This is a genomic window from Corynebacterium sp. ES2730-CONJ, from assembly GCF_024834055.1.
GTDB lineage: Bacteria > Actinomycetota > Actinomycetes > Mycobacteriales > Mycobacteriaceae > Corynebacterium.
Window position 1 is genome coordinate 288,358 of record NZ_JANUXZ010000002.1, and the last position, 57,671, is coordinate 346,028.

The 57,671-nt window shown below is 53.7% G+C and carries 43 protein-coding genes and 5 tRNA genes (2 of these 48 only partly in view); 11 read left to right on the top strand and 37 right to left on the bottom strand.

All coding sequences use genetic code 11. From position 1 onward, the window contains the following. On the bottom strand, positions 1 to 245 hold the beginning of the coding sequence (locus tag NXS13_RS03550; RefSeq protein ID WP_259077484.1) for an ABC transporter ATP-binding protein. 847 nt of this gene lie to the left of the window's left edge; the window shows 245 of its 1,092 coding nt (coding positions 1-245); the start codon lies at positions 243 to 245; its stop codon lies beyond the left edge, outside the window. A gap of 276 nt (positions 246 to 521) precedes the next feature. Here NXS13_RS03550 and NXS13_RS03555 point away from each other — a divergent pair, with 276 nt between their 5' ends. From NXS13_RS03555 to NXS13_RS03565, 3 genes are all read left to right on the top strand, one after another. Further along, a complete protein-coding gene (locus NXS13_RS03555; RefSeq protein ID WP_259289372.1) occupies positions 522 to 1,778 on the top strand; it encodes an ammonium transporter in 1,257 nt (418 codons plus the stop codon). A gap of 168 nt (positions 1,779 to 1,946) precedes the next feature. Then, positions 1,947 to 3,701, top strand: a complete 1,755-nt coding sequence (locus NXS13_RS03560; RefSeq protein ID WP_259289373.1) for a ribonucleoside triphosphate reductase — start codon at positions 1,947 to 1,949, stop codon at positions 3,699 to 3,701. Then, on the top strand, positions 3,667 to 4,320 hold the full coding sequence (locus NXS13_RS03565; protein ID WP_259289374.1) for an anaerobic ribonucleoside-triphosphate reductase activating protein: 654 nt from the start codon (positions 3,667 to 3,669) through the stop codon (positions 4,318 to 4,320). The genes NXS13_RS03560 and NXS13_RS03565 overlap by 35 nt, the downstream gene beginning before the upstream one ends. Positions 4,321 to 4,397: 77 nt before the next feature. Here the strand turns inward: NXS13_RS03565 and NXS13_RS03570 are convergent, their stop codons facing one another. The 13 genes from NXS13_RS03570 to NXS13_RS03630 all read right to left on the bottom strand — a co-directional run bounded on the left by NXS13_RS03570 (position 4,398) and on the right by NXS13_RS03630 (position 29,562). Then, the gene (locus tag NXS13_RS03570; RefSeq protein WP_259157973.1) at positions 4,398 to 8,405 is read right to left on the bottom strand and encodes a DNA-directed RNA polymerase subunit beta'; all 4,008 of its coding nucleotides are present in this window, start codon (positions 8,403 to 8,405) and stop codon (positions 4,398 to 4,400) included. Between the two features lie 113 nt (positions 8,406 to 8,518). Beyond that, entirely contained in the window at positions 8,519 to 12,013 is a 3,495-nt protein-coding gene (locus NXS13_RS03575; RefSeq protein WP_259158171.1) for a DNA-directed RNA polymerase subunit beta, read from the bottom strand. 276 nt (positions 12,014 to 12,289) lie between these two features. Then, positions 12,290 to 13,216: a DUF3068 domain-containing protein gene (locus tag NXS13_RS03580; protein ID WP_259289375.1), complete on the bottom strand. Its 927-nt coding sequence runs from the start codon at positions 13,214 to 13,216 to the stop codon at positions 12,290 to 12,292. A gap of 110 nt (positions 13,217 to 13,326) precedes the next feature. Continuing rightward, complete coding sequence (locus NXS13_RS03585) at positions 13,327 to 17,385, bottom strand: SpaA isopeptide-forming pilin-related protein (RefSeq protein ID WP_259289376.1); 4,059 nt, start codon at positions 17,383 to 17,385, stop codon at positions 13,327 to 13,329. 3 nt (positions 17,386 to 17,388) lie between these two features. Further along, positions 17,389 to 18,699 carry a SpaH/EbpB family LPXTG-anchored major pilin gene (locus NXS13_RS03590; RefSeq protein WP_259077515.1) on the bottom strand — a complete coding sequence of 437 codons (1,311 nt, stop codon included), beginning with the start codon at positions 18,697 to 18,699 and terminating at the stop codon, positions 17,389 to 17,391. A gap of 9 nt (positions 18,700 to 18,708) precedes the next feature. Beyond that, positions 18,709 to 19,629 (bottom strand): class C sortase, encoded by a 921-nt coding sequence (locus NXS13_RS03595; protein WP_259289377.1) that lies wholly within the window; start codon positions 19,627 to 19,629, stop codon positions 18,709 to 18,711. 129 nt (positions 19,630 to 19,758) lie between these two features. Beyond that, the gene (locus NXS13_RS03600; protein WP_259289378.1) at positions 19,759 to 21,267 is read right to left on the bottom strand and encodes a SpaH/EbpB family LPXTG-anchored major pilin; all 1,509 of its coding nucleotides are present in this window, start codon (positions 21,265 to 21,267) and stop codon (positions 19,759 to 19,761) included. Positions 21,268 to 21,693: 426 nt separating this feature from the next. Further along, positions 21,694 to 22,080 (bottom strand): 50S ribosomal protein L7/L12, encoded by a 387-nt coding sequence (rplL, locus tag NXS13_RS03605; RefSeq protein ID WP_259157964.1) that lies wholly within the window; start codon positions 22,078 to 22,080, stop codon positions 21,694 to 21,696. A 100-nt stretch (positions 22,081 to 22,180) separates the two neighbouring features. After that, a complete protein-coding gene (gene rplJ / locus NXS13_RS03610; protein ID WP_259077522.1) occupies positions 22,181 to 22,696 on the bottom strand; it encodes a 50S ribosomal protein L10 in 516 nt (171 codons plus the stop codon). A 759-nt stretch (positions 22,697 to 23,455) separates the two neighbouring features. Then, positions 23,456 to 25,984: a VWA domain-containing protein gene (locus NXS13_RS03615; protein WP_259289379.1), complete on the bottom strand. Its 2,529-nt coding sequence runs from the start codon at positions 25,982 to 25,984 to the stop codon at positions 23,456 to 23,458. Positions 25,985 to 26,109: 125 nt separating this feature from the next. Further along, positions 26,110 to 26,910: an LPXTG cell wall anchor domain-containing protein gene (locus NXS13_RS03620; protein ID WP_259289380.1), complete on the bottom strand. Its 801-nt coding sequence runs from the start codon at positions 26,908 to 26,910 to the stop codon at positions 26,110 to 26,112. Further along, positions 26,910 to 27,836 carry a class C sortase gene (locus tag NXS13_RS03625; protein ID WP_259289381.1) on the bottom strand — a complete coding sequence of 309 codons (927 nt, stop codon included), beginning with the start codon at positions 27,834 to 27,836 and terminating at the stop codon, positions 26,910 to 26,912. The genes NXS13_RS03620 and NXS13_RS03625 overlap by 1 nt, the downstream gene beginning before the upstream one ends. A gap of 175 nt (positions 27,837 to 28,011) precedes the next feature. After that, positions 28,012 to 29,562, bottom strand: a complete 1,551-nt coding sequence (locus NXS13_RS03630; protein WP_259077527.1) for a SpaH/EbpB family LPXTG-anchored major pilin — start codon at positions 29,560 to 29,562, stop codon at positions 28,012 to 28,014. Between the two features lie 994 nt (positions 29,563 to 30,556). On the opposite strand from NXS13_RS03630, the gene NXS13_RS03635 reads away from it, so the two are divergent. Then, positions 30,557 to 31,474, top strand: a complete 918-nt coding sequence (locus tag NXS13_RS03635; RefSeq protein WP_396124903.1) for a class C sortase — start codon at positions 30,557 to 30,559, stop codon at positions 31,472 to 31,474. Between the two features lie 427 nt (positions 31,475 to 31,901). Here NXS13_RS03635 and rplA read toward each other — a convergent pair whose 3' ends face one another. The 10 genes from rplA to NXS13_RS03685 form a co-directional block, all read right to left on the bottom strand. Beyond that, a complete protein-coding gene (rplA, locus tag NXS13_RS03640; RefSeq protein ID WP_259077530.1) occupies positions 31,902 to 32,606 on the bottom strand; it encodes a 50S ribosomal protein L1 in 705 nt (234 codons plus the stop codon). Between the two features lie 172 nt (positions 32,607 to 32,778). Then, positions 32,779 to 33,213 (bottom strand): 50S ribosomal protein L11, encoded by a 435-nt coding sequence (gene rplK / locus NXS13_RS03645; protein ID WP_259077532.1) that lies wholly within the window; start codon positions 33,211 to 33,213, stop codon positions 32,779 to 32,781. 398 nt (positions 33,214 to 33,611) lie between these two features. After that, positions 33,612 to 34,418, bottom strand: coding sequence for a transcription termination/antitermination protein NusG (gene nusG, locus NXS13_RS03650; protein ID WP_259077538.1), 807 nt, complete (start codon positions 34,416 to 34,418; stop codon positions 33,612 to 33,614). Positions 34,419 to 34,658: 240 nt separating this feature from the next. Continuing rightward, on the bottom strand, positions 34,659 to 34,994 hold the full coding sequence (gene secE, locus NXS13_RS03655; RefSeq protein ID WP_259077539.1) for a preprotein translocase subunit SecE: 336 nt from the start codon (positions 34,992 to 34,994) through the stop codon (positions 34,659 to 34,661). 210 nt (positions 34,995 to 35,204) lie between these two features. After that, positions 35,205 to 35,277: transfer RNA gene (locus tag NXS13_RS03660), tRNA-Thr, on the bottom strand. 173 nt (positions 35,278 to 35,450) lie between these two features. After that, positions 35,451 to 35,523 (bottom strand) — tRNA-Trp (locus NXS13_RS03665). Between the two features lie 58 nt (positions 35,524 to 35,581). Then, positions 35,582 to 35,653, bottom strand: a tRNA-Met gene (locus NXS13_RS03670). A 34-nt stretch (positions 35,654 to 35,687) separates the two neighbouring features. Then, a tRNA-Thr gene (locus NXS13_RS03675) sits at positions 35,688 to 35,760 on the bottom strand. A gap of 175 nt (positions 35,761 to 35,935) precedes the next feature. Further along, positions 35,936 to 36,017, bottom strand: a tRNA-Tyr gene (locus NXS13_RS03680). Positions 36,018 to 36,128: 111 nt separating this feature from the next. Then, complete coding sequence (locus NXS13_RS03685; RefSeq protein ID WP_259077540.1) at positions 36,129 to 37,160, bottom strand: polyprenyl synthetase family protein; 1,032 nt, start codon at positions 37,158 to 37,160, stop codon at positions 36,129 to 36,131. A gap of 180 nt (positions 37,161 to 37,340) precedes the next feature. Between NXS13_RS03685 and NXS13_RS03690 the strand changes: the two genes are divergently transcribed. After that, a complete protein-coding gene (locus tag NXS13_RS03690) occupies positions 37,341 to 38,600 on the top strand; it encodes a geranylgeranyl reductase family protein (protein ID WP_259289382.1) in 1,260 nt (419 codons plus the stop codon). A gap of 84 nt (positions 38,601 to 38,684) precedes the next feature. Here NXS13_RS03690 and NXS13_RS03695 read toward each other — a convergent pair whose 3' ends face one another. Genes NXS13_RS03695 through menD form a run of 3 tightly spaced genes read right to left on the bottom strand, consistent with a single transcriptional unit; the run spans position 38,685 to position 41,535 of the window. Then, positions 38,685 to 39,368 carry a demethylmenaquinone methyltransferase gene (locus tag NXS13_RS03695; RefSeq protein ID WP_396125068.1) on the bottom strand — a complete coding sequence of 228 codons (684 nt, stop codon included), beginning with the start codon at positions 39,366 to 39,368 and terminating at the stop codon, positions 38,685 to 38,687. A gap of 59 nt (positions 39,369 to 39,427) precedes the next feature. Continuing rightward, positions 39,428 to 39,892, bottom strand: coding sequence for a DUF3592 domain-containing protein (locus NXS13_RS03700; protein ID WP_396125064.1), 465 nt, complete (start codon positions 39,890 to 39,892; stop codon positions 39,428 to 39,430). An 11-nt stretch (positions 39,893 to 39,903) separates the two neighbouring features. Continuing rightward, complete coding sequence (menD, locus tag NXS13_RS03705; RefSeq protein WP_259289414.1) at positions 39,904 to 41,535, bottom strand: 2-succinyl-5-enolpyruvyl-6-hydroxy-3-cyclohexene-1-carboxylic-acid synthase; 1,632 nt, start codon at positions 41,533 to 41,535, stop codon at positions 39,904 to 39,906. Positions 41,536 to 41,710: 175 nt separating this feature from the next. Between menD and NXS13_RS03710 the strand changes: the two genes are divergently transcribed. After that, positions 41,711 to 43,660: an MMPL family transporter gene (locus NXS13_RS03710; RefSeq protein WP_259289384.1), complete on the top strand. Its 1,950-nt coding sequence runs from the start codon at positions 41,711 to 41,713 to the stop codon at positions 43,658 to 43,660. On the opposite strand, the gene NXS13_RS03715 is transcribed toward NXS13_RS03710, so the two are convergent. Then, positions 43,626 to 44,648, bottom strand: a complete 1,023-nt coding sequence (locus NXS13_RS03715) for an o-succinylbenzoate synthase (protein WP_259157957.1) — start codon at positions 44,646 to 44,648, stop codon at positions 43,626 to 43,628. The genes NXS13_RS03710 and NXS13_RS03715 overlap by 35 nt on opposite strands. 412 nt (positions 44,649 to 45,060) lie before the next feature. On the opposite strand from NXS13_RS03715, the gene NXS13_RS03720 reads away from it, so the two are divergent. From NXS13_RS03720 to NXS13_RS03730, 3 genes are read left to right on the top strand one after another with little or no spacing between them, the layout of a single operon-like run. Next, complete coding sequence (locus NXS13_RS03720; protein ID WP_259077548.1) at positions 45,061 to 46,008, top strand: 1,4-dihydroxy-2-naphthoyl-CoA synthase; 948 nt, start codon at positions 45,061 to 45,063, stop codon at positions 46,006 to 46,008. A gap of 13 nt (positions 46,009 to 46,021) precedes the next feature. Further along, a complete protein-coding gene (gene menE, locus NXS13_RS03725; RefSeq protein ID WP_259289385.1) occupies positions 46,022 to 47,164 on the top strand; it encodes an o-succinylbenzoate--CoA ligase in 1,143 nt (380 codons plus the stop codon). 42 nt (positions 47,165 to 47,206) lie between these two features. Then, entirely contained in the window at positions 47,207 to 48,094 is an 888-nt protein-coding gene (locus NXS13_RS03730; RefSeq protein ID WP_259289386.1) for a 1,4-dihydroxy-2-naphthoate polyprenyltransferase, read from the top strand. A gap of 5 nt (positions 48,095 to 48,099) precedes the next feature. Here NXS13_RS03730 and NXS13_RS03735 read toward each other — a convergent pair whose 3' ends face one another. Continuing rightward, positions 48,100 to 48,399 carry a DUF4229 domain-containing protein gene (locus NXS13_RS03735; RefSeq protein WP_259077557.1) on the bottom strand — a complete coding sequence of 100 codons (300 nt, stop codon included), beginning with the start codon at positions 48,397 to 48,399 and terminating at the stop codon, positions 48,100 to 48,102. 101 nt (positions 48,400 to 48,500) lie between these two features. On the opposite strand from NXS13_RS03735, the gene NXS13_RS03740 reads away from it, so the two are divergent. Together NXS13_RS03740 and NXS13_RS03745 are read left to right on the top strand one after the other, a co-directional pair. Continuing rightward, positions 48,501 to 48,773, top strand: coding sequence for a hypothetical protein (locus NXS13_RS03740; RefSeq protein WP_259077560.1), 273 nt, complete (start codon positions 48,501 to 48,503; stop codon positions 48,771 to 48,773). 40 nt (positions 48,774 to 48,813) lie between these two features. Continuing rightward, the gene (locus NXS13_RS03745; RefSeq protein ID WP_259077565.1) at positions 48,814 to 49,143 is read left to right on the top strand and encodes a metalloregulator ArsR/SmtB family transcription factor; all 330 of its coding nucleotides are present in this window, start codon (positions 48,814 to 48,816) and stop codon (positions 49,141 to 49,143) included. Here the strand turns inward: NXS13_RS03745 and ccsB are convergent. The 8 genes from ccsB to hemE all read right to left on the bottom strand — a co-directional run. Further along, positions 49,140 to 50,063, bottom strand: coding sequence for a c-type cytochrome biogenesis protein CcsB (gene ccsB, locus NXS13_RS03750; RefSeq protein ID WP_259157956.1), 924 nt, complete (start codon positions 50,061 to 50,063; stop codon positions 49,140 to 49,142). The two genes, NXS13_RS03745 and ccsB, sit on opposite strands and share 4 nt — an antisense overlap. Positions 50,064 to 50,133: 70 nt before the next feature. After that, complete coding sequence (locus tag NXS13_RS03755; RefSeq protein ID WP_259077571.1) at positions 50,134 to 51,717, bottom strand: cytochrome c biogenesis protein ResB; 1,584 nt, start codon at positions 51,715 to 51,717, stop codon at positions 50,134 to 50,136. A gap of 31 nt (positions 51,718 to 51,748) precedes the next feature. Continuing rightward, complete coding sequence (locus NXS13_RS03760; RefSeq protein WP_259289387.1) at positions 51,749 to 52,558, bottom strand: cytochrome c biogenesis CcdA family protein; 810 nt, start codon at positions 52,556 to 52,558, stop codon at positions 51,749 to 51,751. Then, positions 52,558 to 53,163 carry a TlpA disulfide reductase family protein gene (locus NXS13_RS03765; RefSeq protein WP_259157954.1) on the bottom strand — a complete coding sequence of 202 codons (606 nt, stop codon included), beginning with the start codon at positions 53,161 to 53,163 and terminating at the stop codon, positions 52,558 to 52,560. Before NXS13_RS03765 ends, NXS13_RS03760 begins: the two co-directional genes overlap by 1 nt. Next, a complete protein-coding gene (locus tag NXS13_RS03770; protein ID WP_259077576.1) occupies positions 53,153 to 53,761 on the bottom strand; it encodes a histidine phosphatase family protein in 609 nt (202 codons plus the stop codon). Before NXS13_RS03770 ends, NXS13_RS03765 begins: the two co-directional genes overlap by 11 nt. Before the next feature lie 34 nt (positions 53,762 to 53,795). Then, positions 53,796 to 55,103 (bottom strand): glutamate-1-semialdehyde 2,1-aminomutase, encoded by a 1,308-nt coding sequence (gene hemL, locus NXS13_RS03775; protein WP_259077577.1) that lies wholly within the window; start codon positions 55,101 to 55,103, stop codon positions 53,796 to 53,798. Positions 55,104 to 55,191: 88 nt separating this feature from the next. Beyond that, complete coding sequence (locus NXS13_RS03780; protein ID WP_259289388.1) at positions 55,192 to 56,631, bottom strand: protoporphyrinogen oxidase; 1,440 nt, start codon at positions 56,629 to 56,631, stop codon at positions 55,192 to 55,194. A gap of 297 nt (positions 56,632 to 56,928) precedes the next feature. Continuing rightward, positions 56,929 to 57,671, bottom strand: the 3' portion of a protein-coding gene (gene hemE, locus NXS13_RS03785) for a uroporphyrinogen decarboxylase (RefSeq protein ID WP_259289389.1). Its footprint extends 319 nt past the window's final position; the window shows 743 of its 1,062 coding nt (coding positions 320-1,062); its start codon lies off the right edge, out of view — the gene reads right to left on this strand; the stop codon is at positions 56,929 to 56,931.

Consider the following 57,671-nt stretch of genomic DNA (forward strand, 5'->3'; position numbering starts at 1 on the left):
ACCATGGCGATATCGCGCTCTTTGGGGGCGGCGGTGGTCACGTCGCGGTCGCCAATGAGGATGCGGCCGTCGGTGACATCTTCGAGGCCGGCAAGCATGCGCAGGGTGGTGGATTTACCGCAACCGGAGGGGCCGACGAGGACGAGGAATTCGCCGTCGGCGATTTCGAGGTCGAATTTATTAACGGTTGGCGCTTTCGCGCCTGGATAGACCAGGGTGGCCTTATCGAAGGTTACTGATGCCATGGGTGGCGTCCTTTCATCGGCAGGTACGTGCCGAACGATCCGAGTGAAAAAAGCTTCCAGCTACGCCGCTCATGCCTGCTTATCAGGCCGGCGCGCTATAGTCCAATCTATCTATTTAACCCACGCCACTCAAATATTGGGAGAGTTATCTTCGTCTCCTGCAGATCTGCTGATACCTGTGTGGGTTTTGACTTATCCCCGCTAGTTTTCTATAGTTCTATAGATAAAATTCTATTGACCTATAGAATTTCTCCACTAGCTGATCAAGGACCCCTTATGGATTCAACAGCAACAGGGGCATGGCTTTTGGTCTCCTCCTCCCTCGTCCTCCTTATGACCCCCGCCCTCGCCCTCTTCTACGGCGGCATGTCCCGCGGCAAAGCGGTCCTTAATATGCTGATGATGTGCTTCGCAGCTCTTGCCATCGTGCCCATCATTCACGTCCTCTACGGCTTCAGCATGGCCTACGGCGAAATCTCCATCCTCGGGTTTGTGGCCAATCCCTTCCACCCCGTGGATTATCTCAGCAGCGTTCATACCCCCACAGCCGAGGGCTACCCCATCATTTTTGATGTCATCTTCCAGCTCACCTTCGCCGTCATTGCCTGCGCAATTATCGCCGGCTCTATCGCCGAGCGCACCCGTTTTCCCGCCTGGCTTGCCTTCATCCCCCTCTGGGTCACAGCGGTCTACTATCCTCTCGCCCATATGGTCTGGGGTCACGGATTTTTGAGCCACTCCACCCACAGTCTCTCCGCATTCCTTTTTGGCACCCACAACGGTGAGGCGATCATCCAGCCCATCGACTTCGCTGGAGGCACGGTCGTCCATATCTCCGCTGGCACCGCAGCGCTCGTCTTGGCCTTACTCATTGGCCCGAGACGCAGCTTCACCAAGCTCACTCACCGCCCCCATAACCTCCCCATGGTCATGTTAGGTACCGGTCTTTTGTGGTTCGGGTGGTGTGGATTTAATGCCGGCTCCGCGCTATCTGCCTCAGGACTGGCCGCCCTCGCATGGCTTAATACCACCGTGGCCGCAGCCGCTGGAGGCCTCGGCTGGCTTGCGATCGAGCGCTTCCGCGACGGTTATGCCACCACCTTAGGCATGGCATCGGGCCTTGTTGCGGGACTCGTCGCCATTACTCCCGCGGCAGGCGCCTTAACCCCTCTGACCTCAATCTTCTTAGGTCTGAGCGCGGGAGTGTTGTCCTCGAGCGTGATCCGCATGAAATACCGTTTGCGTATCGACGATTCCCTCGATGTTGTCGCAGTCCACCTCGTTGCTGGCCTCTGGGGCACGATAGCCGTGGGATTCTTAAGCGCCGATCGCTCCATTGAGCTGGTGATTATTCAGATTCTTGTGGCACTTTTCGCCATGGTTTACGCAGGCGTATGGACACTCATTATTGGTTTGGGCATCAAGCACACCATTGGCTTACGCCTGGACCCGGAGACCGAACACAGTGGCGCGGATACGGTCCACGGAGAATCCGCTTACGATGATGGAGGCGCGAGATTCGCCCATTATTAAGATAATTACATAAATGTAATTAATCCCACTAATCCTATATCTAGGGGGCACACTCCTCGTGAAACCCCGAAAGCCAAGGGGTCAAACCACAATATGTAGGGATTGCAAAGCGACACGCTCCCATATATGGTGGCGTAGCGGGTCGGCAGTGGGCTACATTCTGAAACCATGCTCACTGAATACCTCAACCGCACCGACTGGCGCGTCAACGCCAACGCCAACCAGGACTACTCCCTCGGCGGCATGATCCTCAATACCGCCGGCAAAACTGTAGCCAATTATTGGCTCGACGATATCTTCTCCCCCGCCGCTGCCACCGCGCACCGCGAAGGCGCCATTCATATCCACGATCTCGATATGCTCTCTGGTTACTGCGCTGGATGGTCACTGCGCAACCTGCTAGCTGAGGGTTTTGGTGGGGTTACCGGTGCTATTGCTTCGCGCCCTCCTAAGCACCTATCCGCAGCGCTCGGCCAAGTGGTGAATTTCCTTGGTACCTTGCAAAATGAATGGGCTGGCGCCCAAGCCTTCTCATCTTTTGATACCTATATGGCTCCGTATATCCGCCGCGATAACCTCAGCTATGACCAGGTTGAACAGCTCATGCAGGAATTCATCTTCAACCTCAACGTCCCCTCCCGCTGGGGCACCCAAACTCCATTTACTAATCTCACCTTCGACCTCACCTGCCCTCATGACCTCAAGGATCAGGTGCCCTTTATCGGCGGCGAGCCGTGTGAGTTCACCTATGGTGATCTCGACGCCGAGCGCGATATGATCAACCGTGCTTTTATTGCGGTGATGACCGAAGGCGACGCTGACGGGCGGCCTTTTACCTTCCCCATACCCACCTATAATATTGCGGAAGATTTCGACTGGGAAGCACCGCTGACCAAGGAATTATTCACCATGACGGCCCGGTATGGGCTGCCCTATTTCCAAAATTTCATCAATTCCGATCTCAACCCCGGCGATATTCGCTCCATGTGCTGCCGCCTCCAACTGGATCTGCGCGAGCTTCTCAAACGCGGCAACGGTCTCTTCGGTTCCGCCGAACTCACCGGCTCCATCGGCGTGGTTACCCTCAACTGCGCCCGCTTGGGATATCTCTTTAAAGGACAGCGCCACGAGCTCTTTGATGCCCTCGATGCCCTCATTGATCTCAGCGTAGACACCCTGGAAAAGCGTCGCGCATTTGTCGCCAAGATGCTAGATGCTGGGCTTTACCCCTATACCAAGCGCTGGCTGCCCAGCTTGGATAATCACTTCACCACCATTGGCGTGAACGGGCTCAATGAGCTGGTGCGCAATTATAGTGACGATATCCTCGATATCACCGACCCTGAGGGCAAGCAGTTCGTCATCGAGATCTTAGACCATATCAACGGCCGGCTTACCCAAGCCCAGGAAGACACTGGCCACCTCTATAATCTCGAGGCCACCCCTGCTGAGGGTGCCACCTACCGACTAGCCAAGGAAGATATCAAGCGCTATCCCGATATCCTCCACGCCGGCAGCGCCGAGGAGCCTTATTACACCAATTCCTCGCAGCTACCAGTGGCACATACTCCTGACCCCTTCATCGCCCTCGAGCACCAAGATGAGCTCCAAACGCGGTATACCGGTGGTACAGTTTTGCACCTGTATATGGGGGCCGCGATGAGCGACGGCGAGGCCTGCGCCAAGATGGTCAGGCGCGCACTGGAGAACTACCGACTCCCCTATATCACGGTCACCCCAACCTTTAGTATCTGCCCGGATCACGGCTATATCTCGGGCGAGCACCCACACTGCCCGCGGTGTGAGAAGGACACCGAGATGTGGACGCGCGTTATGGGTTATTTCCGCCCCATGGCCAGCTTCAATATTGGTAAGAAGGGCGAGTTCCATGAGCGCCAGTACTTTAACGAAGCCCTCGTCTAAAAGCCTTCCGGTGGCGGGAATTATCCCGTTTTCCGCCACCGATTGGCCCGGAAATATCACGCTCACCGTGTTCACCCAAGGGTGTCCACTACGCTGCGTCTACTGCCATAACCCTAATCTGCAGCCGCTGACACGTGGCGCACTAAGTTTCGATACCGCCCTCGACCAGGCAGCCACTCGCCGCGCCTTACTCGACGGTATCGTGATTTCCGGCGGAGAGCCCACCTTATCCTCAGGCCTGGGCCCAGCCATCGCGAAAGCCCACCAGGAGGGTTTTGCCGTGGGGCTGCATACCTGTGGCTACTCCCCCGCCGCTATTAGGCGCCTTCTGCAATCCCCGGATTCCACTCCAGATTGGGTGGGATTGGATATTAAAGCGCTGCCCGATGATATGGAATATGTCATCCAACGCCCCGCCCATATTGGCAATCGATGCTGGGAGAGTATGCACTTATTCGACGAGGCCGGCGTGGATATGCAGGTACGCACCACCATCTTCGCCGATAGCCCACTCGAGCACCACCTTAGTACCCTCGCAGAAAAGGTCGAGGGTTATGGCCACGAGTTGGTGATCCAGCATGCTCGCGCCGCCGACGGCTCACCGTTTGTTCTTCACTAAGAATCTTTCGCCTACAGCGCAAAAAAGCACTGCTCCCTCCTTACAGAGAAAGCAGTGCTTTTTTAGCGGTAAATTACCTACATATCGAAGGCTTCATCGAGGGGCACCGATGCTCCGGTGAAATCACCGTAGGAGTCGTCACCGTAGATCGAATCACCATAGGTAGGAATCGAGTACGCCGCATTGCGGGCAGCCTCAGTGGGCTTGACCGCAATATTGCGGTAGCGCGAAATACCCGTACCAGCAGGGATCAGCTTACCGATGATCACGTTCTCCTTGAGACCAATGAGCTTATCGGAACGCTTATTAATAGCGGCGTCCGTGAGCACACGGGTGGTCTCCTGGAAGGACGCAGCCGATAGCCACGACTCGGTAGCCAAGGAAGCCTTGGTAATACCCATGATCTCGCTGCGCAGCTCAGCTGGTTGGCCACCAACGGCCAATGCCTCAGCATTTGCGGCCTTAGCCTCAGCCAAATCAACCAAGGTACCTGGCAGGAATTCGGTGGAACCGGATTCAATGACGGTACCGCGACGCAGCATCTGGCGGATAATGATCTCGATATGCTTATCGTGGATCGCCACACCCTGAGCGCGGTAAACGGCCTGGACCTCGTCGACGAGGTGCTGTTCCACTCCGCGGCGGCCGAGGATCTCGAGCACATCGTGCGGATCGGCGGGGCCGCGCAGCAGGCGGTCGCCCACCTCAACGTGGTCGCCGTCGACAAGCGTGCGCTCGAGGAATGCACCTGGGTTGGAGCTCATAGGAGCCTTGGTATTAGCAAGACCCTGACGCTTCGAGAGCTTCTCGTAGACGATGTCATCGGAGCCATCATCAGGAGTGATGGTAAGCGTATAGAAATTACCCTCATCCTCGAGATGAATGGTGCCAGCAGCAGCGGCAATCGGTGCCCGGTTCTTTGGCACACGAGCCTCAAAGAGCTCCTGTACACGAGGCAGACCACCGGTAATATCGCCGCCGACGCCACCTTGGTGGAAGGTACGCATGGTCAGCTGGGTACCAGGCTCACCAATGGACTGGGCAGCCACAATACCAACGGCCTCGCCGATATCCACCTGCTTGCCAGATGCCATGGAGATGCCGTAGCACTTAGCGCATACACCTGTTGCCGTCTGGCAGGTGAGCACGGAGCGTACCTTAATCTCTTCGACACCAGCGAGCACCAGCTTGGATACCAGCGCATCGCTTAAGTACTCGCCAGCCTCAGCGAGAACCTCATCGTCCTTCTTCACCGCAGTTGCTAACGCGCGGCCCAGGACGGAGGTCTCTACCAAGCTATGGGCGCCATAACCAATAACGGTGCCCTCGGCGTCCTTTTGAGCCACGGCAACAGGAACCTTGATACCCAGGCGGGTCTCGCAGTCGTCCTCGCGCACAATAACATCCTGTGCAACGTCGACCAGACGACGGGTGAGGTAGCCGGAGTCAGCGGTACGCAAAGCGGTATCGGCAAGACCCTTACGAGAACCGTGGGAGTTGTTGAAGTACTCCAGCACGGACAGGCCTTCACGGAAGGAGGTCTTAATCGGGCGGGTGATATATTCACCGCGCGAGTTCACAACCATGCCCTTCATGCCGGCCAGCGTCCAAATCTGACGCATATTACCAGCAGCACCCGACTTCACGATCATTGGAATCGGGTTGTCATCAGGATAGAGATCCTCGACAGCCTTACCGATCTCATCGGTGGCATTCTTCCACAGCTCCACCAACCGGTCATAGCGCTCGCGCTCCGTCAGAGCACCTTGCTCCCAGTACTTGCGCTCGATCTTATGGGCTTCGGCCTCGTATTTATCGAGACGCTCATCCTTATCGTCGAGCACGAGCACGTCAGCCATGGAGATGGTGACACCGGAACGGGTAGCCCAGTAGAAGCCAGCATCCTTCATCTTGTCCATGGTTTGAGCCACGGTGATCATGGGGTACTTAGCGGCGAGATCATTAATCACATCACCGAGCATGATCTTGTCAGTGCCGCCACCCTTACGAACCATCACACCTTCAAGGTAGGGATAGTTCCAGGGCAAAAGCTCATTGAAGTAGATACGGCCCAAGGTGGTATCGGCGAGCCAGGTTTGGCCCTTCTCCCACCCGTCGGCGAACTGCTCTGCTTCAATATCTGCTGGCGGACGCAGGTGAGAGATGCGGACCTTAATCTTGGCCTGCATACCCAATTCCTTGCGGTCATAGGCCATAATGGCCTCGGCCACGCTCGAGTACACGCCCGTTGCCGGACCTTCGGCGGTTGCTGGCTTATAGGCGCCCTGGCCACCGAATTCTTCCTCCGTCTTGTCCATGGTGAGGTAGTAGAGACCTGTGACCATATCCAGACGTGGCATAGCCAGAGGCTTACCGGATGCTGGGGACAAAATATTATTAGAGGCGAGCATGAGCACGCGGGCTTCAGCCTGTGCCTCTGCCGATAGCGGCAGGTGCACAGCCATCTGGTCACCATCGAAGTCAGCGTTAAAAGCTTCACAGGCAAGAGGGTGGAGCTGAATAGCTTTACCCTCAATGAGCTTGGGCTCGAAAGCCTGAATACCCAATCGGTGCAGCGTCGGTGCGCGGTTGAGCATCACAGGGTGCTGCGCAATGGCTTCTTCCAGCACATCCCACACCTCTGGACGCTGGCGTTCCACCATGCGCTTGGCTGATTTAATATTCTGCGCATAATCGTGCTCCACCAGGCGCTTCATCACAAAAGGCTTGAAGAGCTCGAGAGCCATCAGCTTCGGCAGACCACACTCGTGCAGCTTCAACTGCGGACCAACAATAATCACGGAACGACCGGAGTAATCCACGCGCTTACCCAGCAAGTTCTGGCGGAAGCGACCTTGCTTACCCTTGAGCAGATCAGAAAGCGATTTCAGCGGACGGGTACCAGGACCAGTCACTGGGCGACCGCGACGACCATTGTCAAAGAGCGCATCCACGGACTCCTGCAACATACGCTTCTCGTTATTCACGATGATCTCAGGCGCACCCAGATCGATCATGCGCTTGAGGCGATTATTGCGGTTGATCACGCGGCGGTAGAGATCATTGAGATCGCTGGTAGCAAAGCGACCACCGTCGAGCTGCACCATGGGGCGCAACTCTGGGGGGATCACCGGAATGCAGTCGAGCACCATGCCCGCAGGATCATTGCCGGAGCGCTGGAAAGCCGCCACGACCTTCAAACGCTTGAGCGCGCGCATCTTCTTTTGGCCCTTGCCATTATTGATAATTTCGCGCAGCTTCTCGGCCTCGGCATCGAGGTCGAAATTGCGGATCAGGGTTTGGATTGCCTCTGCACCCATACCGCCGGTGAAATAATCCTCGTAGCGATCAACAAGCTCTTCGTAGATCTTGTCATCGATAATCATTTGCTTCGGGGCGAGCTTGACAAAGGTTTGCCAGATCTCGTCCAGGAAATCGATATCGCGCTGTGCTCGCTCGCGGATATGCTGCATTTCCTTTTCCGCCGCGTTTTGCACTTTCCGACGCGCATCTGCCTTAGCGCCAGCGGCCTCTAGTTCTGCGAGGTCCTCCTCGAGCTTCTGGGCGCGCTCGGAGATCTCCGACTCGGCTTCTGCCTCACGGTCTTTCTTCTCCAGCAGCATTTCAGCTTCCAGAGTGGACTGATCCGAATGGCGAGCCTCATCATCAACGCTGGTGATGATATTGGCGGCGAAGTAGATAATGCGCTCGAGATCCTTAGGTGCAAGATCTAGCAGGTAACCCAACCTAGAGGGCACACCCTTGAAATACCAAATGTGGGTGACGGGAGCAGCGAGCTCAATATGGCCCATGCGCTCACGGCGTACCTTGGATTTGGTCACTTCAACGCCGCAGCGTTCACAGATAATGCCCTTGTAGCGCACTCGCTTATATTTACCGCAGGCACATTCCCAGTCCCTGGTGGGGCCGAAGATGCGCTCGCAGAACAGGCCGTCCTTCTCGGGCTTGAGGGTACGGTAGTTGATGGTTTCGGGCTTCTTGACCTCACCTTTTGACCAGCGACGAATATCGTCGGCGGTGGCTAGGCCGATGCGGAGCTCCTCGAAGAAGTTGACGTCGTACACGTAACTCCCTTTCTTAAAAAGTTTTTTTCTTGTGGTGGTGATTCGGTCCGCCCGCCACCCCTACACATGCACACCTTTTTTGGTGCATCTTAGTGGTGGCAGACCTAGCATTCTTAGGCGCTATCGGCGTCGGAACGCTCATCGCGAGAGAGGTTAATGCCCATCGAGGCACCCGCCTGATCGAAGTCATCCTCATCGGAGCCGGACAGTTCCATCGGAGTGCCGTCGGCGGAGAGGACTTCAACGTTGAGGCAGAGTGACTGCAATTCCTTGAGCAGCACCTTGAAGGATTCGGGGATACCCGGATCTGGGATATTCTCGCCCTTCACAATGGCTTCGTAGACCTTCACACGACCCACCACGTCATCAGACTTGATGGTCAAGAGCTCTTGCAGGGTATAGGCGGCGCCATAGGCCTGCATCGCCCACACTTCCATCTCACCAAAGCGCTGGCCACCGAACTGAGCCTTACCGCCCAGTGGCTGCTGCGTAATCATGGAGTAAGGACCAGTAGAGCGAGCGTGGATCTTCTCGTCCACCAGGTGGTGGAGCTTGAGGATATACATATAGCCCACGGCCACGGGGTACGGGAATGGTTCACCAGAACGACCATCAAAGAGGGTGGCCTTGCCCTCGCCATTAACCATGACATCGCCGTCGCGGTTGGGGCGAGAATTGCGCAGCAGACCAGCGATTTCCTCATTGGTGGCACCGTCGAATACTGGTGTTGCCGTCAGCGTACCGGGCTCTACATCGTAGAGATCTTCCGGCAGGCTCTCCATAAGCTGGGCGTTTTCCAACACCTCCGGATCAATCGACCAACCAGCAGCAGCCAGCCAGCCGAGGTGAACTTCGAGCACCTGGCCAATATTCATACGACGCGGCACACCGTGGGTATTGAGGATAATATCCACTGGGGTTCCATCAGGGAGGAAAGGCATATCCTCCTGCGGCAGGATCTTACCCACCACGCCCTTATTGCCGTGGCGGCCGGCGAGCTTATCACCGTCTTGAATCTTGCGCTTTTGGGCAACATAAACGCGAATCATCTCGTTGACGCCTGGCGAGAGATCGTCATCATCCTCGCGGGAGAAGCGACGCACGCCGATAACCTTACCGGTCTCACCGTGTGGCACCTTCATGGAGGTATCACGAACCTCACGGGCCTTCTCGCCGAAGATGGCACGCAACAGGCGCTCTTCCGGAGTCAGCTCGGTCTCACCCTTCGGGGTGACCTTACCCACTAAGATATCGCCGTCGCGAACATCGGCACCGATGCGCACAATGCCGCGCTCGTCGAGATCCTTGAGCACGTCCTCGGAGACATTCGGGATCTCGCGGGTGATTTCCTCAGGCCCAAGCTTGGTATCGCGAGCATCGATCTCGTGCTCCTCGATATGGATAGAGGTAAGAATATCCTCCTCCACTAAGCGCTGGTTGAGAATAATAGCGTCCTCGTAGTTGTGGCCTTCCCATGGCATAAATGCCACCAGCAAGTTCCGACCCAAGGCCATCTCACCGTTATGGGTACCAGGACCATCAGCGAGAACCTGGCCCTTTTCTACACGGTCTCCGATATCAACGAGCGGCTTCTGGTTATAGGACGTTCCCTGGTTGGTGCGCTCGAATTTGCGCAGCAGGTAGGTCTCGCGCGTGCCATCATCTGACATCACGGTGATGAAGTCAGCGCTCATATTCTCCACATAGCCGGTGGCCTTATTGATCACCAGATCGCCGGCATCATAGGCGGCGCGCAGCTCCATACCGGTACCAACATACGGCGCCTCAGAGCGCACGAGTGGCACAGCCTGGCGCTGCATATTCGCGCCCATCAGAGCACGGTTAGCATCGTCGTGCTCAAGGAATGGAATCATGGCGGTAGCCACTGAGACCATCTGGCGTGGGGAGACGTCCATATAGTCAATATCCTTGCCGGATACCACCTGGATATCGCCCTTCTTCAGGCGAACCGTCACGCGCTCTTCGGTAATGACACCATTCTCGTCATATTCGGTATTAGCCTGAGCCACCACGTAGCGATCTTCTTCATCCGCAGTGAGATAATCCACGTGATCGGTGACAACTCCGTCAACGACCTTACGATATGGAGTCTCGATGAAGCCGAAGGCATTCACGCGGGCGTAGGAAGCCAAGGAGCCGATCAGACCAATATTCGGGCCTTCGGGGGTCTCGATGGGGCACATACGGCCATAGTGAGAGGCGTGGACGTCACGGACTTCAATGCCGGCGCGCTCACGCGAAAGACCACCTGGTCCCAGCGCCGAGAGACGGCGCTTGTGGGTGAGCCCTGAGAGAGAGTTATTCAGATCCATAAACTGCGAGAGCTGCGAGGTTCCGAAGAATTCGCGGATCGCGGCAGATACCGGGCGCACGTTAATCAGGGAGGTCGGGGTGATTGACTCCGCATCCTGGGTGGTCATGCGCTCACGAACCACGCGCTCCATGCGGGACAGACCCACACGCACCTGGTTTTGAATGAGCTCACCGACGGTACGCAGGCGACGGTTACCGAAATGGTCAATATCATCGGTTTCTACCGGGATGACCTCACCCGTGGGGCTGGTCATCGAGGTTTCACCGGCATGCAGGCGCACGAGGTACTCAATTGCGGTCGCGATATCCTGCTCGGTGAGGGTCATCAAACCCTCGTTGTCGCCGCCTAAGCCCAGCTTGCGGTTGACCTTATAGCGGCCCACCTTTGCGAGGTCATAGCGCTTGGCGCGGAAGAACGAATTATCAAGCAGCGACTGCGCGAGATCACGCGTAGGCTGCTCACCGGGGCGCTGCTTGCGGTAAATCTCCAGCAATGCCTCATCAGTATTGGAGACACCATCAGATTCCAGCGTGGACATCATCACTTCAGAGAAGCCAAAGCGCTCTTGGATCTGCTCGGTGGTCCAGCCTAGTGCCTTCAGAAGGACGGTGACGGGCTGACGACGCTTGCGATCAATACGCACACCGACCGTGTCGCGCTTATCCACATCGAATTCTAGCCATGCACCGCGAGAAGGGATCACCTTCACTGAGTGCAGCGAACGCTCGGTGGATTTATCGATGGTTTGATCGAAATAAACACCAGGGGAACGCACCAACTGTGAGACCACGACACGCTCAGTGCCGTTGACGATGAAGGTACCTTTTTCGGTCATCATCGGGAAGTCACAGATGAAGACGGTCTGGGATTTAATCTCGCCGGTTTCGTTGTTAATAAACTCGGCGGTGACATAGAGCGGCGCCGAGTAGTTAATATCTTTATCTTTGGATTCGTCAATAGTATTCTTCATCTCTTCAAAGCGTGGTGAAGAGAGGGAGAGAGACATATTGCCGGAATAATCTTGAATCGGGCTCAGCTCTGCGAGGATATCCTCCAGGCCAGAGGTCACTGGGACCCCTTCGCCTAATTCAGCTTGACGTCGTTCGCGCCAATCAGACGCGCCGATCAGCCAAGAGAACGATTCCAGTTGGATATCAAGAAGACCAGGGACTTCAATAGGTTCATTAATTTTCGCGAACGATTTACGTTCGGGAGCCCCTGGTATAGTTGAGTTGAGTGGGCGGGGGCTTGCCAAGATGGGTCCTTCCAGCACCTCACGCGGATGGCGGCCCCGCAATATTGGCCACCACAAACCGCTAGTATTTGAGCAATTTCGGTAATGCCATAAGAAACCTGCTGGTGCTAACACCGAAAGACCTCAACTATCCAGCTTTTTCAAAAAGCCGACCAGCTAAGGTCTGTAAAAAAGGAACAAGTGTCCTAGGGCAAAGGTCAAGTATAGAGCACCGAGGACACCATGTAAAGCCCATGAACAGAGTTTATGGGCAACAAAACCACACTGTAGAGAATTCCTAGCGCTAAAAGCAACTTAGCCGCGCCCGCGGCGGAAAGACCCAATACCACCGGCAATAATCGAGAGGGCACCGAGAGCTGCAAGAATATAGCTAAAAGTCCTCCAAAAATCGCGGCGGGAAATCTCCGACGCAGCCGCGCGAAGGTCCTCTCGATTCTGCTCAGTCATGCGCCCATTAAAATCAAGAAGAATCCCTGCTTGCTCACCATCTGCGTAGCGGTATATATCGGTGATCTGCTCCTCGAGATCAACCACAACCCCGCTCTCGCGATCAACATAGAATACCCGCTCGGCTGCGTGCTCGAGATAAGCCGGCTGACCATCAATCTCTAAGGTGGTGAGCAAACCAGAGCGCTCCGCATTGACCTTCTCCGGGTCAATGATCTGGCGGTAGGCCATCATGGTGCGCCCATCCTCCTCTACCTCAGACTCATAGACGGCAGGGTAGCTAGTAGCCAGAGTCTCATCAAAGACCATATAGCTTGTTTTCTCAGCTGCTGTAGGGAATTTCCACCACACACCGTCAGTATCGGTATCTCGAGGGATTCCCGCTAATTGATCAATCACACGGATAGGGCTCAGAATCTCACCCGTTATACGGTCGAAGGTATAGGTGGAGACTGCTGCGGTATGCAGGCCCTCTAGATCGTCCAGCCCAGTGCGCCGCACTGAGGTGGCGAGCCTAATGGTGGCCGTATCTTCGTCGCTGGGACGAATCAGACTTGCTTCTACCTGTTTTGTCACGGACGCTTTCTCGGTTGCTTCCAGGGTGAGATCAGAAATGGTTGCCTCAGGATCCACCAGGGTCCAGGTATAGCGGGTGGGATCAAGGGGCAGCCTGGCGTCAAAGCGTCCTAGTTGGGCTTGGAGTAATCCGCCGACAAGCAGCGCACAGCCTAAGCCGAGCAGCAGAACACTAAAGATTCGTGACTTTGGAAGCATGTGCACCATCCTATAACACCTTCGAATAATCCCTTGGGAGCGCTTATATGCGGTCATACAATAATGCTCCCCTACCAGTGGAAGGGGAGCATTATATTGAAATTCCTGGTCTAGTTTTTACGGCGATTAAACCACCAGGCGCCACCTAAAAGACCAGCGCCAGCGATAAGGAGCCAGAACACCCCGAAGCCACCCGAGCGCGGTAACTCACCGGTAGTAACGTCAGCTACCTTGATGATATTCGGTTCTGTAACTTCCGCGGCGGGGTTCACTCGCCCCTGAGGTTGACGCACCTTGAGCTGATTCCCGTCAAGGAAAACCTCGAGTTCAACCGGTTGCGCGAGAAGTTGGTAGCCCTGCGGAGCCTTGGTTTCGATCAGGATGTATTTACCCAGACCGATAATGTTCTCGGTCTGGCGCGTATTATCCCCCGCATTGGTCTGGGTGAAGTTGATCGCATCCCCCTGAATTTCCCATGAATCATTTGCCCGATAAACGCTAAACTGCCAATCCTTTTCCAACGGAATAATCGCTGTAGAGGTATCCACCTTTTGAAGCACTAGGCTGGTCAACGGATCCTCTGGAGCCGGAATATCGGCACAGGCATCGTCACGAGCAATCAACCGACTGCCGATTGACACCGTGGCCTCGTTGAAAAGTCCGTGGCCGCCACCGTTTTGGGGGTCACAGATTAAGGTAGTGCTTGCCTTATCCTGCAGCTGAGGCTTATCAAATTCTGCGATCACGAAAAAGGTTTTCGACGCATCAGAGTCCAGATCGAACACATCACTTGGCAGTTTGTGATTATCTGCCGGCCTCATCTGATATGGAGAAGCCGAGTCTTCTCTGATTCCGACGGAAATATTCCTAGCGCTAGGAGAGAAACGAGGTTGATCCACTAGTTTCAATTTCCCGATCTTCGTACTGTCGTTGGGATTAGTAACCTTAACGCGATACTCGATTTCGAGCTTGCCCGACGCATTCTCCCGTGGTCCTCGAAAAACCTCCTTCACCACCAGCGGAGGTAGAGGGAGATCAATGCAAGCTTCAGCTGTGAGATCCTCGGTTGTGCCGGCACCTTCCTTCGCTACAGTAACTTTATTGAAGCCGCCATTTCCACGTCCCCCCGCCGCGCATTTAAGGGAATTCGGAGATACCCCAGAGATGAGCTTCGGCTGGAATCGAAATTGGACAAGCACCCGGAACTCCAATGTCTCACCAGCTCGGACTTTTACCTTGCCCGGCACGTCACCGTGCTGCAGTACTAGCGGTCCGTTGACTGGACTTATCACCGTATTTTTGTTGGTGTCCAGATCGATCAGCACCACTTTAAAAACATCAACGTCTTCGCTAAAACCGAGGTAATCTACGACTGTAAGTTCACGATCAACGTAGATCTCCCGATCTGTGGATACAACTGGGCCATTAGTTTGATTTTCCTCAGCCTTATTATCCACCGTTACCGTGTAAGTGGCCTGGTAGAATGGTTCCCCATTCCCGTTCGGACGCCACGTAATTCTGTTGCCATAAACTTCCTTAGACACCCGCGGCGGAGCGATCTTGAGGTTGACAATGTCAATGCACGCTTCCGCCTCAGCCACCTCCGACTGGCCGTATTCGATACGGGCTTTGTTGTATGCACCATCTCCAGGTGTGGGTTTTGGTTGGCATGCCAATCTAGACGGATTTAGCGCTGCGGCGTCTAATTCGGTATAGACTTTGATCCGGAAAGTCTGAGTAGCTCCAGCTTCGATGACATGGGTGTTACCATTTTCGCCTGGGATCACATATCCTTTGCCATCTCCGGACTTTACTAGGGGTGTTTCGCCTCCAGACTTAACCTGAACCACTTTGATAATCTTCTCAGCCTTGGCGAAATCTGGGGTGTCGTAGAGCAGATATTCGCGGCTAATATTCCGCTTACCCGCTTCAGCTTTATCATTTCGCACCGTCAGGTCGTAGGTGAAAATGTCTACCCCATTCGACTCCGATGCGATTGGGTCTTTCGATACCTCTAACTCAGTTGGATCTGGTTGAGAGACATTCCCCCAATAGGGCACCAAAAATCCATTCCGCGCAAACTTTAAGTCATTCCTTAGCACACTTTCTCGCTCGTTAGTCCCATAGCTGATTTTCATTGGGGTGTTTGGGGGGATTTTCAACCCCAAACGAGTAACGTCTACTGCGCTACTTCCTCTGCCGCTATCAATAAAAAATTTAATACCCTCGGGTGACAGGAATTCAACCTTGGACTTCCCCCGTTGGGAAGTCGATACTCGAATGCCCATTTTATTTCGCGGATCATCAATATACTTACCGCGAGATTTAACTGGGTGAGGAGTTAGGATATAACTGCCGTGATAGTTATCGCTCAGGTCCGTGGTGACCACCCAGTCAGTCGTGTCTAAAATATCGAGGATTTGAAAATTCAAGGCTTTACGGGCGTCTCCCCTGACTATTCCTAAGTCGGGGGGGCCCATCCTTGCATATCGCAAGGGTTCGAAGACACCGAAATTTACTCCGTAAAGCACTCCGCCCTTTGTACCGCCAATCGTAAACTCCTGCGAACGGTAGGATAGGCGAGTGTTTCGATTGTAGGTCGCTGTTTGAACATTTTCCCGGCTATAGAAACGACCTTGCTCACCATAGTTCAGAACTTGGCACTCTCCCCCCCTTGAATTGCTTTGCCGCTCCTGCGAAAAATTTATAGTCGTGTGATCGGGTTTTCGATGGAAAGGAGAACACCACCCTGGGTTGTTTATTATCTTTCTAGATATGCCACCATCTGTCGTTACGTTATCGCTGCCCGTATTAGGGCCTGGGAAACTGGGATTATCGGAACGAGGTGCGACTTCTTTAACTGGGTACCGGTAATCCTCTACCTCCCCGTCTTCGTCCCTAGCACCGAGGAGCTCGGAAGGGAGGTGATCTCTCTCGATGAACTGCTGATATGCATCTCGGCCCGCCGAGACCCGGTCAAAACCGCCGGGTTTTGGTGCTGCAGCAGCTTCTGTATAGCCAGAATCTGTAGGCAAAATCTTCCAAGTTGAGCGCACTTTTGGCCCAAAATCCCGGTAAACAAATTCGAAATTTTTACCGCTCAATCGTCCATTTGTGGCTCTACGCTGGTCATCTACGAGCTGCACGATCACATGGTCTCTATCGGCAGCATTTAGATCAAAGCTGCGCTCGTACTGCATAGGGGTATAAATGTAGTGGTTTCGAGAATCAACTACGTTTCCGGTTGCTTCTTCATAGATATGAACTCTTATGCCTCCTATTTTGGGATCGCTAGGTTTTTCCTGGGCCCCCCTGTCTCGAGACTGGGCTTCCCAAAAGTCCGTTGGAACCCCTTGGAACTCAAAGAATACACGCGGAAAACTGGGGCGGATCCCCGAGTCGTCTACAATCCGCCCGGATACCCTGCGCTCGGTATACTTACGTCCTTCATATTCACCAGTTTTTAGATCAGTGACTGTGTACTCAATCTTGGGGCCAGCCGAGACTGATGATAGCTTGAGGGGCGAGTCGCCGAGTACGCTATCCAAGAATTCACTTGTCAGTAGCTTCCAATGGGCATCTTCTTCGACTCCCATCACCGTATACGTAATAGAGAACTTGTCGCCGCGCTGGATTTCAGTGGGCGTATCCGCATTGGTGGAATCTAGATAAAGACGAAGAACCTGCCCAAACTTTGCATCCTCTTGAGATTGTCCGAACGAATTTTCCAGTTCGTCGGAGGCAAGCTCGAAGATATCACCGCTTGCCTCCGTGTCGCCGAATGAAGCAGAGATAATTTCCTTTACTGGATCGTTATTTCCCAGTTTTTGAATCAGGAGAAAATCGGGGGAACTTTGCAGCTCCGGCACGTTTGTAATCACGCCTTCGAGCGTACGAACAACGAGTCCAGATTCTTCATCTGCTGAGATGGTTCGACTCGTGAAATCAGCGGATAAGTTGCCTTCGCTGTTCTCAGAATTCTCTGCGAGAGACTCTTGTTCGACAAGAGTCGGCTCCCCTTCGATTGAGGCGTCTGATAGCTGAGCAATCTCGGAAGTGCCAGCCATCTCCTCTGCCGATTGAGCAAAAGGAGCTACGGTCACAAGCAACCCAGTCGCTAGCATTGAGGCAAAAAGGGCCTTGCCGTAACGAGATAGAGAGTTTTTCATAAACTAGTTCCTTTTGTAACTACGACGAAGTACTGCAATGCCCACGAGCAAGAGCACCAGTCCAAAGATGGCTATGGGTAGGCTATTGGCCCCTGTGTAGGCTAGATTTCCCGGAATCTTGGGTATCCCCTTTTTGGGATCATTCGGCCTCGGGGGTTCGTCTGGCGACGGAGGATCTTTGGGAATTGGAGGATTACCTGGTGGGTCAATTGGAGGAATAGGAATAGGAATCGGCACTATTGGAATATTCGGATTACTACACGGAACCTTCACAGATGCCTCATCGGTTGCCACACCATAACGGCCAATCAGATCGAAATCCGGATAACCAGGAGGGGTGATATAGCCGCGGAAGGTGATGCGATTCTTGTTCTTAGAGGCATCGCGCGAGGTCTGGGCTTTGAAGCGCAAACTAAGATGTGCGTCTGGGTTACCCCGTCGAACTTCACTGACCTTGATCAAGCCGCTTTCGGTGAGCGTTACGCGCACGACGTTGTCTGAATCCACGTCGATGATATAGTCCCCACCGTCAAGGCGTACTGGATTCTTGTCATTATGGTAGGTGCCATAATATACATCTTCGCTATCGGGAATATACGTTTGCGATTGCTCGAGCGGTACGGAAATCTTGAATGTGGAAATTCGCCCGTCGCGTCCGGGGGCTGGCAATGTAGTCGACAGCCCGTATTCGAGATCGTCGCCTGGGTTCACACAGCTGAGGTTATTTGATAGCTGACCAGTAATTTTCTGGTCTTTGGCCTCCACTCTCACGCTATACTCCCAACCGCTGCGATCTTGATTGGTGGTAGGCACCGCCACCATAAAGGGAGAAACAACCGTAAAATTCCCGCGAGCTGCAGAATCCACATCCTCGGTGACGTAGTAAAGGCCCAGGTCGAGATTGTTAAACCGGGCTATGCCGTCTGCACCGGTGACTTCACTTACTTTAGGTGTCAGGCGAGAGAACTCTTTTCCCCTCTGGTAAAAGTCCGCTATCTTAAACGATTCTGCCAGGCGCCAGCCGTCGTTGGTGGTGAGATCAACGCCGTTGATCTTCTGCACTGAGAATTTGATCCCTTCCAGTGGATCCAATTTTTTAGGTGCGTTGGGATTCGACGGATCCCCGTATTGCATGACGGGGTCGCCCTCGCTTTTATGAATACTGAGGGAGGCTTTTTGCGAGGCGTCGATAAGCGAAGGCGATGGCCCGCCGTCTGCGGCAACTGCTAGCGGGGTGGTGACCGTCATACAAGCCACCGTGGCCAAGGCGGCAAAGAGTCGGCGGCCTTGGTGGCGTTTCGTTTTCTGTAGCATTCGTTATCCTTAGCCTTCTGCGCTTTCGCTCAGGCCGGTAGTGGTTTCCGCTTTTTTGCTGTCGCGGCGCGCTTTTACAAACTCCCGAATCATCAAAATCATGAAGATGAGTGCTACTGCTAGCGCAACATACATCCACCACTGCAATGGTTGACGAATCGTGTCAATCGTTTGAAATTCTTCTTCATCTACGGGCTCCATGGGCACCCGCTCCGCGTGAACGAGGAAGCGGTGGCTGTTGATGCCGTAGGGGGTACACGTAATAAGTGTTATGAGGTCTTGCCCTGGAACGGGGCGAAGGTTGTCCGTCTCCGTAGGCAAAACTATTTCGGTGTGGCGTACCTGATACTTCATTTTCTCACCGGAAACGTCGAGGTAAATAACATCGCCGACATTGACCTTGATCAGATTATCCCAGAGGGTAGCCACCGATAAACCCGTGTGACCTGTCAGAACCGTATGGTTACCCACTCCGCCCACTGGCAATCCACTGCCGAATAGGTGGCCTATCCCTTTGGATAGAACCGTCTCGGTGGTGCCGTGGTAGATCGGCAAATCAGATTTTATGGATGGGATATATATACGTCCCATCACAGAGGTCAGATTGAGCTGTTCGAGATACTCTTGGTATTCGACGTTATCTTGCGTTACTCGCTGTAACCAGGGGTCCAAAATAGGACCACCTTGCTTCTCAGCGTTCCATTCCCGGGCTCGCTCGATCTCCGCGGCAAGCTCTTGTTCGTCTATGGCACCTACCTGTGAGGTATATGCCTGGACTTGGTGGCTTTGCTGCGAATTTTCATAGATGGTCCCCACCACTGGGTACAGCAGGAGGATGAGACCAATCACGCTGAAGATTACCGAGACTGGGGAGACGCGCTTGCGCGGGGCAGGAGCGTGAGGGGCCCTATGGCGGGCAGTTACAGTCATAGGTGACGCCTTCGGTTTGTTTAAGTTATTTTATATAAGATCGTGAAAAGTGAAGGTAAGGGGCTAAGCGCTTGGGCTTAGCCCCTTTTAGCCTTCAGCTAGCAAATAGCAACGTTTAAGTCTTGAGACTTAGGCGTTACGACGATTGCTATAGGCGGAATAACCGCGTCCAACCAGCAAGAATGCACCACCGGCGAGCAGCAGGTACATGACACCAGCACCACCTGTTAGTGGCAGGTTGAAGCCGCCATTCTTCTTAGTGTCCACAACATCTTGGGATACAAGAGCGACCTCAGCATCGGCCCCCTGTTTGGTTAAGATTTGGAACCGGATCGGTTGGGCTGAAAGTTCATAACCCTCAGGTGCTTTGGTCTCTACCAAGCAATAAGCATCACGAGCATTCTCATCAACGGCTCGGCCGTTGCGGTAGTCATTAGCAAGGAGACCCTTAATCTCAACGTCATTCGTCGCTCTGATTCCTTGGCGAAGTGGCGTTGCGCTGTCATCGATATCGCCATCTTTGGTGCAGACGTACAGAGAGAATTCAGCACCGTCAAGGGGTTGATCATCAGCGTTCTTCTTCACAATGTCTACATTGCCGTAGAAGGACTTAGGATATTCAGAGTCTGGAGGTGTTACAGGAGGAACATTCGGATCCTCTGGGGTCGGAGGCTCTGGTTGGCCATCACGCATTTGAATAACCTTGAACTCGTTGATGATAGGAGCTACATTATCAAGATCGGTATTCTGCTTCACTGTGAAGGTTGGCGTGATAACCAGTTGAGCGGTCTTGTTATTATTCAGGTCATTAAGGCCGGCTTCTGTGAAGGTTATGACCAGGTAGGACTTGTTATCAACACCAGCAACCTCACCCTTGGTTACCTCATACTTGCTACCATCCAGTTGGGCACCAGCAAGCTTAACTGTCAGAGGATTATCACTGGCGTATTCCAGGCGATCAGTGGGGTAGAAGTCAGATACCACGTACTTGGTGTAGTTTTCGCCAGCCGACAGTTGCGAGGTGATCTCGTAGGTCAACTTCTCACCGTTGATCTTGGCTGCCTCATCCTGCACGGTCTTAGAAGCATCGTCCCGCTTGGTATTCTTGGGGTAAACGTGAACTGTCTCCAACCATTCATTGCGGTTAGTTGGATTGGTTGTTGGGAGAGCAACATAGAACGGCTTTTGAGAGATCTGGTGCCCCGCTGGAGCCTCGGTCTCCGTTACTCGGTAGAGACCGATTGGAAGATTCTCCCATTTAGCAACGCCTTTTCCATCGGTTGTCTGCTCAGTTTTGTTAGGGAGAGTCTCAAAGTCAATATCTTGCAGATCTTCGTCGCCCTTGGAAACTTTCTCGGCTTTCTTCCAACCATCATTTGTTGTCAGGTCGATCGAGTCTTTTTTGACCTTTTCAATCTTGAACCTCGCACCCTCTAGGGCTTCGCCCAGATTTGCGGTGTCGATCTCGGTGCCGTTACCCGCTTTACCTGGAGTGTTATTGGAATACTTGTGAATGACCAGGCTGAGGCCATCCTTGGGCGGAATAGGGTAACCCGACTGTGCTACAGCTGTCACGGGCAGGCCGGTCATCAGGCCTGCAGCCAAAGAAATCGCCAAGGCGTTCTTAAGCATTTTCATATAGATATCTTTCTACGAGAGGAGCTCCGACTCCTAAAAGTCCTAAAATTCCAGATAGAAACGAGCTCCCGTGCGGTTGAAATTATAGAGCCAAACCGCTCTCGATAACGATGGGATAAGTCTCGGCGGTTGGCGTCTGCGGGGAATGTTAATACAATCGGGCGCGCCATGTAAAGCTCGCTTTAACTGTCTCCAACCAGAGAAAAACAGTGAAAGTCATTAACTATTAGGAAATACGAATACACTGCTAGAAGGGCTTTTATTCACGAAAATCTACCCTGTCATTTATGGTATATAAACAGGTATTATAAGTACCGGCAATAAAGATTCTCGGCTCTACTTATGATCGCTAAATGTTAACAAAACGAAAAATCCCCACCCAAGTGAAATGTCTCACCTGTGTGGGGAATAAGTAAAGCTGGAAGATTACTTAAGGGTAACCTTTGCGCCAGCCTCTTCGAGCTTAGCCTTAGCAGCCTCAGCGTCGTCCTTGGAAGCGCCCTCGAGGATAGCCTTAGGAGCACCCTCAACGAGTTCCTTAGCTTCCTTCAGGCCCAGGCCGGAGACGAGCTCGCGAACAGCCTTGATAACGCCGATCTTCTTAGCGCCAGCATCCTCGAGAACAACGTCAAATTCGTCCTTCTCTTCTTCAGCAGCAGCGCCAGGAGCAGCAGCGCCAGCAGCAGCAACTGCAACAGGAGCAGCAGCGGTTACCTCGAAGACCTCTTCGAATTCTTTAACGAACTCAGAGAGTTCGATAAGGGTCATCTCTTTGAAAGCCTCGATGAGCTCGTCCTTGGTGAGCTTAGCCATGGTGGTATTCCTTTCGGTGTGGGTGGGACATCCAATAAACCGATATCCCTAAAAAGTGTTTATTTATTTCAAGAAGCAGCGCTTTTACACGCTATGCCTCTTAAGCGTCCTTCTTCTCCTGGAGTGCAGCCGCGAGGCGTGCAACCTGGGAAGCGGGAGCGTTGAATAGGCCTGCAGCCTTTGCCAAGTTGCCCTTCATGGCACCAGCCAGCTTTGCGAGAGTGGTCTCGCGGTTATCCAGCTCAGCGATGGCATCAACCTGAGCGGAGCTCAGGGCGTTGCCGTCCATGTAGCCACCCTTAACAACGAATGCCTTGTTGTCAGAAGCGAACTTCTTCATCACCTTGGCAGCGTCAACAGCTTCGCCCTTAATGAAGGCAATAGCGGTTGGGCCGGTGAAAAGGTCATCGAGGCCCTCAATGCCAGCTTCTTGAGCTGCCAGCTTGAGGAGGGTGTTCTTGGCGACGTTGTACTGGACATCAGCACCGAGAGCTTTACGCAATTCGGTGGTCTGAGCAACACTCAGGCCACGGTACTCCGTAAGCACAAATGCGTCGTGCTCTGCGAAGCTCTGCTTGAGAGCTTTCAGGGCAGCATCATTCTTCGGGTTAGCCATTACTACGCCTCCTTTCCTCTTTATTGATTCAAAGGTTTATCCGCCGGAGCTTTTTCTTTAGAACAAGACAAAAGCCCCGTACAAGAGCACAGGGCGCAACACTTAATTCCCACAAATGGGAAAGAAATGAGCTCTAAAGTGACTCCTGCGTGGGCCGATCTCAAGCGATAAAGCTTTTCGATACTTTCAAGCGCGAACGCTGACCGACGGTCTACGGTGAAACTTGAGCGACAAGCGAGGTTATACTCACCTGCTTTCAAACTTCATCTGGCACTATACCGTACGACCGGGTAGATACCAAACTACCGGTGCGATTTGCATATGTCTTGTACACCTCCAGATCCATACGAAGCAAACAGATAGCAGCCCCCGATTACCCACCGCCGTCGCTGCGCTGACACTGGAAACTCACGGCCGGTGGCTAGGATCGAATACTAGCCAGCTTGACCGAAGTGCTCGGGCAGAAGCGATTGCAGACCCCCGTCCTGTAGCCCACTATAAAAAGATTGCACGCAATATATAAAAAGCGCTTATTTGACCACCCGTGGTTTATCTCGACTGACTGGCCGGATTCTATTGCAGGAATTCTAACGGCGGCGGTCAGTGCAACTAGTTTGATATGGATTGTACGCAACCGTATAAAACCCTTCAACAGACCCCCGGAGTATCTCTGGGTGAGGAGAACCGGGAGGATTTATAGCAAAAGAAAGAGCATATGAAGAGGGGTATTCTTCATATGCTCTGCCAATTATCTGTGCGTTAAGCGCGTCGCTTCGCTAAGAATATTCCACCGAGAATCAGTAGTAGGGATGTGAGGAGCCACGACCACAGGCCCTGTCCACCAGTTTCTGGCAAGGTTCCTGACTGAACATTCATCACTACCAATTTCAGAGTATTATTTTGATCCACCGTCACCACAGTGCCGTCTTTCGCCTCGTCGAGAAGACGGACCTTCTTCGTTTGATCATTAGGATCTTTGTAAACTTCAAAACCGACAGACTCCGGGAAGAGACTATATCCAGACGGTGAGACCGTCTCGATCAGGTAGTACTGACCGAGTTTTAACTCAAAGGAGTAGCGGCCAGATCCAGCAGGATCCTCCGTAATAGTCTCCAGCCCAGCAACGGGGCTATTTCCTGCACTATCGGTTGCGACCATAAATACAGCACCCGCAAGACCTTGCATCTGAGCATCCTGCTTTTCGATCTCCACGATCGCAGGAGACGGTGTCCGTTTATTCTGATACACACACCGAATATGCTCGCCGTTTTCAATACCACGAATCCGCAATCCAAATTCACCGTCATCTGAATATCGCGATGCAGGTAATTCTTGTAGCTGCGGATCATTGCTGTCGTAGCATAAGGCATTTCTCACCTGGGCAGCCGAATCAGACTGTTTGACCAGCTCCCATTCACTTTGCTGCACCTCCGCCACACTGACTTCCGCACGGCTTGTAGTGTCCTCTAGGCCGATACGGTAGAAAACTAAACCGTCTGCGTCGGTCTTTTGGGCACGCGGAGAGTTCAACTGCACACCCGGACCCGTTGCGTCACCCACAATGTCCCAGCCAACACCAGCTTCTGGGTTCTGACCATTTTCATCCAGAATGTGCTTTTCCACGGTCACACTGGCACTACAGGAGACGATCGATCGGAGCGTATCTGGGATCTCATCATAATCGCTGAGCAAAAAATAATCGGACCTATCTGCGTTATTCGCCGTATCGCTGTATCGAGTGAAGCCTGATATCGACTGCAGGTTGTACTCAGAGTCACCATCTAAACCCGTGGTTCCTCTTCCCACACCGATGCCGATTATCTTGGTACCCTGTTCTTTGAGGCGGTTCGCAGAAGCAATTGCGGCTTCCACGCGAATGAAATCGGTCATGGATCCACCCTGATTATTTTCCTCCGAATATTGCGGGAGCCTATTCGTCGTGGGGTTTCCGTCTGTCACGAAGAGAACTGCATCATAAATCGGGCCGCCTGTACGGCCCTCTTGAGCCTTGGATACTTCCATCAAGCCAGCATCCCAGTTCGTACCCTCGTTACTATCGGTGTACTTGCCCCATTCACGGATCTGATCTTTAATTTTTTGCGTTTGACTTGGGTCGTTGAGATCGTAGAGTTCCGGCAGGTTGTCAATATCGGGCCTACCAAACAGCCTATACGGTGGTTTAGCCGGTGAATCAGAACCTAGCGAAAAGATGGAAACGTTACCTCCGGATCCTTCCATGGTATTGACGAGTTTTATCATCGCTCGGGATAGGTCATCAGTTTTCCCAGCTCTCTTAACGGAACCAGAGAGGTCGCCAACGATGGCGAAATTCAGGCCGCACTTTTTCCCTAAGCGTGGGTTCTCCTTGGGGATAATGAAACTTCCGCTCGATGAGCGATGACTGTCCGTTATGCTATAATTCCTCACCCAATTCGACTCATAAGCGCGCATGAATGTTTCTGATTTGTCAGAACCATCACCAGCTTCTATCACCACTCCGGCTTTCAGCTTAGGCGTGAGCTGCGCATAGCTCTGCAGGCGGGAGAGACGATCACCACTATCGGAAGGGCCCGTGCGGACCTTGTCAATGAGGTTATAACCTATGGGCACGGCCACTGGTTTAATCCACACTCTTTCGTTTGTGGGGATCCTTCCCCTTTCTCTGCCCACCGGGATCCTAATATCGCAGAAGCCAGTGAAGTCCGTCGTACAGCTAGCCCAATCTTCATTTACTCTACGCAGGGGTTCTCCGTAGCTTAGCGCCTTCGTCATAGAGGAAACCTGAGATCGTGGGTTACCGCGGTAAACCTGCAAAGTAACGCCAGCTAGTGGACTAAAATACTTCGAGAAACGGCTGGCTCCTGCATTAGATGCTGTTTGGCCGTCCCATAATCGGTCGGAACCGGCACGTACTCTAACGATGGCTACTTCACTATCTGGGAGGACTCTTCCCGCAACGGTCCTCGCGCCTTCTAACTGCGTATCGTCATCAGAAGAGGGTACTTGCTCATCGCTATCTTCGTTAATATCAACATCTTCGGGCTCTACGAACTCACCCTCTTCAGGCGGAGTCTCACCTTCGTCGGTGATTTCTTCAGTCGTTGTAAGTTCGGGCGCGTTGGAGTCGCTGGTCGGGGTTGGTTCGCTCGTAGACACCACAACCTCATCAAGCACTGCCTCACCCCCCACACTCTCGGTGACCTGTTGACCTAAAACCGGGCTGGTCACCCCTATCAAACTACCCGCAGCAACCAACACCGCTACCTTAACCGCTAAACCATTCTTCATTCTGTATCCCTTTTAATATGAACGGATCACGATAACCATCCGCTCGTGCCATGAATTGAGTTTTATAACCACACCAAGGCACTAACAGGTAGAGCATTCCAAGCCCACCTCGTGCCCACGACGTTTTATTGTTGTGAATTTCTTCTCCGATTCACCGCGAGCACCCAAAAGCCCGCAAGAATCAACAGACCAGCCAACCCAACAAGACCAATGACCCCAGCACCCGTCATCGGCAGAGACTTCATACCCTTCACCGGTGGCGCCGGAGGTGTCGTGGTACTAGGGGGAGGCGGTGTATTCGTTACAGGTGGTGGAGGAGTAATTGTTACAGGAGGTGACGGTGGAGGTGTTGGCGTCGGAGTCGGTGGTACTTCAAATTTCGCTGCAAGAGCGAGGTTATAACTCCACTCCCCTTGCTTATCAATAATGGGAATAACGATGACATCTTCTTGTGTCTTGCGGCCATCACCAGCAGGAGGCGTAGCTTTAAAAAGATATACGCCAGGTTTCAAACCACTAAATACCACTGTCCCCTGAGCATTTGTGACCTCGCTATAACTATCACCTTGACCAAGCCTCTTAGCCTGAGTAACACTCAACCGAGCGGCTTTGGTATACCCCTGAGTCGTATTAATCGGATCAGTATCGAGTTTGGTGAGCGTAACCGTATACCCCGCAGACCCCTCCCCAGACAGACCCGAATTAGACGGAATCCTTATTTCAACGGTGATATCACGATCAAGGTCAATGGTATCTGCAGCAGGAGCAGGATTAGCGAAACCAGTCACCGCTGCATGAGCCTGCGGCGAACTCACCCACCCAGGTTCACCGAAACCTATAGTTGCTGCGACAGATAACGCACACGCCGTAGCAAGGGGTACGCCTATCCGCACAATACGTGCAGGTTTAATAAGATACTCGTCCATTACAGTTCGCCTTCATAGTCAATATTGTTGTTGTGATTTAGTTGTTGGAATTTCAAGCGACGTTTTTCATGAATCAACCACCACACAAGGATGAGTAGTCCGAAGATGAAGATCGCGCTGAGCGCATACACCCACCATTGGCGTGCGCCCGATTGGGGGGAGTTCAACAGGGTTCGATCTTCCTCAAGGAGGGGCATTCGTTGTCCGCGTACGAGCAGACGGTGGGTGTTGATCCCGTAGGGCGTACAGGTCACTAGGGTGACCATGTCCTTGTTATCCTCGGCTCTTAAAGATTCGACTTCGTTCGGTAGCACCGTTCGGACCTGGTCAACTTGATATTTGAGCTGATGCCCAGCCACCTGAATGAAGAAGGAATCGCCTTCTTTAACGTTTTTCAAATTGTCAAACAGTGTGGCATTTGGGAGTCCGGTATGTCCGGTCAAGATCGAATGTGATCCCGCTCCACCAACTGGGAGATCCGACCCGAATAGATGGCCTATACCCTGCAACAGGGTATCTTTTTGGGTTCCGTGGTAAATCGGGAGGTCTGATCGAATACTGGGAATGGTCAGGCGTGCCATTACGTCTACTGAGTGAAGCTGCTCAAGATAATCCTCATATGCTGGGTTATTTGAGATGAATCTTTCGATCCATGGGTCTAGGATGGGGCCGATTGCACGCTCCTCGTTGTAGCGGTGAGCGTCTTCCCATTCGCGGTCTATAACTGGTGCTGGGATATCTTTGTGTATTTCTGCATACTGAGCAGCTGCGCGACTTTGTTGCCAGTTATTCCATTCTGTGGAAACAACTGGGTAAATGATGATAAGCAGCCCCGAGAGCACGAGGAGTGCTGGCAGTAGGATATGCCTAAAACCTGAAAGGAAACCGTAGGAATTACTACGATCTGGAAGCGAAAGCTGAGTCAATGTGGTTCCCCATATGGTGCAGACCCACCGATATAAATGGTGTGGATACGCTGCTATTTTTCTGAATGAGACAATTGCTGGTGCACCGGGTGAGAAGGGAGCTCGGTGGTGGCGAGCTCCCTTCTCACCTTCAGTGCGTGTGGTTGACGCCTATGGCCTCAACCTTTGACCTGTTTTAGGCCTTGGGTGAGGTGCGTCGAGCTAACCAAGCACCAGCTGCGATAATCGCAGCACCAAAGGCAGCTAAGATACCTACGCCGAAACCACCGGTCATCGGTAGTTCTGGGGTCGTATCTTTTAAGTTCTCAATCTTGCCGCCGTTGATTGGAACCAGATCGCCTTGGATTGACTGAGCCTTGGTCAGTGTGAACTCAATAGGCTCAGCGAGCAGTTCAAAATCAGCTGGGGACTTTGTCTCAACCAAGCAATACGACTCATATTTATTGGGTTGTCCCGAGTTATCTGTCCAATCGTTGACGTGTAGACCGTTGAAAGTCACCACACCATTGCTGTCCGAGGTTGCAATAGCGTCCGCCTTATTGATCTGTGCGATATCGAGCAGGTCAGCATCCAGCGCGCTCTTCGAGCACTCTTGACCGTTCTTAACACCATAGACTCGGAATTCTGCGCCAGCGAGCTTGTTGTCTGTGTTGCCAGCTTCAACCTTTTCGAAAGTGATACCCGCGTAGTAGGTCTTCACCTTATCGGTTGTCTGAGGCTCTTTATCCTGATTCGTCCCTGGCTTATTTTCGATAACATCCGCGGTGTTTTCAACAACTCCGTTTGTATCGTCTTTGACCGTCGCAGGAATCGTTGCCACAACTTCTTGATTATTCGCTAGCTTGTCTAGGCCAGCAGGTGTGAAGGTAATAGTCACGAGATTTCCGGTTACCGTCACGGTGTAATCAGTACCAGCGGTAAAACCTGCAACCAAGACTGCATCCGCAGCGGGTGGGGTTAATTTCGCATCGAGCTCATCGGTGATGACAAATTTGGTTCGATCCTGCTTGGCACCCACTGCTTGAGCATAGGCTTTGATTGTATAAACAATCGTATCGCCTGCATTCATTCCGGAGTCGACGACTTCCTTAATGGGTTTCTTCGACGAGTAGTTCTTAGGGTATGCAATAGGATTGTAGTTCCAGCTGGTTCCACCTTGACCGGCATTATCCTGTGTCATTGGAATGAATGCGATAAAAGGTTGAGCCTTGCGGAAGGTAACTCCAGCCAGCGTTGGAGTGGTGGTTTCCACCACGAGGTAAGCGCCGAGTTCCAGATTCTCGAACAGAGCCTGACCGGCAACGCCGGCTGCGCCAGTAATGACCTCATCGCCAACCTTGTCTACCTTGCTAAGATCGGCTTCCTCACCGCTGAGGTAATCTGCGACGTTTAGGCCTGCAGCGTTTTTAAGCCCCTCATTGGTTGTGAGGTCAACACCTTTGATCTTGTAGATTGTAAAGCCCGCACCATCGAGGGCTTCGCCCTTGACTTGATCATCAGCGTTACCCGTTGGGGTTCCAAGCGATTCTGGATCTTTTTTCTTGTGCAGGGTCAGTGAGCCGGTTTGAGTGGGGTCAATGAGGGCTGCGCTCGCAGAGGTCGAGGCTCCAGAATTTGAGCCGCCAGTATTGGATTGGGCTAGGGCACCCGGAGCTGATATACCGAGCGAGAGGCCGACGATGGCCGCGAAAGTTACGGAGCGGGCCGTACGGGAATATTTGTGCATGTGAACTGTCCTTAGATCAGTGGATTGAGTGCAAATGTGATCACCCAACGAGAGGAACTTGTGTCTGCCCCTCCTCCCCAACGTCAAACCTGATCTGCATAGTGAGATCGATATGAGCTGCGGTGGAAGGGCAAGGCCGTGGGTAGCATATTAACTACACTCAGGTAGCATATTGGCTACACGTAGCGTAATGTGCTACTTTGTGATGAGAATCACTTATATTTCGGGGGTGTTAACCCGCCTCCTCACCAGCCAAATCCCCTGACAGCATGAGGTTTTAGGATTTCACCACACCGCCCCCCCCTAACCTGGCCGCTATGGCAGCCCCCCATTGAGGAGAGTGCACACAAACAGGCCAAGACTGTCCACCTTCCCCTGCTATGTATATGCCTCCAGGGCACACCCCCGCCCCTGATCTCAGAGAGTCCAGCAACGTATGCACATATTTCCAACCACCACTGTTCTCAGACGCACAGGGAATAGCTAGAGCACTAGCCTTGTTCATACGAGCTAGATACCAACGCACTCAACGCGTCACTGGTTACCACGACGGTCTTGATGTACCCGTAATTGGCCGCGCACATCGATGTGAACCGAGTACAGATGGCCTTACCGCATCGACGCCAAAGCTCACCTGATATCGGCTCCCCCTCAAGTCGCCGAAGAGTATGGCATATAAATCCAATGAACCCTACGACGAGTACAGCCAGGTCACAGCACGTCAGGAGATGCGTGCAGCCATGAGTGATTGCCGGAACCCACCCCTTGTAGATTTGCACCATATCAGAGCAATCCACCTGATTTTTCACCATCGCGCACCTTGTCACTGCACGCCGGTATCTTTTTAGCTCTCGGCGCAGCTCATTGTCCTTTTTAAAACTCCACCACCTGACCGCAGATCTACTACCCCACGAGCGGGCATTTAGTGGACAGAGAAAAATATCTAGTGTGAAGCCCTATATTTTTGTCCCTTTATTGGGTAAATTCTTCATATATGGCTCAAATAGCTGCGCACAATGATCCGAAGGCCCGCTCACGTAATGCTTCACCACCAAAAAGAAGCAATGTCAAAATGTTTCTCGCGGTTATATTAATTCTTATCGGAGTAGGCGTTCTGGTTTACCCCGTCGTGGCTACTCAGTGGAATAACTGGCAGCAGCAGCAAGCAGCTGATGAATATGCCAAGTTGGAAAAGGCGGCCCCTCCTGAGGTGCTCGATACCGCATGGGAGGATGCACTCCGCTACAACCTGGAGCGCACAGGCAATTCTGGCTTCACAGACGCGTGGCGGGCTATAGCGGACGAAACCTCCCCGGCATACCAGCAATATCTGCAGTATCTATCGCAATTGTCGGATACTGATGCCATGGGCCAGATCATGATTCCGTCGATCAAGTCAAAATTACCCATCTATCACGGCACTGGACCACATGCCCTTGACCGCGGTGTTGGGCACCTATTTGGAACAGATCTACCGATCGGGGGCGACAATCGCCACTCCGTATTATCCGCACACACTGGGATTCAAACCGCGACCTTGTGGGATAACTTAATCAACGTCAAAAAGGGTGAGGTCTTCTATATCGCGGTATCCGGCCACAAACTGAAATATCAAGTAGATATGATCAAAATTGTAGAGCCTGATCATTTGGATGATCTCGGCCGCGAAAACGGTCGTGATTTTGTCACTCTTGTTACGTGTACACCCTACGGAATTAATAGTCACCGCCTGCTAGTTCGGGGACACCGGGTACCCATGGATAAGGACGAGTCTAAAGTATTCGAAGCCTCTCAAATAGTGTGGCAGTGGTGGATGTGGGCCCTCATAGCTGCCGCAATCATTATCATACTGACACTCTTAGCGTGGCTTATGAAAGGCACTCGACGTGCGGGCAGGCACACCGCACTATGAGCTGATTTTTTGCTCAGGCTTCTCAGTACTAGCAATAGCCCAGCCTGAACCAGTGCAACCAGAGGTGGCTGATCGCAGTAGCGCATCTATCCCTAGGTCCACTCACATCTATGCAAAGCCACATACTCGAGGTACTCCTGAGGGCGGGGACCAGAACCCGCATAGCGGCCTTTTGTCGGTAGCATCGACTCGCCCACACTGCGCTCGATGGTCGTAGCAAGCTCAACGAAATGAACAAAACTCCCGGGCAGATAACGCTCAACGTTCTCTTAATACATCGGAGTAACCGGGGGCAATGTTGACTAGAGATCACAAGGGCGCCCCCCACTCCACATACAACCCCCTTATGGTCTTAATGGATTCACCATTAAAGCCCTCTCCCCGATCAGGGAGAGGGCTTTAAAACCGAGCTATAGAACTTTAGTTCTTAGCCGAGGTAATTCTTCTGAATGGAGGGATCCACTGGAACACCAGGGCCAGAGGTAGAGGACACGGTGACCCTCTTGATATAAATGCCCTTAGCAGAGGAAGGCTTCAAGCGGTTGATCTCATCAATCAAAGCGCCGTAGTTCTCGGCGAGCTTCTCTGCATCGAAGGAGGCCTTGCCCAAGATAGCATGAAGGTTTGCAGCCTTGTCCACGCGGAAAGAAATCTTGCCGCCCTTAACCTCCGAGATGGCCTTGGCTACGTCGGTGGTCACGGTGCCGGTCTTAGGGTTTGGCATCAAACCACGAGGGCCGAGTACGCGAGCCACGCGTCCGACCTTAGCCATTTGATCGGGGGTTGCGATGGCAACGTCGAAATCGGTCCAGCCGTCGGTGATCTTCTGGATCAGCTCGTCGGTGCCCACGAAATCAGCGCCGGCAGCCTCTGCCTCGGTAGCCTTTTCGCCTGCGGCGAAGACGGCGACGCGCACGGTCTTACCAGTGCCGTGTGGCAAGGAAACAGTACCGCGAACAAGCTGATCAGCCTTGCGGGGATCAACTCCCAGACGGATAGCCACGTCAACGGTAGCGTCGAAGTTCTTTGACGAGGTCTCTTTAACAACCTCGAGGGCCTTCAGTGGCTCGTACAGACGATCTTTGACGATCTTTTCCGCGGCGGCCTTATAAGCTTTGGATGACTTGCTCATGATAGATCCTTCTCTCGATAGATATGAGGATGGTGTGGTGAGTGGGCCGAAGCGAGCCCTTCCACTGTATATACAAATATTTATCACCTCAGCCCTTAGAGGAGGACTCCAGGTGAAGGGTGGTAAGAAAACTTCTAGGGCTTATTCCTACCACCTTTAAAGAGGGAAAGTATTACTTAACCTCGATGCCCATGGAGCGGGCGGTGCCGGCGATAATCTTGGCTGCAGCCTCGATATCGTTGGCGTTGAGGTCTTCCATCTTGGTCTGGGCGATCTCGCGCACCTGATCCATGGTGACGGAAGCGACCTTATCGGTGTGAGGAACACCGGAGCCCTTCTTCACACCCGCAGCCTTGAGCAGCAATTTGGCTGCTGGTGGGGTCTTGAGCTTGAAGTCGAAGGAACGGTCTTCGTAGACGGTGATCTCCACAGGAACAACGTTGCCGCGTTGAGATTCAGTGGCAGCGTTATAAGCCTTACAGAACTCCATGATGTTGACGCCGTGAGCACCAAGTGCTGGGCCAACTGGAGGAGCTGGGTTAGCAGCGCCAGCCTCGATCTGTAGCTTGATCAGGCCGGTGACCTTTTTCTTTTTCTTTGGAGCCATCTTTACTACCTACTTCCTATGTTAACGCTAAGCACCCCTGGTCTTTGAGGAATCCACAGGACCAACGTGTGGGGGATGTATTACCCAAGATGGTGATGGTAATACCCACTTGCGCCCGGATGCCCCGCGAAGAATTGCCTTTGACGGATTATTCAACGCTCAAAGCCACCGGTTAAAATTTATGGTGTATGCGCATCAAAAGACACGCGGGATACCACTCTACAGGTCAGTGAAATATTTATCAAAGCCCAGCACATATATGCTTTGGCCCCACCATAGAGGCGGGGCCAAAGCGTTGATCTTTTCCCTAGATCACTATACGTTCGTGGCGGTGCGGGGTTGACCAAGTTAACCAAGTTGACCAAGTTAACGGAGTTAACTGAGTGAGCCAGAGCGAGTTAGCTAATCTTTTCCACCTGGTCCACATTGACTTCCACTGGGGTTTCGCGGCCAAAGATGGAAACGAGAACCTGCAGCTTTGCATTATCTGCATCGATGGAAGAAATAGTGGCAGATACACCCGCGAGCGCACCGGTGAGGATGGTGACAGCCTCGCCTTCTTCAAAGTCCACGGTCACCGCTGGCTTGGAGGTGTCTAGTGGCATCTCCACCACCATCTCTCCCTCGGCCTCAGCTTCGGCGGCGGTCGCAGCATGAGCAGACTCCTGTGGCATGAGGAATTTAGCAACATCGCGGTGCTTGACCGGAGTGGCATTGCCCTCATTGCCCACGAAGGAAGTCACACCCGGGGTTTCGCGCACCACGGACCAGGCACGATCGTTGATATCCATGCGCACGAGAACGTAGCCTGGTAGCAATTTCCGCTTAACTACCTTGCGCTTACCATCTTTGATCTCCACCGCTTGTTCCACCGGAACCACAATCTCGTAGATCGAATCTTCTACCTCGAGGGTCTGAGAGCGCATATCAAGGTTGGTTTTCACCTTGTTTTCGTAGCCAGAGTAGCACTGGATGATATACCAACGGCCGGGTTGCTTTTTCAGTTCGCGGGTAAAAGCACGCAGACGAGCCTTATAATCGCCCTCTTCATGACCGGGGACGTCCGCGCCTTCTGATACGGGGGTTTCACTTAATTCGTCGAGGGACTGCGAGGCAGGCTCTACCAGTTCCGGGGTGGTCTCGGGCAGTTCAACCTCTGCTTCGGCAAATACATCGCCGAAGGTATCTGGAGTTTCATCGCTCATGGTCATCTTCTCGCTTTCAATTGGGCTTTTATATGAGTTGCTATAAAGAGTAATCGTGGGAGCCTACGCCGCAGCTTGATTATCGTGGCGGCGTGTCCCACGTCCCCAGTATGGGGCGGTGTGGGACGGTATGGGAAAAATTATCCCGCCCTCACCTCGAATTGGAAGCTATTTTTTCGCTTCTATTTTTTAGAGGTTACGGCGGGAGAAATATTAGGTTATGTACTACTAAAAACGATCCTAGCGGTGCGTGAGAACCTTCTCAACTCCCAAGCCTGCAAGGAAGTCCACACCAGCGACAAGAGCGGTTAAGGCGATGAGGAAAGCGAAAACAATGAGGGTGTAGTTGACCATCTGACGTGAGGTTGGCCAGATCACCTTCTTCATTTCCGAGCCTACTTCAGGCAGGAAGGAAACAACTGCATTAGCTTTCGAGGAGGTCGGCTCTGCGGCCTCGGCGACTGGCCGCGGTTGCTTTTTCTCATAATCAGCAGTGGAGGTTGTGCTGACACCGGTCAGCTGACGCTTACCCGTAGGGCGTGCGGCACCGCCTGGCGTTGGCTTATCTTCGCTCACGCGACTCTCCTCAAAAAAATTTTATTAGTTGGAAATATATAGAATGCTACGTCGCGTGGATATTCATCCACCCGCAAGAGCTTAACTATATCAAAGATCCACTGCTATCCCATTACTCTCACCCTTACGGGGAGGTCGAGCGCCCATCAGGGCTCTACCGGTGGCATAAATGGAGGCCATGCTTAACAAGGGGTGGGGGCAATAAAAAAGAGCCCCCTGACAGAATCGAACTGTCGACCTTTTCCTTACCATGGAAACGCTCTGCCGACTGAGCTAAGGGGGCACTGCTTCGATGGAACAAACAGATCATGTATCTGTGCTCTTAGTCGCAGCGTGGATCAGATTACAGATATATTAAATTTTTTACAAATTATCCCCATCCTCCCAGTTCAGAGAGGGTTACGGAAGCAAAAAAGCACCAACCTCTTTGAGGAAGGATGGTGCTTTTTCATCTTGCAGGGGCGACAGGACTTGAACCTGCAACCTACGGTTTTGGAGACCGTTGCTCTACCAATTGAACTACGCCCCTATTTATCTTTAGTGATGTTGAAAATAGTACACGATAAAGTGTTTTTTCTTCGTCACCGTAGCGATGGCGAGAATTGAACTCGCGACACAGCGATTATGAGTCGCTTGCTCTACCACTGAGCTACACCGCCATACCTGATTCTTTGGGTTCAAACAAAGAAACAGAGCCCCCTGACAGAATCGAACTGTCGACCTTTTCCTTACCATGGAAACGCTCTGCCGACTGAGCTAAGGGGGCAGATCTCAAGAATAGGATCGATAAAAAGGTAATACCATATCGATCGTCTCGGGAACTGCGAATACTCTAACCCGATCCCAAGCTAGAAAACAAATCGCCTGCTCATCGGATCAAAAATGAAGATAATAAGAAAAACCCCACCGTGTTAGTGAATAAACGGTGGGGTTTGAATCTGTGCCAGGTAGAAGATTCGAACTTCTGTAGGCAATGCCGACGGATTTACAGTCCGCTCCCTTTGGCCGCTCGGGCAACCTGGCGTGCAACACTTTCGTGGTGCGCTTAAGTACCTTACTATATACCCGCTAGCAAACTACAAATCGCCACCTTAACAACCCTATTCTCAGGTTCTCTGGGGAGAACAGCCAACCTTAGCCAACGCGCGCCACTGTAAGGCGCGCTAGCGTGCGCAACGCCTCGGTGGTGGAATTTTGGGGCAATAAATCTAGATTCTTTTCGGCCACCGCCATAAAGCGATGAACATCCGCAAGCGCTTTGTCACGCCCCTTCGACTTTCCCAGTAGTGTCAAGGCGCGGGCGATCTCCTCATCGCTACGCAAAGGGCCAGTAAGAAGGAGGCGTAATTCCTCCCCGATTACAGAATCTTCCTCGAGGGCGTAGAGCACCGGCAAGGTGAATACTCCCTCACGCAGATCCGTCCCCGGCGTCTTACCGGATTGGGAAGAATCAGAGAAAATATCGATAATATCGTCAACGATCTGGAAGATCATACCAATCGCGGAACCGATGGCTTCTACAGCTTTTAGGGTCCTCTCATCGGCACCGGAGTGCAGGGCCCCCAAATAGCCCGCCGCTGCTATGAGAACGCCCGTTTTCTCGTCGATGACCTTCATATAATGATCAACCGCATTACTCTTACCAGCACCGAGAGTTTCCCGCATCTGCCCGGTCACGAGACCACCAAAGGTTTTGGCGAAGTGGGCTACAGTATCGGCCCCTAATTCCGCCATTAGCCGCGAAGCGTGAGCAAGCAGGATATCGCCGGCGAGGATGGCAATCGAATTAGTCCACCGTGCATTGGCCGATTCCACCCCACGGCGTTGAGTTGCCTCATCCATCACATCGTCGTGGTAAAGGGTAGCCAAGTGCGTCATTTCAATAACGATGGCGGCTTTGACGACATCATCGTTCATGGGGTTGGGCCCGTAATTGGAGGCTAGTAACGAAAACATGGGGCGAAAGCGTTTGCCGCCCGCTTTAGTTAAATGCATGACTTTGTCGGTGACAAAATCTTCGCCTTTATTGAGTTCTGCCCGCAGCGTGGCCTCGACTCGAACCATTCCTTCGGCGATTTGCTCGTTGAGAGCATTATCTCCCAGATCGAGGCGTGTACCGATAGCAGAATCACCAGTATGTTGGCGAAGTTCGGCACGGTTGCTCATGCTTTATCTACCTTCTTTTTGTCACAGCCGGTGCGAAGAGTGGTGAGGACAGGAAAGTTAAAGAAATTCTCATATCACCACACCACTTTATCCAACTAACCCCTCAACCGTAGCCGAAACTCGGCCCTTTACATATCCGTGGGGTGGCTAAAGGGCTAGAACCCTTGCAAGAATGGGAACGTGCAAGAAAAAAGGTTAGCAACAGATATTCTCATCATTGGCGCTGGACCCGCCGGATCAAGCGCCGCCCTCTATGCCGCGCGCGCAGGCTATTCCACCATCCTCGTGGACGCCTTAGACTTCCCGCGCGATAAAACCTGCGGAGACGGTCTCACACCGCGGGCTATTACGCAACTAAAAACCCTCGGACTGGCCGAGGAGATCTTAGACCGCTACCACTCCAAGGGATTGAAATTACACGGCTTCGGCGGTGATATCACAGCCCCGTGGCCGGATGGCAGCTTCGGGGATCAAGGCTCAGCGATGCCCCGGCGCGAATTCGATCACCTTCTTTTCACCAAAGCTCAGACAGAGGAAGCGGTTAGCACCATTACCGGGGCTGCGGCTAAAAAAGTGGAGTTCTCCTCCTCGCGGATTAGCCAAGTGGAACTCTCAAACGGAACTATTATTAGCCCGCGCTTCGTCATCGTCGCCGATGGCGTGCGCTCTACTTTCGGAAAATTGCTGGGCAGGACGTGGCATAAAGATAATGTGTACGGGATCGCAGCGCGTTCCTACTGCACAACCGAATATTCTCATGAACAGTGGATTCACTCCCACTTAGAACTCACCAGCCCCGATGGCGTCACCCAACCTGGCTACGGGTGGATCTTCCCCCTTGGTAACGGATATGCCAATGTGGGATGTGGCGCACTATCAACAGAGTCTAGGCCGGCGCAGATCAATACCAAGAAATTGCTCTCCCACTATATTTCTTCCTGCGAAAAAGAATGGGGTTTCGGAGATCCGGAGAATATCGCCTCCGCCCTTCTACCCATGGGTGGATCGGTGTCTAATGTGGCTGGAGCGAACTGGATGCTCATCGGCGATGCCGCCGCTTTGGTTAATCCGCTCAATGGAGAGGGCATTGACTACGGGATGGAATCAGCGGAGTATGCCATTGGAATCCTCGATGAGGCCAAGGATTTTACGCTGATGTGGCCAGATCTCCTCGGTCAGCACTACGGTGAAGCTTTCCTCCTTGCGCGAACTGCTGCGAAATTACTAACCTATCCCCGCTTGCTTGATTATCTTGGCCCAATTGGCCTAAGGCGGCCACTGGGCCCGATGCTCATGCCCGCGGCGGCGCGTCTTATGGGTAACCTTGTCACCCCTGAGGATCAAGACCTTATTGCCAGGCTCTGGCGTAGCGCAGGCGCTACCATCAAACGTTATTCCGCCGCCCCTACCCTGTGGTCGTCGACTGTGCCCACACGCTAGGCCCTGAGTAGATCTAGGTAGGGCTGGGTGGCCCTGAGTAGGCCAGGTAGCCCCTGGTAGGCCCTGGGTGGGCCTTGGGTGATATTAGCTGGCCTCCGCTGGTTTATAGGCGCAATGCAAAGCCACAATGCCAAAGGTGAGGTTAGTCCAGGTACAGTCACTCCACCCGTTGGCATCGATAGCGCTGGCTAATTCCTCCTGCTTGGGCCACGCCCTGATGGTCTCAGCAAGGTATTCATAACTGTCAGGGTTCGAGGACACAACCTTAGCTATCGCCGGTAATAGCCGCATGAGATACTCAATATAGAAGGTGCGGAAAATTGGAAGCGTCGGAGTAGAAAACTCCGCGACCACCAAGCGCCCCCCTGGTTTGGTCACGCGTGCCATCTCCCGCAAACCGGCTTGGTAATCGTAGATATTGCGCAGCCCGTAGGAGATAGTCACCGCATCAAAGGTGGCATCGGGGAACGGGAGTGCCATACCATCGCCGCAGACCTTAGGCACGGCCCTCTTCTCTCCGGCAGCTAACATTCCTTGGGAAAAATCACAGGCTATAACCCACGCCCCGGAGCTGGCCAGCTCCTCGGTGGACACAGCGGTCCCCGCGGCGAGATCTAGAACCCTATCGCCTGGGCCAATACCTAAGGCCTGCCTCGTGCGGCGACGCCAGCGGCGGTCCTGGCCGAAACTTAAAACCGTATTGGTGAGATCATATTTCTCCCCCACTTGATCGAACATGCGCGCTACATCGAGGGGTTTTTTATTCATATTTGCCTTAGCCACGCCTTAAAGTCTAACAAGGGCGGATCACGATTGCGCAGCAGCTCTTAGCGCCTGGCTGCTAATTGACGCAAAATGAAACGTCGGAAAGCAAAAAGCAAAGCCGCAATAATGTGCACTACTACCAGCGCACTGAATGCTGGAATAATGGCCAGCGTCCAGGTGCGGCCTTCCACTTTAGCCAGCTCAGGATTAGAACGGGCGTAGGTGATCCATACCCGCTGCCCTACACCCAAACCAGATGGATAAAGCAAACCCGTGCGCGGAGAATGATAAACCCCTTCTTCATCCTGGTATTCAATTGCCGTTTCCAACGCCGATACCGAAGTCACCCGCGCCAGTGCACGGCCTGGATCCTTGCCAATCGCATAATCATTGAGCATGGGGCCGATGAGCATAGCCACGCACCCAATAACAGCCGCGAGATAAATCAGAACTAGCACACGCCTACTCATTCGACGCGCGACAGCCGGATGATAAACGGGGCGACGAACACTCAAGCGACCAGACATACCGCTTAAGTCTAGTCCCGTGCGCTAAAACGAACCTTCTGCTGCAATTCTTGGTGCATCACCCGGCGCGTATCGCGCACCGTCTTCGCCTCAATGATCTTTATTCCCGGCTGCTCACCGGCATCATCGAGGGCACGCAATAACTCCGCTAAAGAATCGACCCTCTCATAGTCATAGCCATAGGCTGCACTTAACGCTTCGATATCCACCCCGTGGGTTGTACCAAAGGCGAGCTCGAAACCTGGGGCATAGGATTGATCGCCCACCTCAATGGTTTCAAAAATGCCCCCGCCATCATCATTAGCTACCACGATGGTGAAATTCTCGGCTACCGGTGAATAGACGGGAGTAAGCAGCCCCCCACAATCGTGGAGGAAAGTGATATCACCCACCAAAGCCAGAGTATGCGGGGCCCTAATGAGATCGGGTTCGCGCGCCTGCACGGCCAAAGCAATACCGGTTGCCTGCGAGAGATTGCCATCAATACCCGCAGCACCCCGTGGGGTATACAGGTCCACCCCGTCAAAGGGGGCACCGACAAAGGATATATCTCGAACCGGATTGGAGGGTCCGATAAAGAGGGTATCGCCTACCCCAACGGAATCCGCTACCGCTGCGGCCACATGCAACCCTGTAAAGCCGTAGTCGGGGTGGGCGATGGCCTCCCGCACCGCCTCAATGGCGAGCTCGCTTACGGCGTGGCAGATTTTTATCCACTCTGCACTGACCTCACCGGCCGTTTTAATGCGGCTGCCGCACTGGGCCTCCCGGCGCGCCGGGTTGGTCAGCTGCGCGGTGCGCGAGAGGATAATGAGCTCAATTCTTTCATCGTGAAGCAGATTCATTACGTCGCGGTGCAAGGTGGGATGACCCACCACCACGACTTGTTCTGGCTTAGTTTCCACCACATACCCATCTGCTGATACGTGGGTGCTATGGAATAGGCTGGCGGCTAGGGGGTGCACTGGGTGATAGGGTGCCGGTGCGGAGGGTTCAGCGATGGTGGGCACGTCTTCGAGCCCTGGGACGCGCCATGCTTCATCACCCGCGATGACGAGGGTGCGCTTGGAGAGGTCAAGAGTAACCTCCCCATGGTCGACTCGTTTAATTCCTCCCTGCACCTTTTCTACCGGGGGTTCCCCGGGAGGCATTGAATCCACCAGGGGCTGGGCGAAATGACAGTTGATATGGACAAAGGTGTGCTCGAAAGCCGTATCGAGGGCGCCGATATCAGCCTGGGTTGAAATGTCGATCGTGGGTTGGCCAAAAATCTGGTGCTGATCAATAGTTTGATTAGCTCCTGTTCCCACCAGATATCGCGGCCGATCGGCTGAGATGATGGCCAACGGGGTATGGGAATGCAGCGATTCGATCACCGCTGGGTGGCAGTTGGCTACGGCAGAGCCTGAGGTCATGAGCACTCCCACATGGCGGCCCGTGGCGCGCGCCATGCCGAGAGCGAGGAAAGCGGCAGAGCGTTCGTCGATACGCGAATGGATGCGGATATCGCCGCGCGCAATCAACGCTAGAGAGAGGGAGGAATTACGCGAGCCTGGGCAAATCACAATATCGGTGAGGTGCCGCGCTAACTCGCGCGCAATCTCGCGGGCGAGTTCAGGGCTAGAAAGATCCGCATTATTCATGCGATCGATCCTAATGCCCGCAAGCATAAAGGCGCTAACCTCCCCGCAGCTGGTCACATTGAGCCCCATTGTGCGCACGTTAGAGCTCAATTAGCGGCTCATAATGCCGCTCAGCTAGCAGCCTCTTGAGGTTCCTAGCGAATGATCTTAACGGATTTCAATTAATCTTGATCCTATGAATTCATCCGTTTTCCTTCGGTTTCGTCAGTTAGCGCTGGTGGTCATCCTGTTAGGAATTGCCATCATCAGCTTTGGACCGAGTGCACAACCCACCGCCCCGCAACAAGCCCTACCCGACGGCAAAGACTCCACCACGGTGGCGCAGGTTCTTGACTCCCGCCCCGGCGAAGAAACCCTGCCCGCCCTCATTCTCCTCGAATCGACTCAAGGAGCCATCGATCTCCAGGTGGTGGGCCCCTTCGCCGCCGAGCTCGGGGCCCCACCTATTCCCAATAAAGATGGCACAGCCGCATTCATCCCTGTGACCGTGCCAGCTGCTAAAGCCGAGGACAATAACGCTCGCATTAAAGACCTCCGCGCCCAAGCTCAGTCTCTCGACCCCTCCATCAAGGCCCAAGTAACCGGGCCTGCGGCAATCCGCGCAGATCTGGCTAATGTTTTCTCTGGCGCTAATTTCCTCCTTCTCGCAGTGACGGGAATTATCGTGGCCATCCTCCTCATTGTGACCTACCGCTCCCCGTGGCTGTGGCTGATTCCCCTGCTCGTGATCGGGGTGGCCGACCGTGTCGCTGCCACCGCCTATACCTGGGTCTTAAGCGCTTTAGGAATGGTGTGGAATGATTCCACTTCAGGTATCCTCTCGGTGCTGGTATTCGGCGCTGGCACCAACTATGCCCTGCTGATTATCTCGCGCTACCGCGATGAACTGACCCGCCACGAGGACCGCTTCGCCGCTATGGCCCATGCGTGGGCGCCGACGGTGAAAACTATTGCGGCGTCCGGGGCAACCGTGATTATCGGCGTGGCCTGCCTGCTTCTTTCTGCTGTTCCCACCACGCGCGGGCTCGGCTTGGCGACGGTGGTTGGGATAATCGTGGCCTTCGTTTTCGCGGTATTCGCCCTTCCTGGTATCTTGCTACTTTTCGGGCGGTGGATATTCTGGCCGCGCAGCCCGGGCCTCAACGAAGACAAGCACTCCTCCCTCTGGGATCGGATCGGACAATATGTGGGGCACCAGCCGGTTAAAGTCACAGTGGTCTCGCTGATCTTTCTCTCCCTCGCAAGCCTGGGAGTAGGGGCGATTGAAACCGGCCTGGATCAGCGCAATCAGTTCGTTACAACCCCAGAATCTATTAGTGCCGCCGCAGATCTTGCTCGGGCATTCCCCGATCAAGACGCCACCCCCCTCACCGTTATCACCCAAGAGCCGCAAAAAGTCTCTGAATTACTTCAGAATCAAGGCTATGTGGTGCGCCCTGATCGCCCCGCCGAGCAGTGGAGTGTCTTCAATGTCTCAGGGGCAGATGTCAATGAGGTGCGCGAGGCAGTGCGCGAAACTGATGCACTCGTCGGTGGGGTTGATGCGCAACTCATCGATGCAGAAGAATCCGCCGCTCGCGATCGCATGATCATCTTCCCGCTCATTTTGCTGCTTATCTTCATCGTGCTTGCTGTCATGCTGCGCGCTCTTATTGCACCAGCGGTTATGACCTTCTCGGTGTTGCTCACTAATCTCGCAGCCCTTGGCATAGGCTGGTGGATCTCCACAGCCGTCTTCGGTTTTGAGAAATTTGATAGCTTGACCCCGCTCTATGCTTTTGTCTTTTTGGTGGCCTTAGGTATTGATTATTCGATCTTCCTCATTAGCAGAGCCAAAGAGGAGGCACAGATCTATGGCACTCGTATCGGGGTAATGCGCTCACTGAGTGCCACCGGTGGAGTCATTACCTCAGCTGGTATCCTACTTGCAGCCGTATTCGCCGCTCTCGGAGTACTTCCCCTGGTGGCGCTGGCACAAATTGGCGTCATCATCTTTATCGGAGTGCTGCTTGACACCCTGATTGTGCGCACCATCTTGCTGCCCGCTGTGGTGGAAATTATCGGTGAAAAATTCTGGTGGCCCACTCGGCTTAAAGAAGCTCAAAGCACTCAGTTAGACGCGTGATCCAGAAATCTCGACGGTCAGCTGAGGCTTTAAATTCCGCTACTCGGTCCATATCGGGTTCGAGTAATTCGGTACTCATATGGCCGTCGATCAGCGGGCGTTCAGCGGTGATATCAGCGACAAAAAGCCGCTGGGTTGCCAATCCAGCGGCAGCCGGGGGAACCTCGAAGCCATCGTCGTCATAAAAGACGGGCAAACCGGCGACCGCAGCGATCCCAGCATTCATGCCCACCCCGGTATCGAGGGCGCTAGCGACGGTGATATCAAGGCCGCGGGCACGGTAGAACTCTGCGATTTTTAGAACCGCGCGAGGTCCCCCCAAGGGAGCGGCCTTTACCACAGCTACATCGGCAGCCCGGGTTTCAGCCACATCGTACGGGTCCTCCACGCGCCTTATGGATTCATCGGCGGCCACTCGAACAATAAGTCCACTGCGCAGCAGCAATTCGCGCAGCTCTTTTAACTCAGCGGCACTGTGGCACGGCTGCTCCATATAGTCGAGCGGGCCCAGCCGGTGCGCTGCCTCTAGCGCCTGCGCAACGCTCCAGCCACGATTAGCATCCACCCTGATTTTGGCGTGCGGAACTAACTCACGCACCCGTTGAATGCGCTCGCAATCTTGATCCAGGCTGGTCCCCGCTTCGGCTACCTTCACCTTAATAGTGGTACAGCCCGGGAATTGGGCCAGCACCCCCTCAACCTCCGCGGCTGCAACGGCGGGGATAGTGGCATTGACAGCGATGAGTTCTCGGTTGATAGGTGGTGGTCCCTGGAAGGCCATCTCCATCCCGCAGCGCAACCACTGAACGGCTTCATGAGGTTCATACTCGATAAAGGGTGAAAATTCCCCCCAGCCCTCAGGGCCCTCGATCAGCACTGCTTCACGGTGGTTGAGACCGCGAAAAGGTACCCTCATGGGCAGGCTCACAATATGGGCGCGCTCAATGAGTTCGTCGACTGAGATATCACTGGGAGAAGATACGGTCATGCCCCTTACTATAGCGAGGCAATACTAAGGACAACATCAGTGCCGTTAAGCAGTGTCATCAAGCAGTGTCGCTAAGCTGAGCCCCCTCGAGTCGGGCCGTGGGGAGATATAGAATCCATGATAGCTCTGAAGTACTCGGATGATCTGGGGGCAGGCGAGCCGCGAGCCCGGAGTAGTCAGGAGTAGTCACTTGTGACTACTCCCCCAAGGCCAAGTCATATCAGCTCACCCCTTGTCGGCAGTAGTGACTTATATAGTCAGCGTTGCCCTGGCACGCTCGTGCTGTCTTTCCTGCCAGCCCTGTTTCTGCTGTCTGTTATGCCCGTCCGGGTGTCGATCTCACCGGTTATATGAGGGGGTGGCGCCCTTCATAGACTTTGGATTAAGCCAGCAACTAGACTACATAGGCATTATGGAGAAAAACCCTGCACCGAGCACCAGCCAACCATTCGACCCAACCCAATGGGCTACCGTCCCAGGTTTCGAAGATTTTACTGATATCACCTATCACCGCCACACCGGCGACGGTCGCGAATACGGAATCGTTCGTATTGCCTTTAATCGCCCCGAGGTGCGCAATGCTTTCCGCCCGCATACTGTCGATGAACTGTACCAAGCTCTTGACCACGCCAGGCGCAGCCCCGATATTGGCACTATTTTGCTCACTGGAAACGGTCCCTCAACCAAGGACGGTGGATGGGCTTTCTGCTCCGGCGGGGACCAGCGTATTCGAGGGCGCTCAGGCTACCGCTATGCCTCGGGAGAAACCGCAGATACCGTCGATGAGGCGCGAACTAAGGTCGAAGGTGGCAGGCTGCATATCCTCGAAGTGCAGCGTCTTATCCGCACCATGCCCAAGGTCGTTATTGCCGTGGTGAACGGGTGGGCTGCCGGCGGTGGTCACTCCCTTCACGTAGTCTGCGATATGACCATTGCCTCACGCCAAGAGGCACGCTTTAAGCAAACCGACGCCGATGTGGGATCCTTTGATGCCGGCTACGGCTCGGCCTATTTAGCGAAAATGGTGGGGCAGAAATATGCCCGCGAAATCTTCTTCCTGGGCCGCACTTATGATGCGGAGACCATGCAGCGCATGGGGGCGGTCAATATTGTGGCCGATCACCAGGACCTAGAAAACGAGGCCATCCAGGTGGGTCGGGAAATTAATTCCAAATCGCCGACGGCGCAAAGGATGTTGAAATTTGCCTTCAACCTCACTGACGACGGACTCATGGGGCAGCAAGTTTTTGCCGGTGAAGCAACCCGCCTGGCCTATATGACCGATGAAGCAGTAGAAGGTAAGGAATCTTTTCTAGAAAAGCGCGACCCCGATTGGTCCTCCTTCCCCTACTATTACTAGATCGCGAATCCCTATGTCTCGTTCTCGCTTACGCGCCATAACAGTTGATCCAGCTGATCCGCTGCCTTTGATGAGCTCCTTAGAAGAGGCGCTCAGCGGCCAAATGAGCATTCTTCCTTGTGGCCCTGACTTAAGCCAGAACGAGATTTTGCGTGGGCACTGTAGAGTGGGCGAACCCATTGACCCCGAAGTCGCCGTGGTGGTGGCTACCTCAGGGTCCACGGGAACCCCGAAGGGGGCGGAACTTACGCCCGCAAACCTCATCTCTTCCGCCGATGCCACCCATCAATACCTTGGTGGGGAGGGAGCGTGGTTGCTGGCCATGCCCGCACACCATATCGCCGGGTTGCAGGTCTTGGTGCGCAGCATTGTCTCCGGATATGAACCCGAGTTTCTTGATCTCAGCCACGGCTTTTCCATCCAGGAATTTGCCCTAAAGGCCGAGCGCTTGGCGCACTTCCCGGGTCGCATTTATACCGCGCTCACCCCCATGCAGTTGCTCAAAGCCATGGATACCCTCGCCGGTATTGAGGCCTTAAGGCTTTTTCAAGCCGTCTTAGTCGGCGGAGCTCCTCTGAGGCGCTCTGATTACGAGGCTGCAGGCCGTCTCGGGATCACCGTGGTACGCACCTACGGATCCTCGGAAACCTCAGGCGGCTGCGTCTACGATGGGCGCCCACTACCTGGGGTCACTATTCAACTACGCGGCGAGCGCATTGCTATCTCCGGGCCGATGGTTGCGCGTGGTTATCGAAATATGAGCGATTCTCCGGCCTTTTTTTCACCCGGCTCGTTCCTCACCTCTGATACCGGTTTTATTGACAATGGCCTATTAACGGTCACCGGCAGGATCGATACCATTATCGATTCCGGGGGGTTAAAAATTCACCCCGAGGTCATCGAGCAGGTGATCGCGAATATCGAGGGTGTCAGCGCCGTGTGCGTCTTAGGGATACCAGATCGACGTCTCGGGGAAGCCATTGTGGCAGCCTATACAGGTACTGCCTCACCAGCGACCATTATTGAGGCCTTCGATGAGATGCCGCGCTGGCAGTTGCCGAAACAGATCACGCGGGTAGAGTCCCTACCACTGAAGGGCCCCGGTAAGATCGATCGCCTTATGGTACGCGAGAAATTTATGCATGATCTGGGCTAACGGGTTTGAATTTCGGTGCGGGCGCGGGCAACAATAGAGTCTATGTCCTCTCCTACATTGCAGCAGTGGTTCCGCGGCGCCCGCCCCAATACCTGGGCTAATGCTTTCGCCCCCGTCATTGCCGGGTCTACCGCCGCGGCAATGGCAGGCAGTTTTAATCTCGGGCGTGCTCTCTTGGCCGTCATCGTAAGCTGGGCTCTCATTGTCGGAGTGAACTACGCCAATGATTATTCTGATGGCATTAAGGGCACCGATGATCAACGTAGCGGCCCTATGCGGCTGGTTGGAAGCGCACTCGCTAGTCCCCACCTAGTTAAGCGGGCTGCTTTTATAGCTTTCGGTATTGCCGGGATCGCCGGTATCACCCTATCGTTATTAAGCGCGTGGTGGCTCATCCTTATTGGGGTGATCTGTATTCTAGCGGCGTGGTTTTATACCGGCGGTACTCACCCCTATGGATATCGTGGTTTAGGCGAAGTAGCTGTCTTTATCTTCTTCGGCCTGGTGGCCGTTTTGGGCACCGAATTCACCCAATCTGGTCGCATCACCATAGTGGGAATTATTCTTGCGGTCAGCATCGGGGCAATGTCTGCGAGCGTCAATCTGATCAATAACCTTCGCGATATCCCCTCTGATAGGTTAACCGGAAAGATCACCCTTGCAGTGCGTTTAGGAGATAGTCGCACCCGGGTTCTCTATTATATTCTCGCCAGCACTCCGGTCATCGGGGCTTTGCTCTTATCCTTTATTGAACCGTGGGCACTTGTGAGTGTGGGCATCGTTCCACTTCTATGGACAGCGAGCGCGCCGGTGCGCGCACACGCCATGGGCAAAGATCTCATCCCTGTTCTTGCCGGCACGGGCAAAGCGATGATCCTCTTTAGCTTCTTGACGGCGCTCGGACTTATCCTCCCGCAGTATAGTAGTTAGCGCGCTTAGCGGGAGGCGAGTTCGTCCTGGACCCACTTTTTATAGGCTTTGCGTTGATAGTGCCACTGGGCGACCGCGGTCGTGGCCTTCACCCGCAGCCCTTTGAAGACAAAAACACTCAACGGCATAGCGATCAACAAGGCCAGCATGGCGGAGATAAAAATGGGCACTAGGGCCCCGATCATGGTGGCAATGATTTGAATGAGTGCCGTAAGCAGAATAAAAAGCGCAAGCCTAGCGAGGCCGTATAAGAGGAGGTTTTTCACCGCGGACCGGCGGATCGCTGCATCTGGTTGCTGTGACATATCTTCTAAGACTACCGTATGCCCTCCTCGGGTGATAAAGCAGGTAAAATACAGGCAGACCGTGATTATTCCCCAGATCAACGAGGTGAGTTTTTCTAACCGTGGGCCGCTTTATTCTCTTCTTACTCTTAATCCTGGCTATTTATATTGTGTGGCGGGCCTTCGGCCCCAGCTCATGGCAGCGCACCGTATCAACGGCGAATCCACCGCGAGAAATTAAAGGCCCCGACGACGATGAGGCTTTTCTGTGGGAATTAGAAAAGAAACGCTTTAAGCAGCGCCGCGCCGAGGAATTAGCGGCTCAAGAAGAGGCTGAACGCATCAAAAGAGCGAAGCAGCGGCGGATGGACGGCGACAATCCCGAAGATATATAAAAGCTTTTCTTAACTTAGGCTACCCTTTATAATTGGAGGTATGTCTCGCCCTGAATCTGCGCGCCGCGCGCCGTTGCGTATACCCAACGCTGAGCTCACGCACAGCACCGCCGAGATATTTAAGGTATTAAGCGACCCCACCCGGCTGAAAATCTTGCTCATAGTTGCCAGCAATGCGGGCCAAGAAATATGTGCCCATCACCTCACGGGAGTTTTAGGGGTCTCCGCCCCCACGATCACCCACCATATGAAAAAGCTGATGGCGGCGTCTTTGGTGACGCGCACGAAAAAAGGAAAGTGGGCATATTATGAGCTCGCCCATAACGCCCACTCCGCCAGGCTCATGCCCTTTATCGGCGATTATTTCTAATTGATTCCGGCATAAGAATGCAGCCCGGATACCACTAGGTTGATAAAGAATAGATTGAAAATCATGGTGGCTAGCGCCAGAATATTAATCCACGCCGCCTTGGTATCTCGCCAGCCGGCTGTTGCCCGCGCGTGGAGATACGCTGCATAGAGGATCCAGGTGATAAAAGCGACCGTCTCCTTAGGGTCCCAGCCCCAGAACCGTCCCCAGCTGGCCTCGGCCCAGATGGCTCCTAAAATGATTCCCAAACCAAAAAGGGGAACGGTAATAATAGCCGTGCGGTAGGCTACGGCATCAAGGACTCGTGCCGTTGGTAGTGGCCGGGCTATGGCGCCCAGGAAACCGTGCTCCTGGCCCTTGGGTTGCGCCATCCGGAGCAAATAGAGCACCGACACCACACCGGAGAGCATACCGATAGACCCGCCAATAGAGATGGTACCCACGTGGATGGGCCGCCAGTAGGATTGCAGGATCGGAACCACAGGAGCGGTATCAGCATAGAGCTTGGAACTGGCCAATAGGAGCAGCGCCACCACAGGAGTAATAATCCACGGCCATAGGGCCCGCATCTCTTTTTTGCGCAGGAAAATCGCCGCAATGATCATGGTAAACAGCGTGATCTCGGTGATATATTCGTACAGATTTCCAAAAGGGAATCGGCCCGCGGATATCCCGCGCAAAATCACCGAGGTGGCATGGATAATAATGCCCAGCCATACAACCGCTTGGGTCATACCAGAGAAGGTATCGGCGGAGTTTTTGCTTCGCACCGCTACTGTTTTCGCCTCCCGCTGGGAATCGACAACGGTTTGCGCCTTCATATAGTAAATAACTGACAGCACGAGAGCGAGAATATAGATGCCCACCGCACTAAAAAAGGCGGAATCTGAAAAAGATGCGAGCGTGTAATTAATATTCATCCCGCTTACCTCGTTTCTTGGTCCTTAAACTTGCTGCAACTATAGCCGCCAGCCTACCCAAAGATAAAGCCTAGCTGTCCTCATCCTCCGGCTCAGCGAGCCCAAGAATGCGACGATGAATCCGATAATATTCCTCACCCCACCCGGCGCGATCAGTGCGCGCCAACCCGGCTGTCTCGATGAGGACCGTGCCGTTATCTTGAGGATGCACGCGCACCCAGATGCGGCGGCGCTTGATGGTCACCGATCCAACCAGGGCCGAAAGGAATATTAGGGTGAAAAGGAGAACCCAGATCTGGGTGGGATCGTAGGCTATTTGATAATTGGCAAATTCCTCCGCACCCTCAAAGCGAATGATGGTGCCATCATCGAGGGTAATGTCTTCCCCTTGGGCGAGGTTGACGCGTTCAATTTTTTGTAACTGCCCTGAGCTCATCAAGGTGGGGTCGATGGCGAAGATACTTTGCGATTGTCCGGAATCGAGCCCGTTATCGCCGCGGTAGATATCGATAGCCACCGCCGGATCGCGCATTTCTGGGAAACGGGAGGCCAAGATATCGTTATTCTCCCCGCTCCACGCCGCGGTGGGTGCGAAGAGCCCTTGAATGGTCAGCTGATTCTGCCGGCGGGAAAAGAGATCGTCATACATTCCTACCGGTGGGTCGAAGCGCATCACGCCGGAGGAGAGGAAGAAAGTGGGGTCGTCGGGCCTAAACTGCACGGTTTGGGTGCGTTCTTCTCCATTTGGCCATATCACCTTTATGGTGGGGGCATAGCCATGGCCTTGGAGGTAAATGCGGTCGCCGGCGATTCTTAAGGGGTGATTGACCTCGAGGGTGGTCGATGCCCACGTGGATTCATCGCGGAAAATATCATCACCGATGGCATAGGAAAGATCAGAGCGGAAATTTTCGGCCTGGCCATTGGGTAGATAATCGGCCACGAAATTATGGGCTGTGAAACAAAAGGGGTGAAGCCCAGTACCATCGAAAAGCGGTCCGGCGCGAAAGGAGTCGAAGTTGGCGGTGGCAGTATTACAGAACTGGGAATTGATACCTGGTTTATCGGTGGCGATGATAATAACTTGCCCTTCGTAGTACACCATGCGGCCAATGGCCATGGCGACGAGCATACCCACAAGAGCGATATGGAAGATGAGGTTGAAGAATTCCCGGATATATCCTTTTTCAGCCGCGATACTGCGAATATGGGCGCGATCGTCGGCGGGTGAATACTCAGCAATATTCCAGCCCTTAAGTGCCGCACGTGCCGTTGAGAGGGCTTGAGCTTCTGTTCCTATAAAAACTCCCTGCCCATGCAGAGGTAGCCGGTGCAGATTTTTCGGCGCCCTCGTTGGTGGGGTGCGCATGGCCTGGTAGTGATCAATACTGCGCGGGATGATACAGCCGATCAGGGAAATGGTGAGCAGGACGGCTATGGCTTTAAACCAGGTGGAGGAAAAGACGTCAAATAGTTGTAGGCGGTCATAAATCTCAGCAATGCGTCCGTGCTCGATGAGGTACTCGTCAACATTGGCGGCATTGAGCGAGCGCTGGGGCAAAAGGGCGCCGGGGATGGCGGCGATGGCGAGGAGGCATAATAATGCGAGTGCTGTGCGCATGCTTGTCAGCCACTGCCACGCTTTTTTCACCATGACAACCCTTTCTTATTCATTCTCCGGCTCTCTATAGTAGCAGCGCGTAATTGGAGCTCAGCACTTGGATATAGCTAATGAAAACGGACCATAATCCACTCAGAAGCGCCAGCCCTGTAAGGATAAGGGCTATACCGCCCAGTCGGTGGATGATCACAGCGTGGCGGCTTAAGAAATCGAGGCCCGCCATGGCGCGTACCGAGCCGAGTGCCACAATGAGAAAAGGAATACCTAGCCCTAAGCAGTACGCGATAATGAGGATTACTCCCCGTAAGGCTGTCACCCCTTCGGTGCCAGCCGCGATGGAGATAATGGCCGCGAGACTTGGGCCTAAGCAGGGTGTCCAGCCGAGTGCAAATACTGCCCCGAGGATTGGGGCGCCGATAATGCTAGACCAGTGCCCAGCTGAGAGACTGCGCGTTGTTTGCAGGAATGGTATCTTGCCGAGGAAAACTAGCCCCATGACTATGGTGATAAGCCCGCCGATCCTGCTTAACCACTGATTATTTAAAGCCAAGACTCCAATGAGACCGAAGACGCTGGCAGTAGCTAGAACGAAAATAATCGTGAAACCTGCAATGAACAAAATCGCCGCGAAGGCGATTGTCATCCGCGAGCCTTTGGTTATAACGGCGCGCCCGTGGGCGTCGAAAGTGATATCGCCGCCGACAAGCGCTGCCAGATAGCTGATATACCCTGGTACCAGGGGCAAGACGCAGGGGCTTAAAAAGGAGACAAGTCCCGCTATCATTGCGGCGATGAGGCCCGCGATTAAAGGACCTGAACTAATTGTTGTGGCGAAAGATTCCCCGATGCCTTGGGAGAGAATATTGAGCTGCATTATTCTGATTCCAGGGGCGCAATGGCCTCCATTAATTCTTTTTCGGTGATGGCACGCAAGAATACAACGGCAGGTCGGTGCTGCTTATCAAGGATAATGGTGGTGGGTACCACCGAGGCGGGAATCCCGCCTAATAAGCCCGCCGTTTTAAAGGGTGGATCAAAGATGCTCGGATAGCTAAGGCCATTATCGAGCATAAAATCCTTAGCCAACTGCTTATTATCGCGGATATTGATGCCGAGCACCGTACCCCCCTCTTTAGTGAGGTATTCGTGCACCGTTTGAAGATCGTCGACTTCAGTACGGCAGGGCCCACACCACTGGCCCCAAGCATTGATAACGACGATGTGGCCAGCATAATTTGAAAGCCTTATCTCCGTGTCATCGATGACTGATGGCCCAGTGATATCTGCTATCTGTGCGCGCTCAGATTCAGGATAGGTGATGGTTTTTTGCCCACCGGGTGAGTGGAATTGGAAGGTTCCGCCCACCGCTACGGCGTCTTTTCCAGCAAGGCTATCATCGGCGCAGGCGCCAAGCAGCAGCGCTAGTACCCCACCAAGAGCTACCAGTGCGAAAGGATCATGCCTTGTTCTAGATCTCATACGCGGGTTCCGAATAGCGATAGTCGATAAGGACGTCATCACTAAAGACGAGAGAAGTGACGCTCGCAAGATTACAGCGACGCAGTGCAGGGTTGTGCCACAGAGGTTGCTGATTCACGTGGCGCTGCACGCACACAATGGGCAATTGGTGGCTGACTAATACCGCCTCATGACCATGGGCCTGTTCCCGAGCGGAGGTAACGGCCGCCATCATGCGCTCGGCAATCTCATGATAAGGCTCACCCCAACTGGGCTGAAGCGGATTAGTCATTAAAGGCCAATAGCGAGGGTGCAGCAGATCCGAGCGCCAGCTTTTTACTCGCAGACCTTCGAATTGGTTACCGGCTTCTAAAAGGCGCTCATCGATACCCACCTCAACCCCGCTGATGGCGGAAATTGGGGCGGCTGTTTCCTGGGCGCGCTCTAGTGGAGAGGAAAGGATCAGTGAAATATCGTGGCCGGACAACGAGTGTGCCGTCGCGTGAGCCATCGACTCCCCCCGAGCTGAGAGGTGATAATCCGGCAGCCGCCCATAGAGGATTCGCTCCGGATTGAATACTTCCCCATGACGCACGAGGTGCACGATGGTTGTTGTCATAGCTTATGGCCCTTTCTCGTTAATACACTGCAGGCTATGAATTTACCTTATCCGCCGCTGCTGCCGCCTGAGCTGCTGGGATCAGTGCCTTCTCGATGCGCTCAAAATCATCTGCGCTGAGAGCTGCAGAGCAGAACCACGTTTCGAAGACACTCGGTGGCGCATAAACGCCATGTTCTAAAAGAGCGTGGAAGAAAGGAGCGAAACGGAAGGTTTCGGCGGCTTTCATATCTGCGAAATTGTGGCCCTCACCACGAGCAAATCGAACGCTTAGCATGGTAGCGGCACGCTGGATGTGGTGCTCAACTCCGGCCCGATCAAGCGCCTGGGAAATGAGAGAATGCAGCAGATCAGCGTGCTTGGTTACCTTCTCATAGACTGCTGGGGTGGCGAGCTCGAGTGACTTCTTGCCCGCCGCCATTGCGACCGGATTACCCGAGAGTGTGCCCGCTTGGTAGACGGGTCCAACGGGTGCTAGGTGCTGCATAATATCGGCGCGTCCACCGAAAGCTGCAGCGGGCAGGCCTCCTGAGATGACCTTGCCGAAGGTGGTGAGATCGCCCGCTACATGGTCAACCCCGTACCAGCCGGAATAAGAGGTGCGGAAACCAGTCATAACTTCGTCGATAATCAGCACAGCCCCAAATTCATGGCAGAGATCTTTGAGCTGTTGATTGAAATTATTCTGTGGCGCCACCGCCCCCATATTGCCAGCGGCCGCCTCGGTGATCACGCAGGCGATTTGGTGCGGGTGTTCTTCGAAGGCAGTGCGCACTGCCGCGATATCGTTATAGGGGACGACGATAGTATCTTTAGCGCTCGCACCAGTCACCCCTGGTGAATCAGGCAGAGAAAGCGTAGCCACTCCAGAACCGGCGGCGGCTAGCAGTGAGTCCACGTGTCCGTGATAGCAGCCGTCGAATTTAATGACTTTTTCCGCACCCGTGAAGCCGCGCGCTAGGCGTACAGCAGACATGGTGGCTTCGGTGCCGGAGTTGACCATGCGTACTTCTTCAACGCTGGTTCGTTGAATGATCATCTCTGCAAGTTCTACCTCGGCCTCTGTGGGGGCACCGAAGGATAGGCCCTTGGCCATGGCGGTGCTGACAGCGTCGAGAATCTCGGGGTGGGCATTGCCCATGAGCATGGGCCCCCAGGAGTTAACAAGGTCAACGTATTCGTTACCGTCCACATCTACAAGGGTGGAACCATAGGCGCGTTCAATGAAGCGGGTTTGACCTCCCACTGAGCCGAAGGCTCTGACTGGGGAATTAACTCCGCCGGGGATGAGTTTTTCGGCGCGACTCATGAGTTCAGCTGAGCGGGTAGTTTTCTGGGTCATCGTGTTTTCTTTCTGTTTCAAGCTTTTTAGGCCAGTGTAAGCCAGTATCAGCGATTCAATACCAGTTTCAGGCCAGTTTCAGGCCAGTTTAAGACTCAGCGAGAGCGGGGTTGGGTTCAGCGTTGCCACAGATGGTGTGCGCCACGCCGCGCGCATGAGCAATAACCGCCGGCACCCCCACACCCTGAGCCCACGCACCGGTTGCATAAAGACCCGGGTAGTGCGCCAAGCCCTCAGTGATCGCAGCGACGGTCTCTAGATGCCCCGGCCCGTACACAGGCAAACCTCCGAACCAGCGTTGTACAAAGATTTCGTCGAGCCCTGCCGCAATGCCATCAAAGCCGGTGATTTTCTTGAGATCCGCAAGAGCGTGGTCAACAAGGACATCCTCATCTGCCCGGCAAATCTCATCATCCTTGTAGCGCCCGAAAGAGGCTCGCACTAGAGCGCCTCCGCGGCTACCTAGGTGAGGCCACTTCTTGGAACTGAAAGTGAAGGCTTTGGCTTTAATATCTACTTCATCGGTTGCCACCAGAATCCCGGAATTATCCGGGAGACCCCGATCGCTGGCGAATTTCATCCCGACGACCACCGAGGAAGCCAAGGGGATTGTACTGAAGTGGGGGCTGATATCGGGGGCGATTGTTTTTAATAATAAGGATGTGGTTGGTGCTGGGGTGGCCACCACGACGGCGTCATAATAGCCCTCGCCACCTCCTCGCAGTGCATACCCCCGTGCGGAATCGGTGATGCCGGAGATAAAAGCATCAACGTAGATACGTGCCTGTGACGCCTCCGCAAGCGTTTCGTAGACTTGCGCATAGCCACCCTTAAAGGTCGCGAATACATGGGGGCGGTATCCGCGTTCGTGGTTATTGCGGTTATTGCGCTGGCGTTGGGACAAGATCTTTTCAATGGCCGCCTTGAGACTGATTTTTTCTCCGGCCAACGCCATTTCATCGAAGGTGCGCGCCAACTGCGGCAACGTGGCTCTAATACCAAGATCTTCTGAGCGGGCCGAGTAAACCCCTCCTTGTAAAGCAGATACCAAGCGAGAATTCACGAGTTCGCCGTAGCGCTGACTGATCAGATCTCCGAGTGAAATATCAGGTCCATCCACTTCCCACTCGATCCCGGGCCCCTGGTCCTCTGCATCGATGCGGGCCGCTGTTTCCGCATCGATAAGGTCTTTAATGGAGGTACTCGCAGCTGGAATACCCATGATCGTATCGTCGACCATATCGTGTAGCTGGCCCGCGGCGTAAAACGAAGAGGGAAGCCCGGAGGGATAGACCAAGGAGTCCGCGAGACCGAGTTGCTTGAAGAAGTCCGTAGCGTCCGCGCGGAAATTCAGATAGGCTTCCGCACCCATATCTGTCGGTCCGGAGTGGAAGGGAACCGTATAGAGTTTGCCGCCTATGCGATCCGAGGCCTCGAAGATGTCAACCTCGGTGTCGGGGGCTTCTTGATGTATCTGCCACGCCGTTGTTAATCCAGCCAGTCCTGCTCCGATAATAGCGACACGCACGATATATTCAAGCCTTTCTCTTAGCGTATAGAACCACCACTGTGCTGCCGTCGATCACGTGGGGCTGAAGTATTTCTACGAGCGCCTCTCTTTGACGGCTCGAGGGTTTTTATATGGAACTACCTTGTTTTTCTTGTTTTCCGAAATCACTCTGCGAGCCTTGGGGTCAAGGGTGGACTCGCGAATTCTTATAAGTATCTGGCATCCTTGTAATTTGGCCCCATTCTACCTATGAGTGCTCACTGTGGGTGTGCACCTTGAGCGGTACGGTATCCGTGTACCGCATGCACGTGAATATTAGGCATGGGCGTGGATGATATCGACCGCGCGACTGAGCGCTTCTGGTGGGGTATCTGGGAGCACCCCGTGGCCGAGATTGAAGATATGGCCGGTTGCATGACCAGCGGCAATAGCGTGATCTGCTAGGGCGATAATATGCTCGATCTCGGCCTCCACCGCTGTATCGCCGGCGAATAGGAGCGCCGGATCAAGGTTGCCTTGTAGCACCTTTGGGGTGCACATTCTCCGGGCGGCTTGATCGAGCGGTACCCGCCAATCAACTCCCACCACTTCGCTCCCCGCTTCACTCATGGCGCCAAGGATTTCTCCTGTGCCTACGCCAAAATGGATACGCGGTATGCCGGCGTCAGCGATATGCTGGAAAACTTCACGGGAGTAGGGAAGAACAAATTCGCGGTAATCCCGCTCGTTGAGGAAACCGGCCCAGGAATCGAACAGCTGCACCGCATCGACGCCTGCTGCTATTTGGGTATCGAGAAAAGCATTGATGGTGGGCACCAGACGCCGCATAAGTGCATGCCACATATCCGGCTGGTGATGCATCATGGACTTCGTCTTCTCGTGATTACGTGAAGGACCGCCCTCGATAAGATAGCTCGCGAGGGTAAAAGGTGCACCCGAAAAACCAATGAGGGCTTGAGTATGATCGAGCTCGTCGAGGATGATACCAATCCCCTCAGTGAGTTCCGGCACGGAGCCCTCGAGGATAGGAAGCGCTGCTATATCATCAGCACTACGGA

Bases quoted from the DNA above. Each gene is read 5' to 3' on its own strand.
- NXS13_RS03745 (WP_259077565.1), top strand. From the start codon at position 48,814: ATGTCTCGCCCTGAATCTGCGCGCCGCGCGCCGTTGCGTATACCCAAC.
- NXS13_RS03715 (WP_259157957.1), bottom strand. From the start codon at position 44,648: ATGACCGTATCTTCTCCCAGTGATATCTCAGTCGACGAACTCATTGAG.
- NXS13_RS03595 (WP_259289377.1), bottom strand. From the start codon at position 19,629: ATGACTGTAACTGCCCGCCATAGGGCCCCTCACGCTCCTGCCCCGCGC.
- NXS13_RS03635 (WP_396124903.1), top strand. From the start codon at position 30,557: ATGGCTCAAATAGCTGCGCACAATGATCCGAAGGCCCGCTCACGTAAT.
- rplJ (WP_259077522.1), bottom strand. From the start codon at position 22,696: ATGGCTAACCCGAAGAATGATGCTGCCCTGAAAGCTCTCAAGCAGAGC.
- NXS13_RS03560 (WP_259289373.1), top strand. From the start codon at position 1,947: ATGCTCACTGAATACCTCAACCGCACCGACTGGCGCGTCAACGCCAAC.
- NXS13_RS03720 (WP_259077548.1), top strand. From the start codon at position 45,061: ATGGAGAAAAACCCTGCACCGAGCACCAGCCAACCATTCGACCCAACC.
- ccsB (WP_259157956.1), bottom strand. From the start codon at position 50,063: ATGAATATTAATTACACGCTCGCATCTTTTTCAGATTCCGCCTTTTTT.
- menE (WP_259289385.1), top strand. From the start codon at position 46,022: ATGTCTCGTTCTCGCTTACGCGCCATAACAGTTGATCCAGCTGATCCG.
- NXS13_RS03615 (WP_259289379.1), bottom strand. From the start codon at position 25,984: ATGAAGAATGGTTTAGCGGTTAAGGTAGCGGTGTTGGTTGCTGCGGGT.
- NXS13_RS03695 (WP_396125068.1), bottom strand. From the start codon at position 39,368: ATGAATAAAAAACCCCTCGATGTAGCGCGCATGTTCGATCAAGTGGGG.
- NXS13_RS03620 (WP_259289380.1), bottom strand. From the start codon at position 26,910: ATGGACGAGTATCTTATTAAACCTGCACGTATTGTGCGGATAGGCGTA.
- hemL (WP_259077577.1), bottom strand. From the start codon at position 55,103: ATGACCCAGAAAACTACCCGCTCAGCTGAACTCATGAGTCGCGCCGAA.
- menD (WP_259289414.1), bottom strand. From the start codon at position 41,535: ATGAATAATGCGGATCTTTCTAGCCCTGAACTCGCCCGCGAGATTGCG.
- NXS13_RS03710 (WP_259289384.1), top strand. From the start codon at position 41,711: ATGAATTCATCCGTTTTCCTTCGGTTTCGTCAGTTAGCGCTGGTGGTC.
- NXS13_RS03590 (WP_259077515.1), bottom strand. From the start codon at position 18,699: ATGCTACAGAAAACGAAACGCCACCAAGGCCGCCGACTCTTTGCCGCC.
- NXS13_RS03770 (WP_259077576.1), bottom strand. From the start codon at position 53,761: ATGACAACAACCATCGTGCACCTCGTGCGTCATGGGGAAGTATTCAAT.
- rplA (WP_259077530.1), bottom strand. From the start codon at position 32,606: ATGAGCAAGTCATCCAAAGCTTATAAGGCCGCCGCGGAAAAGATCGTC.
- NXS13_RS03730 (WP_259289386.1), top strand. From the start codon at position 47,207: ATGTCCTCTCCTACATTGCAGCAGTGGTTCCGCGGCGCCCGCCCCAAT.
- NXS13_RS03760 (WP_259289387.1), bottom strand. From the start codon at position 52,558: ATGCAGCTCAATATTCTCTCCCAAGGCATCGGGGAATCTTTCGCCACA.
- NXS13_RS03755 (WP_259077571.1), bottom strand. From the start codon at position 51,717: ATGGTGAAAAAAGCGTGGCAGTGGCTGACAAGCATGCGCACAGCACTC.
- NXS13_RS03685 (WP_259077540.1), bottom strand. From the start codon at position 37,160: ATGAGCAACCGTGCCGAACTTCGCCAACATACTGGTGATTCTGCTATC.
- rplL (WP_259157964.1), bottom strand. From the start codon at position 22,080: ATGGCTAAGCTCACCAAGGACGAGCTCATCGAGGCTTTCAAAGAGATG.
- NXS13_RS03565 (WP_259289374.1), top strand. From the start codon at position 3,667: ATGAGCGCCAGTACTTTAACGAAGCCCTCGTCTAAAAGCCTTCCGGTG.
- NXS13_RS03555 (WP_259289372.1), top strand. From the start codon at position 522: ATGGATTCAACAGCAACAGGGGCATGGCTTTTGGTCTCCTCCTCCCTC.
- NXS13_RS03600 (WP_259289378.1), bottom strand. From the start codon at position 21,267: ATGAAAATGCTTAAGAACGCCTTGGCGATTTCTTTGGCTGCAGGCCTG.
- nusG (WP_259077538.1), bottom strand. From the start codon at position 34,418: ATGAGCGATGAAACTCCAGATACCTTCGGCGATGTATTTGCCGAAGCA.
- NXS13_RS03580 (WP_259289375.1), bottom strand. From the start codon at position 13,216: ATGCTTCCAAAGTCACGAATCTTTAGTGTTCTGCTGCTCGGCTTAGGC.
- rplK (WP_259077532.1), bottom strand. From the start codon at position 33,213: ATGGCTCCAAAGAAAAAGAAAAAGGTCACCGGCCTGATCAAGCTACAG.
- NXS13_RS03765 (WP_259157954.1), bottom strand. From the start codon at position 53,163: ATGAGATCTAGAACAAGGCATGATCCTTTCGCACTGGTAGCTCTTGGT.
- NXS13_RS03585 (WP_259289376.1), bottom strand. From the start codon at position 17,385: ATGAAAAACTCTCTATCTCGTTACGGCAAGGCCCTTTTTGCCTCAATG.
- NXS13_RS03700 (WP_396125064.1), bottom strand. From the start codon at position 39,892: ATGTCTGGTCGCTTGAGTGTTCGTCGCCCCGTTTATCATCCGGCTGTC.
- NXS13_RS03735 (WP_259077557.1), bottom strand. From the start codon at position 48,399: ATGTCACAGCAACCAGATGCAGCGATCCGCCGGTCCGCGGTGAAAAAC.
- NXS13_RS03630 (WP_259077527.1), bottom strand. From the start codon at position 29,562: ATGCACAAATATTCCCGTACGGCCCGCTCCGTAACTTTCGCGGCCATC.